Origin of the sequence: Gemmobacter aquaticus (assembly GCF_007859075.1) — a bacterium.
Classification (GTDB): Bacteria; Pseudomonadota; Alphaproteobacteria; order Rhodobacterales; family Rhodobacteraceae; genus Gemmobacter; species Gemmobacter aquaticus.
Map to the genome: position 1 here is coordinate 773996 of NZ_VOAK01000011.1, position 54942 is coordinate 828937.

Genomic DNA, 54942 nt, shown 5'->3' on the forward strand with positions numbered 1-54942 from the left:
AGGAACTGCGCAAGATGGGCGTGTCGATGCCCCGGACCCGTGAGCAGTACCGCGCCCTGATCGAGAGCCTCGACCTCTCGGACAAGAGTTCGCACAAGCTTTATGCCACGCTGATCGGCTTGTCGGGTGTGATGGACCAGATCCTGCCGACAGTGTCGAACCTGACCCGCGAGATGGAGCGGTTGCAGGGCAGGGTGGTGACGATCATGGACAAGATCGCCACCGGCCTGACTGCGGCGATTCAGGCCAATCAGGCAGCGGCCGGGGAGTGGCGCAAAGCCGGTGACGGCATCCGCGACTATCTGGACAAGCTGCGCGGGACCGCCTCGGCCCTGATTTCGCCGATGCAGGCACGCGCCTACAACCAGATGAAGTGGATGACCACGCTGGCCTCGGCCCGTGCTGGTGACCTGACGGCCGCCGGCAATCTGACCGGCACGGCGGGCAACTATCTGGACAGTGTCAGCGCGACGGCTGGCACGCGCCTCGAGGCGGCCCGGGCGCAGGCCCGTGTTGCGGCGGCTCTCGGTCTCGTCGCGAACAAGACTGAAACGCAGGCCGACAAGCTCGATCGCATCGCGACCATTCAAGGGCGGCAACTCGCCCTGATCGAACGACTGCAGGCCCTGATGGATGCAGGCAAGACGATCAGCGCCGAGCAGCTGGACCTGCTGCGCACCCAGCTGGGCGATCTCGATCGGAAGATCCTGCGCGTCAATGTCGCCGGGTTTGAAGGTGCCACCTCGCTGCTGCCCAAGGGGCAGATGCAGGGCCTGCGCTCTGCGCTGGATGACCTGCGCGATGCGATCCGCGCGGAGACCGCGCGTCAGAAGCACGAGTCTGCCGTCACAAGTCTGAATGCTCTGGTCGGCAACCTGACGAAGAACAAGGCGGGCGACGTCTTTGTCGATGACAAGGACCTGTCCCGGATGGCGCGCATTGCCGGGATCGATGCCGAAGGCCTTACGACCAATCAGCTGCGCAATCGTCTGGTCAACTTTGACAGCGGCGATCTGCTGAAAGGCACGGTCTATGACCCGACCGGGTCGAAAGAGCAGGCCTATCTCGATCGGCTTCGCGGTCCGAGCAACGTGTCAGGACCGGCGCCTCAATGGGCCGAGGGTCTGCTCGGCTTCTGGCAGCGGATCTACAACAACCCGAACCTGACCGTCAAAGACATCATGGCAGCATCCAAGGGCGGCACGCCGCTCTCGGAAATCCCCGGCGCGCTTGAGGTCGAAACGGTCAAGAAGAAGGTCAAGAAGTTCGCCGATGGCGGCTATCACGCCGGGGGCTTGCGCCTGGTGGGTGAAGAGGGGCCCGAGCTGGAAGCGACCGGCCCGTCGCGGATCTACAGCGCCAGCCAGACCCGCAACATCTTCGACATGACCGGGCTTATGCGGGAGTTCCGTGCCATGCGCGAGGAACTGGCGCAGATGCGCCGCGAGCAGCGCCAGCTCGGTCTGAGCATTGAGGGCAACACCTATACGACCGCATCCGTTCTGCGCCGCGAGGAACGCCGCGCCCTTTCGGAGTAACAGCCTATGAAGATGATTGCGCCGATCACCGTGACCGATGCGGTGATGGCATCGTCCAACGTGACTGAAAATGACTATCCCGTCTGGGCGTCAGGAACGACCTACGCCCTGGGCGCGCGGGTCATCATGACGTCGACGCACTCGATCTATGAGAGCGTACAGGCAAGCAATACCAACCACGACCCATCTGCTGACACGACGTCGACGTGGTGGGTGCGCGTCGGCGCAACCAATCGCTGGCGCGCATTTGACCAGAGAACGGGGCAATCGACGACGAGGGCCGGTACGATCGATGTTTCGCTGACATTGCCGTCGATTTGCACCGCCGTAGCGCTGGTCGGGCTGTCTGCTGGGTCTGTCCGTGTGCGCGTGTCTGATGCCGGTGCCGTGCAGATCTATGATCAGACAATCCAGCTGGTCGACAGATCGCCGATAACGTCGTTCTTCACCTACTTCACCTATGCGCCTGAGTACTCTGAGCGCGTCGTGTTCGAGGATATCCCCGGCTATACCGGTTACACGCTGCGCATCACCATAGACGCAGGTGTCGGCACGGCCGAGGTGGGTGAAATCGTCGTCGGCAAGAACAGCCTGTTTGGCAGGACGATAGCTGACACGGAAATTGGTTTTGAGGACATGAGTGTCCGGGAGCGGGATGCGTGGGGCAGCGTGTTCATCGTCGAGCGCGATGCCTACGATACCGTGACATTCAAGTTTGCGATCCCGGTCGGTGGAGAGGATCAGGTCAGGCGTGCGATCCGTGAGATACGCGCAAAGCCCGCCTTTTTCTATGCCGACGCCTCGCTGATGAATCGCGGACTGGCGGTCTACGGTCTCGCCAAGCCGCTGCGCATCCCCCTGAACTCCGGTGGCGTGTCATTTGCCACGCTCGAAACTGAGGAACTCATCTGATGCCATTGATCCTGCCAGTCGCGCCGGTGGCGCCGACGCTATCAAACCCCGCGACATTCGAGACCGATTGCTCCGCATTTCTCGCATGGATGAAGGATGTTCGGGATGATCTATCCGGCACAGTCATGGTGCCGGGGGATTTCGGCATCGGAGGCTCGGCGGTAAACCTCACCTCTGCCGAGACGTTTGCAGCAGCGGAGAACACGACGCATGTGCTCGGCAATGCCTCGGTCTCCAGCGTTCCGACAGACGCACCGACGAGTGGTAATGCGCACGTCGGGCTGTCGCTACGGTCAGCATCGGCGCGCGGCATGCAGATGCTGGCTTCTATAACCGGGGGATCCAAGGCGTTATTCTGGCGGGCCAAAGACACGACGTATTCGGCATGGGCCAAGGTCTACGACAGCCTCAATATCCTCGGCACGGTAAGCCAGTCGGGCGGCATCCCGACCGGGGCGATAATAGAGCGCGGCAGCAACGCGAACGGGGCCTATGTGCGTTTTGCTGACGGGACGCAGATTTGCCAATCCCCGGAGTACACCCACGATGCGACGACAGCGAGCGGGAACGTGTTCACGTCCGGTAGCCAGACCTGGACCTACCCTGCCGCATTCGCGTCAGGCACAGTTGTCTCCGCAGGCGGCGCCACAAATGATGTGCGCTGCTGGATTGCAGGAAACAGCGGTGGGAGTACCAGCTTTCTGTACGCCATCATGTCCTCGGTCAGCGTGTCCGCGCGCCAGGCCCGACTCTTCGCTTATGGCCGCTGGTACTAAGGAGACAACCACATGCGCATCCATTTCTCGCCCATCTTCGCCGATGGTTCGCTTTCGCTTGCCCGCGAGGGCGATACGCTTGTCATCGATGGCGAGGCCTTCGACTTCAGTCAGCTGGCCGAGGGCCATGTTTTGCCCCGTGCCGCGGTGTCCTGCGCCATGGTGGCGTCGGACGTCACGCGGCAGGATGGCCAGATCGTGCTGACGCTGCTTCTGCCTCACGGCTCCGATGCCGCCGAGGCCATCCGCTTCCCGGCGCCGGTTGATCTGGTCGAGGATGGCCCTGTCGACGCGCCGGGTCTGACCCAGCCGAACGAGGCCACGACGATCGGGGATATCGACTGGCAGCAGTCCTACAACCCCGGTGCGCCGGTCATCCCGGCCGAGGTGAGCCGATTTCAGGCGCGCGCAGCGCTGCACATCGCAGGGCTTCTGCCTTCGGTCGAGGCGGCTCTTGCTGCCGCCGACCCGCTGGCGCAGATCGCCTGGGCCGATGCGCAGGTGTTCCGCCGCGACAGTCCGACCATTGCCGCTCTTTCTGCGGCGATTGGCATGACCGAGGCGCAGATTGATGCCCTGTTCTTGGCGGCGGCGCAGATACAGGCCTGACACGCCGCCACCCTGACGACCATCCACCCGCCGCCGGCGGGTTTTTCTATGCGAAACACCGATACGAGCGGGGCAGCGGTGAGTGACTTCCAGACGATATTCAGTGAGCGCGGGCTGATCCTCGCGGTATTCGGGGCATTGGGCGGCGCGGTTCGATCCGCCGCCCTCAAGACGACCTGGCGCGAGGGGATGCGGGTCGTGTTCATCGGCAGCGTCACGGCCTTCTGTGTCGGGGCCTTCGGGCCGCAGCTGCTCAAGCCGTGGCTTGGGGAATTGCCCGAGAACGGCCCAAGCAGCGGTACCCTCGGGATGCTCTGCGCCTCTGCCTTCTTCGTCGGCCTGTTGGCCGTGACCATCATCGAGAGGCTCGCCTCGGGCAAGCCGATCCTTGCCAGGGAGGATGAACCGGATGAAGCAGCGGGAAAATGACACGCAGGGCGCGGCAAAGCCCATCCTGCGACGGCCCAAGGCCAGCCCCTGCGAAGACTTCTGGCACACGCTCGCGGTCGGGGTGCCGATCGCTGGCCTGCTGTTCCTGATCCTGCCCGGCCTCTTCGCCCACTTCTTCTGATCGGTCGATAGATCGACCCCTACGGCCCCGCCATCGTGCGGGGCTTTTTCATTGGAGACTGACATGCCCGACCTCGATCTGGGCCACACCCGGCTGATCATCGCGACAGCCGACCGGCTCGGCCTGTCCATTCAACAGACGGCCTATGTGCTGGCCACGTCCTTCTGGGAAACCAACCGGACGATGCAGCCCGTCGAAGAGGCCTTTTACCTCGGGGCCAAGGCCGAACGGTATAGGCAGGGTCTGCGCTATTACCCGTGGCATGGGCGCGGCTTCGTGCAGCTGACCTGGGAACGGAACTACATCCGCGCCGGGCAAGAGATCGGTGTCGATCTGATCACCGATCCGGATCGCGCCATGGATCCGCAGATCGCGGCCGAGGTGCTGGTGCGCGGATCGCGGGATGGTTGGTTCACCGGCAAGAAGCTCTCGCACTACATCGCCGCCGCCAAAGCCGACTATGTCAGCGCCCGGCGCATCATCAACGGCACCGATTGCGCCCGCCAGATCGCCGATATCGCGCTGGACTATGAAAACGCCCTGACGCCGGAGCCCGACTATCCCGCGATCCGCCGCGGCTCGCGTGGTGCGGCCGTGGCCTTGGCGCAGGGCCTGCTGGCCGCCCTCGGCTATGAAGTCACGCCTGATGGCATCTTTGGTGCCCGCACCGATGCAGCCATGCGCGCATTTCAGAAATCCGCTGGCCTGACGGCTGACGGCATCTGCGGTCCCAAGACCTGGGCCCCGCTTCTCCCTGAAGGCTGAAAGGAAACCCCATGAACGTCCTGCAATACCTCGACTCGGCGCTGGTCCTGCTTGCGCCGATGCTGACCGACTTGATCGCCGCAGGCCTCACGGCGCTGGTGGCGATCGTGCTCATGGCCGTGCGCCGCTATGTCGGCCTGCGCGCCGAGGCCATCCTGCGTGATGCGCTCAATCAGGCCATCACCACCGGCGCCGCACAGGCCCCTGCGTCTGCACCCATGGCTGAGGCGGCAAAGGCCGCTGTCGAATACGCCAAGCGATCGAGCCCGACCGCGATCAAGAAGCTCGGTGCGACTGAGGATGTGCTTCTCGACAAGGCCCGAGCGGCCATCAAGGCGTTGAAGTGACGCCCCGCCCAAACTGGCCTTCGGGCTGGTGGATCGCCCCTGCCTTGCTGGTGGGGGCGGTGATCTGGATCTGCATTCTGATGTGAGGGCGGCATGGCCGACGACGAGATCGAACTCAACAAAGGGTCGGACAAGAAATTCTCGATCGAATGGGAGGAAGAGGACGAGGCCGGCAACATCGGGCCGATGAACCTGACAGGCGGCATCGTCTCGATCTTCGACGCGCATACGGCACTGGATGGCCACCTGACTGCGACATTGGACCCGGACCCGACGACCGGGCTGATCCATTTCCGACTGAACTGGAACGCCGCCATGCCCAAGGGCCGGGTCATGTCGTTCCGGGCCAAGGTGACGTTCCCCGACGACGACAACTTTGACGAAACATCCCTGCCGATCTGGGTGCTGGTCAAATGAGTGATCGCGTCATCAAGGTTCTCACCCGCCCGGCACAGGTCCTGAAGGTTCAGACCCGCAAGGTCACGCTGAAGGTGTTGCAGCGTGGTGCGCGGGGTCCGGCTGGACGTGACAGCAACAGCACCGGCGGCGTCAGCGCCGAAACCGTCCAATCCATGATCGACGCGGAGGTCGGACCCACGGCGCCCGACCCGACCCTGATCTTTGACCAATACCTGATCTGAGGAAATCCCATGTCCCTTATTCAACGGATTACCGACCTCGCGCAGCGCGTGGCGGTCGAATGCAAGGCCCTGCGCACGCTGGTAAACGGCAATGCCGCCGATCTCTCTGCACTGACCACCACGGCGAAGGGCAACCTGGTGCTGGCGGTCAACGAGCTGAAGTCGGCGATCGATGCGCTGGTGGCGGGCGGCGGTGCCGCGATCAATGATGCGACCACAACAACCACGACCACCTGGTCCTCGTCCAAGATCGCGACCGAGATCGGTGATGAGATCGCGACCGCACTGGCTGCACTGACGTCTGGCGCCCCGGGCGCGCTCGATACGCTGGACGAGCTTGCGGCCGCCCTTGGCGACGATGCCAACTTCGCCTCGACCATCACCACGGCGCTTGGCAACCGCGTGCGTGTGGATGCGGCCCAATCACTGACCACCCCGCAACAGGTGCAGGCCCGGTCGAACATCGGGGCGCAGTCGGCGGCCGAGATCGGAGATCCGGAAACCAACTATGTGACCACCTTCAACGCCGGGCTGATCTGACATGGCGCTCGCAGACCGTGTGACGGCGCTCGCGGTCGCCATACGCGACAAGATCAATACGATGATGCCGCGTCTGCTGCCTTCGGGCGGCACGACCGGGCAGGTCTTGGCCAAGATCGACGGCGTGGCCTTCAACGTGTCGTGGCAGACGATCGCCGCAAGCGGGGCAACGATCACGGTCTTCACGGATCAAGCTCTGTTCGATGCCTACACGCCTGCGGCTGGTGAAATCGCGGTCCTCGATGGCGATGGCCTTCTGTATCTGACCCTGCCGACCGACAATGCCGCGCCTGCCACGCCCGTGGCGGATAACGTGACCATCTTCGGGGCGAAGGTCACGATTGCCCGCGACCTGCCGGCATGGAAGGATCCGGACGGGCGTGTCCACCAGATACAGGGCTGGCTCGGCAGTCGGCGGGTCGGGAAGATCGTGCCGATCGCGGCCAGCACCACGGTCGGCACCGTCGGGCTTGGCATCACGGCTACCGGCACCGCGACGGCGGCAGCGATCGCCGCGACGAACATCCACACGGCGACAAACCGCGTGAACTACCTGGTGACGACCGCCGCCACCTCTGCCGTCGCAGGTTGGCGGCAGGGCACGGCAAACCACTTCATCGGGGCGGCTGGCGCGCTGTTCGGCGGTTTCCACTACATTACCAAATTCGGGCGCCCCACGGGTGTTGCCGCTGTTGCCACCTTGCGCGGCTTCACCGGCTTTGCCGCGGCGACAGGTGCCCCGACTGATGCTGAACCTTCGGCCATCGTGTCCATGATCGGGGTCGGCTGCGATGCGGCCGATGCGAACTACCAGATCATGCACAATGACGGCAGCGGCGCAGCAACGAAGATCGACACCGGGTTCCCGAAGAACACGGCCGACGCCACTGAGATGTATGAGTTGCAGCTCTATGCGCCGCGCGGCCGGGGCGGTCGAGTCGACTATGTGTTCAAGCGCCTGTCGGACGGGGTCAGCGTGTCGGGTTCGATCACCACCAACCTGCCGACCGACACGACGATGCTGGCCCCGCGCGGCTGGTACTCGGTGGGCGGCACGTCCAGCGTGATCGGCTATTCGCTGGGCGACACCACCGTCGAGGGGGAGTGGTGACATGCCGAAGCTGAACCTGCGATCGGCCCTGCGCATCAAGCTGCCCGCTGGCGAGGTCAGGCAACTGAAGGGCGACGGCTTCGCGTGGCCTGAGGCCGGGGCTTCCGCGCCACCGGTTGGCCCTGCGGCGTGGTTCACCCCTGCCGATCCGATTCAGGTCACGCCATCCAGCCCGCCGCAGTTCTACAAAGGCACCTTCGCCTGGTCCTATCGCTATGCAGCTGGCCAGCTGGATGCGCCTCCGACGCTGCGCATGTTCTACACGGGGCAGGGCTGCACAGTCTTTGTGAACGGGCACAACGATGTGAGCGGGCGCAGCGTGGCGGCCAGCGGCTATTCATGGGGCTGGTCGCCCGCGACTTTCACCTTTGTCGGCCCAGATGTTCATCTGCTCTTTCCGGGCGGCACGAATAGCTTCGTCTTCGTCTTTGATACGGCCGGTGGGCTGTCAGGCGGTGCGACGGCGCAGGTCTGGCACAACGGCGTTCTGGTCATGCAATCGACTTCGGCCATGCCGGACTTCGCCATGTGGAACCTGTTCTTCATGGGCGACGAGAACGGGGTGAACCAGATCCCCGGCGAGACACAGGGCTACTGGTGGTCGAATGACACAGTGGTCGATCCCGCCACGGTCTTTGCTGAGCTGTTCGACGGGGCAAACGGTATGCTCGATCTGGTCGACACGACGATCGGGGGCGTGATGCCGGATGCTGTGCAGATCGGCCCGTGAGTACGGACGGTGTATGACGGCACGATCTCGGTGGGGGGAGCATCTGAACTGGTTCTGACCGCGCGAAGAGGATCCTATGCGTCGTTGTAGAGGCATTGATTGAGACCTTAGCAAGCAATGCGCCCACTTCATTGTTCAGCCTTTCAAGGGCGCAACCAAAAGTGGAGTTGACCTAACGTAATCCATGTGCACTCTACCGCGCGGTACGAAGGGCAGGTCGCGTCAGTAACCGGAGCGAATGAATGTTGTGTATGTTGGGTTGCGCCCTCGTTTGTTTGGGCGTTTTCATATTCTTGGCTGTGATCGCCGAGACAGTGTATGTGTGGTTCTGGTCATCCGATCACGAGTTGGGTCAGCGTGACCAAGATCGCGACAGAGTCCCTCGGCCAAATGTTCGTCGGTCAAAATCATGCAATGAAGCGAACGATAGTGGCGCGGGCGTCGGGAGTGCGCAAGTTGGAGACAGGGCTGTAGTCTCTGTATTTCGGCGCCCCCGCAAGTAACCCTGTTTGCATGCCGTCGCCCGCCCGGGATTACGAGGCATGAGCGCTGGTCGCTGTGCACAGGTGATGATGCTGTTGGGTGTGGCGGCAGCCGGATTCCGGGGTGGGTGGAAGCCGCCGCCGCCACTGGCCGAGCGGGAGCAGGGTGCCCAGCCTCTTTTCAGGATGGGTCCGTTGCTGCGCTAGGTCTAGTCTGGAATCGTCTTTCTTCTGACGCGAGGGCGACAATAGATCCGAGACAGTATCTGAGGCACGTGGGGCTAGAGTTGCAGGCCTGTTACGCGACTGACGTGGTGCCGGTGCCTTTCAGATGGGGCCGGGGTGAGATTGTAGCGGACAGCTAGATTGCTGCGGTGATGAGGGCCGTATAGGACAATTCGGAACAGCCTGCGAAGCGAAGGACACATCAGAATCATGCCCTTGGATGAGCACATTGTTTCGACCAGCGGGGGCGCCATTGCGTTCCGGAAAACCGAGGCAGTCGTTCGCGCGTTCCTGAAATTGAACATCTTCCTTGACGAGAACTTCACGCCAACAGCCACAGGAATGGTCCCAAAACCACCGACAAACGCGGTCGTCAGGATCGCAAAGACGGCGATCCTGGAGGAGTTCGCTCAGTTTGTCGGCGATAAGTACAATACACGAGGGGCGTTCAGCTACTGCCAGACATCGACATGGGATTTCACTTGCGGAAGATACTGCTCGATCGGTAGCAACCTTTCCGTCATGGGGGAGCGTCACCCCATGGAGTTCATCACAACATCCTCCATCACCTATTGTTTCCGCGAAGACTGGAACAAGCCGAGCTTCTTGCATGCTCATCGAACCTTGATGGGGGGCGAGTATAGCCCGCAGATCCCGGGACTGCCAAAGACTGGTCCTATTCCTGTACTTGGGCATGATGTCTGGATCGGTTCAGGGGTGACGCTCGCGCGCGGTATCCGGATCGGGAACGGCGCGATTGTTGCAGCCGGTGCCATCGTAACGAAAGACGTCCCGGATTATGCCATTGTCGGCGGAAATCCGGCGCGGATCATTCGAATGCGGTTTCCTGGGGAGATAATTGGCGGGCTGCTCGCAACCGCGTGGTGGGACTATCATCCATCAGTGCTTTGGACTTGTGACTTTAAGGACCCGAAAACGTTCCTTCAGCGCTTCGCCGATCTAAAGGAAAAAGGCGAGCTACTTGAGTGGTGTCCTAGACGGTTTAGCTGCGACGATCTGGTCGCGGCGATCAAGGCGGAGATTTCTGAGTAGCTCGACGGGGCAACGCCAGTGCCCGCTGCTCGAAATGAACTGGCGACGACCAGCGCTCGGGCCCACTGGTCTGCGCCATCCCACTTTGCTATGCCACGGCCCATGCAAATAACCATCGATCGCGAAGCCGGCACATTCACCCTGACCGGCAAGGTCTGGGCCAACACTTATCCGCTCGAGGAGTTGCCGAAGTGGCTGGAGTTCTACCGCCGACAGCGCGAGAGTTTCCCCAAGGCAGACGGGGCCTATGACGACATCATAGGTGTCTTGGAGCAGGGGATGAAGAGTTTGCAGCCATCGGCGTAGAGTATCTCAGCGACCCTTCGCGCCCTGACATCCTGCGCCGCGGTTCGACACAAAGAACGCATTGCTGCCCTTGGTCATTACCACGCGATGCGGCATAGCTTGGCCTATCACAACATGCCGGTGTCACCTTGGACAGCGAAACGCTTCTGCTCTCTACAGCATTTTTGATCACCGCCTTGGTCTATGCAGCGGTCGGGCAGGCCGGCGCATCCGGCTACATCGCCATCATGGGATTGGCGGGCTTTGGCCCGCTTGCCATGAAAACTACCGCGCTTTCCCTGAATCTGCTGGTTGCGGTTATCGGCACCATCCTCTTCCTGAGGTCGGGGCGGTTGTCATGGCGAAATGTCTGGCCCTTTGCCATTCTGGGCTTTCCCTTCTCGATGCTGGGGGGCGCAATTCACTTGCCTGAACGCGTCTATTTCCCGCTTGTCGGTGCGGTTCTGATCCTTTCGGCGTTACAGATGGCGCGCACAGCACTCTCGGTCAAAAGAACGGGGGCGGAGTCACCTGTTACGCCTCCTTTCACGGCCGCCCTCGCAACCGGGGCTGTGATCGGGTTCGTCTCAGGGACGACGGGGACCGGAGGCGGAGTGTTCCTCGCGCCGATCATCCTGACGATGCACTGGGGCACAGCTCGGCAGACCGCCACCACCACGGCGGTCTACAATCTCATGAATTCCTTCGCGGCGCTGGTCGGGTCCTATGCCGCTTGGGATCACATCCCGTCAATTCTTCCTGCGTGGCTGGTTGCCGTTGCGGTCGGCGGCACCATCGGTGCGTATATTGGCAGCCGCTATCTCTCTGAACGCTGGTTGCGTGGGATACTGTCGATCCTGCTGCTCCTGTCAGGTCTCAAGCTCCTCTGGTGACTGGCCGCTTCGCCCGCATCACCGTTGTTCGCCGGCGCGCTTCGCCGCGGATGGAGTGAACAGCCCGTTTCAGGACGTGCCCCAGTGGCAGTGAACGACGGTTTTGGGCTGCAGATAGCTAGACTTTTGGATGAGGCGTGCACGGGTTGGCCAGCTTGGCGCAGGCTGGCTAACGAAGCGCTCCTCAGTTCACTGAACCGGCAATGTCTTGAACAGATCGCGCGGAACGGAACGAGGCCAGAACGTGAATGTTGAGAGATATGTTGAGAGGCCCCCCTTGCGCTTTTCAACGCCTCGGTCTAAACGCCTGATACCTCGAAGGAACGGCGGGTTGGCGGAGAGGTTACGCAGCGGATTGCAAATCCGTGAAGACCGGTTCGATTCCGGTACCCGCCTCCAAGATCTCCTGAATCCGACCTACGCGGTTGCGGCTTCTGTCGATGGGCGGTCAGCCGACCAGTTGGAACTCTTGCATTGACTGTAGGCGCCCGGGCTCTGGTTCAGCTAGAGAAATGCGTTCGATTTGCACCTATTTTCTGCATGCACGCAAACTCGGGGCCGGGCAGGCGCCTGTGGCTCTCGGGGATTCAAGCTTGTGGCACCGAATTTAGTTCGATTGGCGTTATAGCACTGATTGCGCGTCCTAGCGCGATATAGCGATCAGTCTGGACACGATCAAAGGCGTCCCTGATCTTCGCCTTAGTTTCAGTATTTTCTGTTTGGGGTAAATGGCGGAGAGACAGGGATTCGAACCCTGGGTCGGCGCAAACCGACAACGGTTTTCGAGACCGCCGCATTCGACCACTCTGCCACCTCTCCGCGTCAGGGGTCGTCGTGAGGCGGGGATTTAGCGGAGGTTGTCGGGGGGCGCAAGCCCCACTTTCAAGGAATTTTCATCTTCGTGTAAATGCCTTGGAGGACGAATGCGTTTCTGCATGTAAAGTATGATGAATTCCCCGCGACCCGCAGGGGCGGAAACCTTGGCAAACCGGGTGCCTCCCATTAGGTTTCTCGCAGATGCGCTCCGGCCTGAGGATAGTGAATGCAGCGAATGAACTGGATCAACGCTATGGCGTTTGCCGTTGGGCTGGCCTCGGCGGGGCAGGGCGGTCTGGGTGTCGCGCCCGCCTCTGCCGAGACCACGGTCGAGCAGGCGGCGATTCTGCCCAAGGTGCAGGAACTGGTGGCGGCCATGCGCATCAGCGAACTTGCGCAAGTATTGCAGGCCGAAGGCGAAGCCTATGGTGGGCAGCTGAAAGAAGAGATGTTCCCTGATCGCAGCGGTTCTGACTGGTCTGCAATGGTGACGCGAATTTATCAGGCGGACGGGCTGACCGAGGAATTCACGCGCAGCCTTTCGGCGGAACTTTCCGACAAGCCAGAGGTTGCTGCGAAGGCGCAGGCCTTCTTTGCGTCACCCACCGGGCGCAAGATCATCGGGCTTGAGATCGAGGCGCGTCGTGCGATGCTTGATGATGCGACCGAGGAGGCTGCCAAGGAAGCCTTTGGCGCAATGGAGGCCAAGGGTGCCCCGCGTGTGGATGCGCTTCGCCGGTTCGTTGCTGCCAATGATCTGGTCGAGATGAACGTGATGGGCGCGCTGAATGCCAACCTTGCCTTCTACAAGGGTATGTCTCAGGGCGGTGCGTTCACCGAGGACATGACCGAGTCCGACATGCTGGCCGAGGTTTGGGCGCAGGAAGACCAGGTACGCCAAGAGACTGAGGACTGGCTCTGGCCCTATCTGGCGCTGGCCTACCAGCCGCTCTCGGACGAAGAGATGCAGGCCTATCAGGTATTCTCTGAAGCTCCCGAGGGGCGCGCCCTGAACGCGGCCCTTTTCGCGGCCTTCGATGCAAGTTTCGTGCGGATCAGCGGTGAGCTTGGCCGTGCGGTCGCGCTGATGGTGCAGGGTCAGGACATCTGATCCCTTGCCCCGTTCGGGACCCTTGTCGGCCGCTTGACAACCGGCAGGACTTCCCCGATAAGCGCGCATCCCTGAACAGGCTCCCTGAGTCTGTCCGGGGTATTTTCGTTTCAACCGTCCCCGATCGGGGGCGCGCTGTCCGAGGCGGGGCAACCCGAAAACACCGACCCGTTTGGGAAGGGGCCACAGGATGCGGTACCAAGGAAGGAAAGACCCATGTTTGCGGTCCTCAAAACCGGCGGCAAGCAATACAAGGTTCAGGCTGGCGACATCCTGCGCGTTGAAAAGCTTGCGGCTAATGCTGGCGACAAAGTCCAGTTCAACGAAATCCTGATGGTGGGTGGCGACAGCGTGACCGTCGGCGCGCCGACCGTTGCCGGCGCTGCTGTGCAGGCTGAGGTGATCGCCCAGATCAAGGGCGAGAAGGTCATCCACTACGTCAAGCGTCGCCGCAAGCACAGCTCGCAGCGCACCAAGGGCCATCGTCAACAGCTGACCCTGCTGCGCGTGACCGAGGTTCTGGCTTCGGGCGCTGACAAGTCGGGCGTGGCTCCGGCCGTCGGTACTGCCGATGCCCGTCGTGCGGCCCACAATGGCGGCGCTGCTGCCAAAGCTGCAGAATAAGGAGTAACACCCCATGGCACACAAGAAAGCAGGCGGCTCATCCCGCAACGGCCGTGACTCGGCCGGTCGTCGTCTGGGCGTGAAGCTCTATGGTGGCCAGGCCGCCATTCCGGGCAACATCATCGTCCGTCAGCGCGGCACCACCTGGTTCCCGGGTGAAGGCGTTGGCATGGGCACCGACCACACGATCTTTGCCACCGTCGAAGGCAAGGTGTCGTTCAAGAAGGGCCTGAAAGGGCGCACCTTCATTTCGGTCCTCCCGGTTGCGGAGGCGGCCGAGTAAGCCGAACCGTTACATTCAAGATGTAACAAGGGGGTCGGCCGAAAGGCCGGCCCCTTTCCTCATTTCCGCCGCCTTTCGTCGGCAGGGTGAGGAGTATTTCGCAAGGTTTGGAATCCCTGCCTTGCAGCCGCGCCTGCGGCATCCCAACTCAGAAAGAGGGTTGGGAAATATGTTGGATGTCTGGTGCGATTGTCGTGCCCGTCATGCGCTTCGAAGGAGGGAAGCGATGAAGTTGGATGTGATTGCGAAGGATCTGGATTTCGCCGGTGTTGCTGGCTTTGGACAGATGGTTGATGGTGTCATTCCCGCGGGCCGCTTTGTGCTGCGACCCGTCCGCAAATCCGATGCTGGCCTTTTTGCCATGTACGCGGGCGATCGCCGCGTGGCCGAGGCAACCCGATCCATCCCGCATCCGCTGCCGCCGGGCGCGGCAGAGAACTTTGTCACCCGTGCGATGTCCCCAAAGGGAACCGAGGACGTCTGGGTTCTGGACGGATCGACCCATGGTCTGGCCGAGGTGCTTGGCGTGATCTCGCTGAAGCGGATGGATGAGGAAAAGTTCAACCGCGACCAGTCCGAGATCGGCTACTGGGTGGCCCCGGCGTTCTGGAACACAGGCTTTGCGTCCGAGGCCGTGCGTGCGCTTGTCACCGCCAATCCGCAAAAGAACCGCACGATCTTTGCCGAGGTGTTTCAGGACAACCCCGGTTCGGCCCGTGTCCTGACCAATGCGGGCTTCCAGTACCTTGGCGATGCCGAGACGTTCAGCGTGGCGCGCAATTCCCGTGTGCCGACCTGGACCTACATCCGCAAGCTGGACTGATCCTTCGGCCTGTCGCATGAAGGGCGGCAGGCCACCTTTGCTTCCGGGACGGACATGATCATTCGCCACGCCACCGCCGCCGATGCGGCGGGCATTGCCGCGATCTATAATGACGCGGTGCGCCATACCACGGCCGTACTGGTCGATACCGAAGTCGACGCACAGAACCGCGCCGACTGGATGGCCGGGCGGCAGGCGCAGGGCTATCCGGTGCTCGTCGCGGTCGATGGCGCCGAGGTGATTGCCTATGCAAGCTACGGCGATTTCCGCCCTTCGGAGGGCTATCGCGGCACGGTCGAGAACTCCATCTACGTGGCCCCCGCCGCGCGTGGACAGGGGCTGGCGCCGCGCCTTCTGGGCGATCTGATCGCGCATGCCCGCGCGATCGGCAAGCATGTGATGGTCGCGGTCATCACCGCGGAAAACGATATCTCGATCCGGCTGCATGCGCGGGCGGGATTCGTCGGAACGGCCATTCTGCGCGAGGTCGGGCAGAAATTCGGCCGCTGGCACGACGTCGCGTTCATGGAATTGCGGCTGGACGACCGACCATCGCCCTAAATCCGGGCCGGGCCGCTGCCCGCGCTTGCACCCGGATCATTCCGGGGCTATCGCCAATTCTCAATCCTCTGCCGCTATCCGAAGGGGCCACCCCATGAAATTCCTCGATCTTGCCAAGGTCTATATCCGCTCGGGCGGCGGTGGCGGGGGGTGCGTCAGCTTCCGGCGCGAAAAGTTCATCGAGTTTGGCGGCCCGGACGGCGGTGACGGCGGCAATGGCGGCTCGGTCTGGGCCGAGGCGGTCGAGGGGCTGAACACGCTCATCGACTATCGCTACCAGCAACACTTCTTCGCCAAGTCCGGCCAGCCCGGCATGGGTAACCAGAAAACCGGCAAGTCGGGCGACGACATCGTGCTGAAGGTGCCTCTGGGCACCGAAATCATCGACGAGGATGAGGAAACCGTCATCGCCGACCTGACGGAGCCGGGCCAACGCGTATTGCTTGCCAAGGGCGGTAACGGCGGCTTTGGCAACCTGCACTTCAAATCCTCGACCAACCGCGCGCCTGCCCGCGCCAATCCGGGGCAAGAGGGTGTCGAACGCACCATCTGGCTCCGGCTGAAGCTGATTGCGGATGCGGGGCTTGTGGGGTTGCCCAACGCAGGAAAATCGACCTTCCTTGCAGCGGTCTCGAACGCGCGGCCCAAGGTGGCCGACTATCCCTTTACCACGCTGGTGCCGAACCTTGGTGTCGTAGGCATCGACGGGCACGAGTTCGTCATGGCCGATATTCCGGGTCTGATCGAGGGCGCATCCGATGGCCGTGGACTGGGCGACCAGTTCCTCGCGCATGTGGAGCGGTGCTCGGTCCTGTTGCACCTTGTGGATGGGACATCGTCGACGATCACCAAGGACTACCGCACGATTGTGGGCGAGCTTGAGGCCTATGCCGAGGAGCTGGCCGACAAGCCGCGGATCCTTGCGCTGAACAAGATCGATGCGCTTGACAAGAAAACGCTGGGCACCCGCAAACGGGCGCTGGAGAAGGCGAGCGGCGGCACGGTGCATCTGATTTCCGGCGCAACGGGCGAGGGGATCAAGGATGTCCTGCGCGCGCTTCATGCCGAGATCATGGAGGACCGCAAGGCGGCCGAGCCTGTGGAGGCCAAGTCGTGGCAACCCTGACGAACCTTTCCGCGCCCGATGTGCGCGCGGCCCGGCGGCTGGTCGTGAAGATCGGCTCGGCCCTTTTGGTTGATCGCGCCAAGGGTTTGAAGCAGGGCTGGCTTTCGGCGCTAGCGATGGATGTGGCCGAGGCCAAGGTCCGGGGATGCCAGGTGGTTCTGGTCTCCTCAGGCTCGATCGCATTGGGCCGGATCATCCTTGGCCTGCCTGAAGGGGCGCTGACGCTGGAGCAGTCACAAGCCGCCGCAGCGGTTGGCCAGATCCGTCTTGCGCGCGCCTATGAAGAGGTGCTGGCCCCCCATGGGATCATTACCGGGCAGGTTCTGGTCACGCTGGAAGATACCGAGGACCGCCGCCGTTACCTGAACAGCCGCGCCACGATGGAGACGCTGCTCGGGCTGGGCGTCGTGCCAATCGTGAACGAGAATGACACGGTCGCGACGGACGAGATCCGCTATGGCGATAACGACCGCCTTGCGGCACAGATCGCGGTGACCGCAGGGGCGGATCAGCTGATCCTGCTCTCTGACGTCGATGGCTTTTACTCGGCAAACCCCAAGGAGGACCCGACGGCCCAGCGGTTCGATCTGGTCCATACCATCACACCCGAGATCGAGGCGATGGCGGGAGATCCGATTTCGGGCCTGTCGAAGGGCGGGATGAAGACCAAGCTGATGGCCGCAAAGACGGCCGTCGCGGGGGGCTGTGCCATGGCGATCATGGAAGGCTCGGTCCTGCGGCCGCTCAAGGCACTGGCCGAGGGCGCGAACCGGACATGGTTCGTGCCGAAGGGGGACCCGCAGCAGGCCCGCAAGCTCTGGATCAACGCGATGAAGCCGCGCGGCGAGGTATGGCTCGATGCCGGTGCGGTGACGGCGCTGCAGGCAGGCAAGAGCCTGCTTCCGGCCGGTGTGGTTACGGTGTCGGGGCGCTTTGGCCGGGGCGATCCGGTTGCGATCCTCGGCCCCTCGGGCGAGGCGCTTGGCAAGGGGCTGATCCGCTACACGGCTGATGAGGCGCGGGCGATTGCAGGTCACCGGTCGGGCGATATCGCGGCGATCCTTGGCTATGCCGGGCGGGCCGCGCTGATCCATCGCGACGATATGGTGGTGTGAAGCAGATCGGGGGCTTTGCCCCCGAACCCCCAGGATATTTGGGAAAAGAAGAAAGGGCAGACGATGGAAGACGTGGGCAAGCTGATGCAGGAGATCGGGGCAAAAGCCCGCGAGGCTGCGGCGGAGCTCGCCTTCGCGCCATCTGATGTCAAGCGTGCGGCACTTCTGGCTGCGGCAGAGGCCGTGGAGGCGAATGTCGCGGCCATCCTCGCAGCGAACGAAAAGGATCTGGCCTACGGCGCCGAGAAGGGGCTGTCTCCGTCCATGATGGACCGGCTGACGCTGGATCAGGGGCGGATCGCGTCAATTGTGGATGGGCTGCGCTCGATCGCCGGGCAGCCCGATCCGGTCGGGCGGGTACTGGCCGAGTGGAACCGGCCCAACGGTCTGCATATCCAGCGCGTGGCCACACCCCTGGGCGTTGTGGGTGTCATCTATGAAAGTCGCCCGAATGTAACGGCAGACGCCGGCGCGCTGTGCCTGAAGGCCGGCAATGCGGTGATCCTGCGGGGGGGCAGCGAAAGCTTCCATTCCTCGATCGCGATCCATGCCTGCATGGTCGAGGGTCTGCGCAAGGCAGGCCTGCCCGAAGCTGCGATCCAGCTGGTGCCCACGCGCGACCGTGCGGCGGTATCTGCGATGCTGCAGGCGGTCGACTATATCGACGTCATCGTGCCGCGTGGCGGGAAGGGGCTGGTGGGCCTTGTGCAGCGCGAGGCACGGGTGCCGGTCTTTGCCCATCTTGAGGGGATCTGCCACGTCTATGCCGACCGGGACGCAGATCTGGAGAAGGCCCGCCGGGTGGTGCTGAACGCAAAGACCCGCCGGACCGGCATCTGCGGTTCGGCCGAATGTCTGCTCATTGATCGCGGGTTCTGGGACCGGCATGGGCCGGTTCTGGTCGAGGACCTGCTCAAGGCCGGGGTCGAGGTGCGCGCCGAGGGGGACATTCTGGCAGTGCCCGGCACCATTGCCGCGCAGCCGGATGACTTTGGACGCGAGTTCCTCGACATGATCATCGCGGCAAAGATCGTCGATGGTGTGGACGGTGCAATCGCCCATATCCGCCACTATGGGTCGAGCCATACCGAAAGCATTCTGACCGAGAATGATGCGACGGCTGCGCGGTTCTTCCAGCGGCTGGATAGCGCGATCCTGATGCGCAACGCCTCGACCCAGTTTGCCGATGGCGGTGAGTTCGGTATGGGCGCCGAGATCGGCATCGCGACCGGCAAGATGCATGCCCGTGGTCCCGTGGGGGCCGAGCAGCTGACCAGCTTCAAGTATCTGGTCACGGGCGACGGCACCTGCCGGGTGTGATCAGAAGGCTATGCGTATCTCGGTCGGGTTGAAGTCAAGCTTTGGCTGGCGGCCTTGATGGCGCAACGCGTCGCGCGCGAGGGCGAAGTGAACCTGCGCTGCACCAAGGAAGTTGTCGGCGCTGGATGCAGACAGCTGGCCCCACAGATCAGGGTCGACCTTTGTCTTTGCTGCGCGCGCGGTCATCGACCAGGCTAGGCCGGTGGCGGAAACCGTGATCTCTCCGCCATAGGGCAGGGCAGTCTCAAGGCACATCAGCAAAAGGAAGGCGAGTTTCACCTCAGGCCTTGGCAGATCGGCGGGGCCGTCCCAGTCGATCGCCAGCCGGGTTCCGCGCGTCAGATCGGCCAGAACCGAGGTGACCTCGGGCTGTCCGATCCGCTGGTCCGCGGCCGAAAGGCCGAACGCGATGCGGAAGAACCGGATGCGCGCATTCGCGCTGGCCACGCTTTCGGCAATCAGCGCAAGTTCCGGGCCCTGCGCCTCGGGTGACATCATCAGAAGTTCGACCCCATTGCCGATGGCGCCGATGGGGCTGATAAGGTCATGGCAGATTCGTGAGCCGATAAGGGCTGCGAGGTCGGGATGATCGGTCATGGTGCCACGGTCTGGAATGCGAAAGGATAACGGATGAGCCTGGGGTTGAACGCACTGCTGGAGCCGGGGATGCTGGTCCGGCACCCGCAAGAACCCGAATGGGGCCTGGGTCAGGTGCAGTCGAACATCGGCAACAGGATCACCGTGAACTTTGAACACTGCGGTAAGATTGTGATCGATGGGTCACAGGTCATGCTGATGCGGGTGTTCGATACCTGAGCGACGATAGGTTTGCCCAGGTTGCGATGCAACCCCAGATTGTGCAACACCACCCGCTGTGGCCCTTTTGGACGGATAGATGACGACGGAAGAACCCGCCTTCGACCTGCGCCTTGCGCGTGATGCCCGCGATCTGAAGGCCGCGCAGCGCCTGCGATATGAGGTGTTCGTGGGCGAGATGGGAAGCGATGGCCCGCTCGTGGACCATGCCGCGCGGCTTGAGCGGGACGAGTTTGACGACATTTGCGACCACCTTCTGCTGATCGATCGTGGTCGTGATCCGGCGGCGCTGGATGATGTGGTGGGCGTCTACCGGTTATTGCCCGGTGACCGACTGTCGGCCAGGCAGCGCTTCTATTCCGAGGGGGAGTTCGACCTCTCTGCCTTGCGCGGGTCGGGGCGGCGGTTGCTGGAACTGGGCCGGTCATGTGTGCATCCCGCGCACCGCGGAGGGGCCGCGATGATGCTGATGTGGAACCGGCTGGCCGATTATGTGCTGGACCGTGAGATCGAGTTGATGTTCGGAACAGCTTCGTTTCCGGGCACCGATGTTGCGGCGCTGGCGCAGCCGCTGTCCTATCTGTGGCAGAACCATCTAGCGCCCGAGGGCCTGCGTGCCCATGCCCTGCCACCGGGGCGAGCCGAGATGAATGTACTGCCCGCAGGTCAGGTGGACCGGCGCGCGGCGATGCAGGCGACGCCAGCGCTGATCAAGGCCTATCTGCGGCTCGGCGGTTTCGTGGGGGACGGGGCCTTTGTCGATCAGGCCTTCAATACGACCGATGTTCTTCTGGTCATGGATACCGAACGCATGTCGATGAAGCACCGCGATTTCTACATCCGCCGTCACGGAGAGGGCGCATGACCCGCTGGCAGGACGCACGGATGGAGGTGCCACGCATCGGACCGCTTGGCTGGGTGTTGGCTGGGTTGCGCGGTCTTGCCATCGTGCTGGTCACCTATGGCGGGCTGGTCGTGTTTCTGCTGCTTCGGCTGCTGGAATGGCCGATCCATGGGTTGCAGCGTCCGTGGTCATCCTGGATCACGCAAGGTGTCTGCCGCGCGACGATCGCGATCATGGGATTTGTCTATGTGCGGCGTGGGCGTCCGATGCAGGGGCAAGGCGCCATCGTCGCAAACCACGCGGGCTGGATCGACATCTTCTCGCTGAACGCGGCGGACCGGGTGTATTTTGTCTCGAAGGATGATGTCTCGGACTGGCCTGCGATCGGATTTCTGGCGCGCATCACTGGCACGATGTTCATCACCCGCAAGAGCACCGAGGCCAAGCGCCAGCAGGAAATGATGGAAGAGCGCCTGCGCGCAGGCCATCGGCTGTTGTTCTTCCCCGAGGGCACCTCGACCGATACGCTGCATGTGCTGCCGTTCAAGACACCGCTCTTTCAGGCGTTCTACACCCATGGAATGGATCGTGTTCTGCATATCCAGCCTGTGACCGTAGTCTATCATGCGCCGCCGGGCCGCGATGCGCGCTATTACGGATGGTGGGCGGACATGAGCTTTGCCGCCCATTTCCTTCAGGTTCTGGCAACGCCGCGGCAGGGGCGTATCGAGGTGATCTTCCACCCCGAGGTGCCGGTTGACGGCTTTCCCGGACGCAAGGAACTTGCCGCCTATTGTGAACGGGTGATACGCACCGCTCATCCTTTGGCCGAGCGGAACTGACCGCTGGGCGGGCCATTGCCGAGGGGACTTGATCAAATCCGCCGCATCCCCCTATGGTCGGCATAGCCCGAGAGGAACGCATGGACGACACCACAGCAGCGCAGGCAGAGGCACGCAAGGTGCCCACCCACGAGATCACCTATCTGCGCCTGCGCGATATGGTGCTCTATGGCGTTCTGGCGCCCGGTCAGCCTGTGACGATTCAGGGTCTGATCCGGGATCTGGATGCCGGGATGACCCCGGTGCGCGAGGCGATCCGGCGGCTGACCGCAGAAGGCGCGCTGGTCCTTCACGACAACCGCCGCGTCTCGGTTCCACGGATGACGCCTGCGCTTCTGGATCAACTTGTCCATGTGCGCGAGGCGGTCGAGCCGAAACTGGCCGAACTCGCCTGCCCGCATGTGACGCCGGAACTGCTGGAGCGGCTGATAGAGATCGACCACGGGATCGAACCCGCGATCCGCGATGCCGATGTCCAGACCTATCTGCGACTGAACCATGCCTTCCACTTTGCGCTCTACGAGGCGGCCGGGGCGACGGTTCTGGAAGACATCGCGCGGTCAATCTGGTTGCGCTTTGGTCCTTCGCTGCGGGTTATCCTTGCGCGGTACATCAATTCGGGCCTGCCCGACCGTCATGCCGAGGCGCTGGATGCCATGCGGGCGGGGGATGCGCAGGCGCTGGCCACGGCCATCCGCGAGGATATCGCACAGGGGATCGACCAGGTGCGCGCCTCGCTGGCTGAAGGCGATCTTTAATTTGATCAAATTCTTGCGTCTTGCCTGAGAACCGCCTAAGATGGTGGCAAGGGTGTCGAATCCGCGTCGGGTTCCACCAGTCGTGACATGAGGCCAAGATGAACAAGATCACCAACCACCTGCCGACGGCAGAGCTTCAGGCGCTGGATGCGGCGCACCACATGCACCCGTTCACGTCGGACGGGCAGTTGGCCAAGCGCGGTGTGCGCGTCATCACCGGCGCCGAGGGCATCTGGCTGAAAGACAGCGAGGGCAACCGCATCCTTGACGGGATGGCGGGTCTCTGGTGCGTCAATGTCGGCTACGGCCGGCACGAGCTGGCCGAAGCGGCAGCGCGCCAGATCAACGAGCTGAGCTACTATAACACCTTCTTCATGACGACCCATGTGCCGGCGATCGCGCTGGCGGCCAAGCTTGCCGAGCTTGCGCCCGGCGATTTGAACCATGTGTTCTTTGCCGGTTCGGGCTCCGAGGCGAACGACACCAACATCCGTCTGGTTCGTCGCTATTGGGACATCAAGGGCCAGCCGGAAAAGCGGGTGATCATCGCCCGCAAGAACGGCTACCATGGCTCGACCATGGGCGGTGGCTCGTTGGGGGGGATGCCCTATATCCACGCGGCTGGTGGCAAGATCGACGGGATCGAGCACATCGGTCAGCCGAACTGGTGGGCAGAGGGCGGCGACATGACGCCCGAGGACTTCGGCCTGCTCCGCGCCCGCGAGCTTGAGGAGAAGATCCTCGAATTGGGCGTCGACAAGGTTGCGGCCTTTATCGCTGAGCCTGTTCAGGGCGCAGGTGGGGTGATCGTTCCGCCCACCACCTACTGGCCGGAAATCCAGCGCATCTGCGACAAGTACGGCATCCTTCTGATCGTGGACGAGGTCATCACCGGCTTTGGCCGCACCGGCAACTGGTTCGGCAGCCAGACCTTCAACATCCGTCCCCATATCATGACGGTCGCCAAGGGCCTCTCCTCGGGCTATCAGCCGATCGGCGCTTCGATCGTCTGCGACGAGGTCGCCCATGTGATTGGCAATGCCGAGGACGATTTCAACCACGGCTATACCTATTCGGGCCACCCGGTTGCCGCTGCTGTCGCGCTGGAAAACCTGCGCATCATCGAGGAAGAGGGAATCGTCGAGCATGTGCGCGACGTGGCCCATCCTTATCTCGCAGAGCGCTGGCATGCGCTTGGTGATCACCCGATGGTGGGTGAGACCAGCCTCGTTGGTCTGATGGGCAGCCTTCAGTTGACCCCGAACAAGGAGAAGCGGTCGAAGTTCGCCGCCAAACCGGGCCGGATCGGCTACATGACGCGCGAGCGGTGCTTCAAGAACAACCTGATCATGCGCCATGTCTATGAGCGTATGATCATCTCTCCGCCGCTGGTGATCACGCCCGAAGAGATCGATATCCTTGTCGCGCGGGCGCGGCTTTCGCTCGACGAGGCTTACAAGCAGGTCCGTGAGGAAGGTCTCTGGCAGGAGGCGTGATTCGCGCCGAATCGAAAAATTACGAACGTTGAAACAGGCGCCCAAGGGGCGCCTGTTCGCATTTTCGCAGAAAATCCTTGTTCGGATTGGGCGCGCATGAAGAAATTGTAACAGAAGCATGACGCAATCGTTGCGCAGCGCAAAAATCCGCGTTTAGATCGACCCATCAGGGCAAATGCACGAAACTGTCACACGACAAGAATAAGACGCCCGGGTGACCAACGGGGCCCAAGGCCCAAGGGAGAAGACGATGAAACTGACGAAGACCACCTTCGCCGTGACGCTGTCCGCGCTCATGGCAACCACAGGCATGGTGTCGGCCCAGTCACTGGCCGAGATCGAGGCCGCAGCCAAGGCCGAAGGCATGCTGACGACCATCGCCCTGCCGCATAGCTGGTGTGGCTATGGCGACGTGATCGCCGGCTTCAAGGCCAAGTATCCCGAAATTCAGGTCAACGAACTGAACCCCGACGCGGGCTCGGCCGACGAGGTTGAGGCCATCAAGGCCAACAAGGACAACAAAGGGCCGCAAGCGCCTGACGTTGTGGACGTTGGTCTTGCCTTCGGTCCGACCATGAAGGCTGAAGGCCTGCTGCAGCCCTACAAGGTCTCGACCTGGGACGAGATCCCCGAAAGCATCAAGGATGCTGAAGGTTACTGGTACGGCGACTACTATGGCGTGATGTCCTTCATCGTGAACAAGGACCTGGTCGCGAATACGCCCGCTGACTGGGCCGACCTTCTGAAGCCGGAATATGCTGGTCAGGTTGCTCTGGCGGGCGACCCGCGCGCCTCGAACCAGGCGATTCTCGGTGTTCTGGCGGCTGGCCTGTCGAAAGGTGCCGCTGCGGGCGAGGCGGCCGGCAAGGCAGGGCTTGAGTACTTTGCCGAGCTGAACAAGGCTGGCAACTTTGTCCCCGTCATCGCCAAGGCCGGCACCATCGCGCAAGGTGCGACCCCGATCGCGATCGCATGGGACTATAACGCGCTGGCATGGAAGGACGAGCTGGCGGGTAACCCGCCGGTCGAGATCGTCGTGCCGAAGACCGGCGTTCTGGCAGGCGTCTACGTTCAGGGTATCTCGGCCTATGCGCCGCACCCGAATGCCGCGAAACTGTGGATGGAATACCTCTACAGCGATGAAGGCCAGAACCTCTGGCTGAAAGGCTACTGCCACCCGGCGCGCTTCAACGCCATGGTCGCAGCCGGCAAAGTTCCGCAAGAGCTGATCGATGCTCTGCCGCCGGCCGCCTCCTATGAGGCCGCCTACTTCCCGACGCTTGAGGAAGTGGACGCCAACAAGGCCGCCGTCACCGGTGGCTGGGACGCCGTCGTCGGCGCCAACGTCCAGTAACGTTTAAGCACCTCATCGACCCCGGCCCGGGCCAGTTGCGCCCCGGGCCGGGGTTCGCAATCAGAACAACGACAGGGACAGCCCCGCATGAGTTCCATGCCGCAATTCCGGCGCCCACCCCTGACATGGCTGGGGCTTCTGCCCTTCATGATCTTCGTCACGCTTTTCCTGATCCTGCCGACGGTCCATATCGTGATCGGCGCATTTCAGGACCGCTCAGGGGCCTTCACGCTACAGAATATCCGCGACCTGAATACAGGCACGATCCCGTCAAGCTACTGGATCTCGGTCAAGATTTCGGCCGCTTCGGCAGCACTTGGCTGTCTGATCGGCTTTGCAATGGCTGCGGCGGTGACCTTTGGCGCCGTGCCGCGCTGGATCAAGGCGCCGTTGACGACCTTTTCGGGCGTTGCCTCCAACTTTGCCGGCGTGCCGCTGGCCTTCGCGTTTCTTGCGACGTTCGGACCGGTGGGGCTGATCACCGTCTTCCTTCGCAACAACTTTGGCATCGTGCTGGCACGCGATCTGGGATTCAACATCCTGTCCTTCTGGGGCCTGACGATCACCTACCTCTTTTTCCAGATCCCGCTGATGATCCTGATCATCATACCGGCGCTGGAAGGCTTGCGCCGTGAATGGCGCGAAGCGGCTGAGGTTCTGGGCGCGACGGCCACGCAGTACTGGCGGATGATCGCGCTGCCCATTCTGTTTCCCTCGCTGCTCGGTACCTTTGCGCTGTTGTTCGCCAATGCCTTTGGCGCTGTTGCAACCGCGATTGCGTTGACGGGCTCGGCGCTGAACATCGTGCCAATCCAGCTGTTTGCGCAAATCCGCGGTGACGTGCTGGGCAACCCGAACCTTGGCTATGCCATGGCGTTTGGCATGATCGTGGTCACGGCCATCGCCAATGTAGTCTATATCTGGCTGCGCATCCGCGCAGAGCGGTGGCTGAAATGAACATCTGGGCACGCATTGCCGGCTGGGCCGCGCTGATCTTTGGCCTGCTGTACTTCATCCTGCCACTGGCTGGTCTGTTCGAGTTTTCGCTTCGGGCGCGGCGTGGGGTCTATTCCTTTGATGCCTACGCCAAAGTCCTCGCCGACCCCGAGTTTCAGGCGACATTCGGCTATTCGGTGCTGATGGCGCTGGTCACCATTGTCGTGGGTGTACTGATCGTTGTTCCCACCGCCTTCTGGGTGCGGCTGAAAATGCCCTGGGCGCGGCCCTATGTCGAATTCATCACGCTGCTGCCGCTGGTCATTCCGGCCATCGTCATCGTTTTCGGTTATATCCGGCTCTACAACACTTCAAGCTGGCTTCCGCTGACAGGCTCTGTCATGGGCACCAACTTCCTGCTTGCGATGGGCTACACGGTTCTGGCGCTGCCATATATGTATCGCGCCGTTGACACCGGCCTTCGCACCATCGACGTCGGAACGCTGACCGAGGCGGCGCAGGTTCTGGGTGCTGGATGGATTTCGATCCTTGGCCGCGTGATCCTGCCCAACGTGGTTCCGGCCGTACTGTCTGGGGCCTTCCTCACCTTTGCCATCGTCATCGGCGAGTTTACCCTTGCCGCGCTGCTCGATCGGCCGGCCTTCGGGCCTTATCTGCAACGCATCGGGGCCAACAAACCCTATGAGCCCTTCGCACTTTCGGTGATCGCCTTTGGCATCACCTGGGCCTGCATGGGGCTTATCCAACTTGTGACCCGTTTCTCCAAACATACGAAGGCCGCGCGATGAGCTTTCTCGATATCTCTCACCTTGAAAAAAGCTTCGGCGCGAACCGGGTCGTCAAGGATTTTACCCTCGGGATCGAGAAGGGCGAGTTTATCTCGCTGCTTGGTCCCTCGGGCTGTGGCAAGACCACCGTGCTGCGCATGGTTGCGGGTTTTGAAACACCCTCGTCGGGTGCGATCCGCATCGGTGGTACCGACATGGTCGGTCGCCGCCCCAACCAGCGCAACATCGGCATGGTGTTTCAGGCCTACGCGCTGTTCCCGAACCTGACGGTGGCCGAGAATGTGGGCTTCGGCCTGAAAATCAAGGGCGTGCCACGGGACCAGATCAACGCGAGGGTCACCGAGATGCTGTCGCTGATCGGGCTTCCTGATCTGGGCGGGCGTTATCCGTTTCAGCTTTCGGGCGGTCAGCAGCAGCGCGTGGCGCTGGCGCGTGCCCTGGCGCCGAAGCCGCAGGTTCTGCTTCTGGACGAGCCGCTGTCTGCGCTCGATGCCAAGGTGCGGGTCTCACTCCGCACGGAAATCCGCGCCATCCAGCGCGAGTTGGGCATCACCACGATCTTCGTCACCCATGATCAGGAAGAGGCGCTCTCGATCTCTGACCGGATTGTTGTGATGAATGGCGGCATTGCCGATCAGGTCGGCACCCCGTTTGAGATCTACAATCGCCCGACCACGCGGTTTGTTGCGAATTTCGTGGGGCAGCTCAATGTCTTCCGCGCCGACGCCGATGGCCGTATCGGTGGGGTCAGCGTGGGGCAGGGTGACTTTGCCGCACGGCCCGAGGCCATCAGCCTTGGGCGGTCGCCGGGGGCCGACATCGTGCTGCCCGCAACCGTGACCGAGGTCGAGTTTCTGGGCAGTGTCATCCGGCTGACGGCGGAAGCAGCAGGGGCGCGGGTCGCGCTTGATACCTTCAACCGTGCCGACGCCCCGCCCCCCACAATTGGCACGCAAGTCGAGCTCAGCCTCTTTGCGCGTGACCTGATCGCCTTGGCGGGCTGACGCTGCAGCCGCCCCTCTCCGATAAGGGAAGGGGCGGCGTGCTGCCGGTCTTTGGCCGGTGCTTGCCGTTGGCACCGGTTCGGTCCATCCTGTACCCAGAATGCGAGGGGGCCCATGCAGATCGGCTATGTCTATTCCGATGCCCGCGGCGAGACGGATCGCCTGCTGGCAGATGTTGCGGCGCGGCTGATGGCCGAAGGTGTGGCCGTCGCCGGGGCAGTGCAGCACAACATCGCCTGTGACGACGATCATCACTGCGACATGGACGTGAAGGTTCTGCCGGATGGGCCGGTTGTGCGGATTAGCCAGAACCTTGGCGTCGGCTCGACGGGTTGCCGACTTGACGCCGGCGCGCTTGAGATGGCGGTGGCCGAGGTCGCACAGCGCTTGCCGGGCGCGCGTATCCTGATCGTGAACAAGTTCGGCAAGCATGAGGCCGAGGGGCGTGGATTCCGCCAGATGGTTGCCGATGTCGCAGCCGAAGGCGTGCCGGTACTGATCGGTATGAACAGTATGAATCGGCAGGCATTTCTCGACTTTGCGGGCGATCTTGCGGCCCCGGTTCCCGCGACCGAGTTGATGAACTGGGCGCGCGCGGCGATGGTAGAGCGCGCATGACCGCAAGAATTGCTGTCTTGACCGTATCCGACCGCGCGTCGGCTGGCGTCTATGAAGACAAGGGCGGCCCGGCGATCGAGGCTTGGCTCCGTCGTGCCATCGTCTCGGACGTCGAAATCCTACGCCAGATCGTGCCGGACGGGCGCGAGAGCGTTGCAGACGCTTTTCGCCACTGGGCAGATACAAAGGGCGCTGACCTGATCCTCGCCACGGGGGGGACCGGCCCATCGCCCCGTGATCTGACGCCGGAGGCCATGGATGATGTGGTCGAGCGCCATTTTCCGGGCTTTGGTGAGCTGATGCGGGCGGTCAGCCTGCGTGAGGTGCCGACCGCGATCCTGTCGCGGCAAGGGGCGGGCACGCGGGGCAGGTGCCTGATCATCACCCTACCGGGCAAGCCATCGGCCATCGGAACCTGTCTGGATGCTGTCTTTCCCGCCGTGCCCTATTGCCTTGATTTGATGGGGGCTGCCCGGATCGAAACGGACCCTGAGATCTGCAAGGCCTTTCGCCCGATGAAGTGAAACGCCGCGGCGTCAGGCGGCAGCACGCTGGCGATGCCGGAGCAGCGTATTGGCGATCAGGCGGGCGCAGTCAGGATGCTCGCCAATTGCTGGCAGCAGCGGGCCGGTGAATCCCGCAGCCTTCAACGCCTGGGGCAGATCCTCAGACACATGACCGGCGCGGGTGGCGAAGAACGGCAGGCAGAAGGCTGGCCCTTTCGTCTGTCGCGCAACATCTTCCAGAAAGGGCTCTTGCTCTACATAACCGGTCGTGACCTTGAAGCCGGTGTCACGGCGCAGCATCTGGGCCATCTCTTCGGTGATCTGGCTCGAGGCGGGCGAGACCTGACTGCCATGGGCGGCAAGGATCAGCGACGCGTCATCGGGCAGCCCAAGCTCGTGCGCAGCCTCCGTCGCCACATCGCGCAAGAGCCCTTCCATGCCGGGATCGTGGCCAAATGCAGGAAGCTGCAAGGGCTGGTCGATCCCCGCCGCGCGCAGTCGCTTTGGCAACTGGCTGCGGGTGAACCAGCCTTCGGCCATGAAAAACGGGTAGATCAAAGCATCCGGCATGCCCTTGACGGCGCCCTCCAGCGCGCCGGGCAAGGCGAGCGTCGTGCCGCGCACTTCCCAGCCGGGAAGCCACATCCGCACGCGCGCGGCAAGCGCCTGCATCCAGCATTCCTGCGGGACCGGATCGGCGGGTGAGCCATGGGCGATGATCAGGGCGCGGCATTGTGTCATGCCCGACAGGATAGGGCGACGGCCCGCCTTGTCCAGTACCGGCCCGCAAGCTAGCCTCGGCCGCAACATGGAGTGCGCGATGGACTGGCTTGAATTCGTGGTGGCGTTGCTGGTCTTCATGGCCAGCCATGCGGTTCCTGCGCTGAGCGGTATCAAGGGCGCGCTGGTGTCACGCCTGGGGCGCGGTGGCTACGGCGCGGTCTTTGGCGTGATCTCGCTTCTGCTGCTGTGGTGGGTGATCGCAGCGGCAGGGCGGGCACCGTTTGTTTCCATCTGGGATCAGCAGATATGGATGCGCTGGTTGATCAATCTGGTGATGCCGCTGGTTATGCTGCTGATCTGCCTGTCGGTCGGCGCACCCAACCCGCTCAGTTTCGGCGGGCGGGCAGAGGGGTTTGATCCGGCGCGACCGGGGATTGCGGGCGTCGTTCGCCACCCGCTTCTCTGGGCGCTGCTCATCTGGTCGCTGGTTCACATGTTGGTGAACGGCGATCTGGCGCATGTGATCCTGTTCGGGCTCTTTGCGCTCTATGCGGCGGTCGGCATGGCGATGATCGATGGCAGGCTGCGGCGAAAATGGGGGGCGGATGTCTGGGTGACCCGCGCCTCGGCGACGTCAAACCTGCCCTTTGGGGGCAATTGGCGCAGTTACCGTCCCGGTTGGTCGCGCCCCGTGATTGCGATTGTGATCTGGGCCGGTCTCTTGCACCTGCACCTTCCGGTCATCGGCGTAAGCCCGCTGCCCTAACTGCGTGCCAGCAGTCCGATCAACCGATCCAGCGGGCGCGCAAGTACCGTTCCGCGCGGCGTTCGCACGAAAGGGCGCTCAACAAGCGTTGGGTGTTTCAGCATGGCTTGCAGGATTGTGTCTTCGGCCACCTCCGGGCCCAACAGACCGAGATCGCGCGCAAGATCGCCCTTGCGACGCAAGGCCGCAGACGGGGCAAGACCCGCCTCTGCCAGCAAGGCGCCCAGCCCTTCGGCTGTCCAACCGGCATCTAGATACCGGATCACCTCAGGCTCATGGCCCGCGGCGCGGATCGCTTCCAATGCCTTGCGCGAGGTCGAACAGGATGGGTTGTGCCAGATGGTGATACGGTCGGTCATCGGCAGATGAAACCGCGCGCGCGCCCTTACGTCAACCACTTGGGCCATTGCGCGAGGGAGGCAAGGCTGTGATATCAATGCCAAAGCGCAACCTGAAGGCGGGCGGAATGCGGTGATGTCGTGTTGCCGTTGGCGGCGTTCTGTGGCAAGACACTGTGGACGAAAATCGAACGGACGAGCTTGCAATGACCGATTTCGCAACGCGGCGCACGATGATGGTGGACACGCAGGTCCGCCCCTCGGATGTGACGAAGTATCCCATCATTGCGGCGATGCTCTCTGTCCCGCGTGAGGCCTTTGTTCCCGCCCAAATGCGCGAAGCCGCCTATGCGGGCGAGCATGTCACACTGGGTGGCGGTCGTGTCGTTCTTGATCCGCGCACACTCGCCAAGCTTCTTGACGCGCTGGATATTCAGGGGGGCGAGACGGTTCTGGATATCGGATGTGGCCTTGGCTACTCCTCGGCGATCATTGCCCGCATGGCAGAGGCCGTTGTTTCCGTCGAGGAAGACGAGGCACTGGCGACCGAGGCTCAGCGCGCGCTCTCTTCCCAGGGTGTGGACAATGCCGCTGTGAGCCAGGGCAAGCTGGCCGACGGAGCGCCGAAGGCCGGTCCTTATGACGTGATCGTGCTGCAAGGCGCTGCCGAGGTGATCCCCGATAGCCTGGTTGCACAACTGAAAGAGGGCGGCCGCATCGGCGCACTCTTCATGGAAGGAAATCTTGGTGTCGCCCGCGTCGGATACAAGATCGACGGACGTATAACCTGGCGGCAGGTGTTTAACGCCTCGGCACCGGTTCTGCCGGGGTTCGAGATGCGCAAGGCCTTTGCCTTGTGACCAATCTACTGGGGCCGGCGGCGCAAGCTGCCGACCCGGGCGACAATAGCGCCAGAAAAATCATCGGGCCTGATGCAGGGCGAGGCAAGAACCCTGCACAGGCATATCACCAGGAGCAGGCGATGTCTGGACTGAGGCGTATTCTGACAGCGACGGCAGCCGTCGCAACGATGGCAATGGCGATGCCGGTGCAGGCGGAAACCCTTTCCGACGCGCTTGTCGATGCCTATCGCAATTCGAACCTTCTGGAACAGAACCGAGCGCTGCTCGCGGCTGCGGATGAAGATGTGGCGCAGGCGGTCTCGCGGTTGCGGCCTGTGATCTCGTTTGCTGCGAACTATCTGAACCGGCGAACGTTGCTGGATGAGTCGCCAACCTCGGCCGTTGTCGGTCGCCGTTCGACGGTAGAGCAGACGACGCTGGATCTGGCGCTTGAGATGGTGCTCTACGATTTTGGACGGACGCGGACCAGCATCGATCTGGCCAAGGAAACCGTGCTTGCCACCCGCGCTGCGCTGCTTAGCGTGGAGCAGCAGGTGTTGCTTGAGGCGGTCCGCGCCTATGTCACCTACCGTCTGACGCAAGAGATCCTTGGATTCCGCCAGAACTATGTCTCGGTGATCGGCGAGGAACTGCGCGCAACCCGCGACCGTTTCGAGGTGGGTGAGGTCACGCGCACCGATGTATCCTTGGCCGAGTCGAAGCTGGCCGGTGCGAATGCAGATGTTGCGGCTGCCGAAGGTGACGTGCGCGTTGCGCGTGAGGCGTTCCGTGCGGCCGTTGGCCGCTACCCCGGCACGCTCGCGCCGCCGCCACGTTCGCCAAAGCTGCCCTCGACCGTGCAGGGCGCGATCGATATCGCACATCGCGAGAACCCGGCTGTCATCCGGCAGCAGCATCTGGTCAGCGCCGCCGACCTGAACATCGCGCTGGCCGAGGCGAACATGCGCCCGACCATCAGCGCGCAGGGCTCGCTTGGAACCAGTTCAGGTGCGGGCGATACGGTCGACTATAACGCCCGCTCCGTCGGCGTCAGCATGAGCCAGGTCATCTACTCTGGCGGGCTCTTGTCCTCGCAAAAGCGTCAGGCGCAGATGAACCGCGAAGCGCAGCGCGCATTGCTGCACGAAACCGTGCTGCAGTTGGAAGAAGATGTTGGTGCGGCCTGGGCTCAGCTAGAGGTCAGCTCTGTCCAGATCGCAGCGAACGAGGCACAGATCGTCGCCGCCCGCCTTGCCTTCGAGGGCTTGCGCGAAGAAGCAAAGCTGGGTGCGCGCACGACGCTTGATGTACTTGACGCCGAGCAGGACGTGCTCGACGCCCGTGCGGCCCGCGCGCAGTCTGAAGCTGAGCGTTACTTCCGCGTTTACCAGATTCTCGCGACGATGGGGCGCCTGACGGCCGAGGATCTGAACCTTGGTATTCCGACCTATGATGTGACCGGCTACTACAATGCGGTGAAAAAAGCGCCGATCGGATCGTGGCAGGGCGAGCAGTTGGACCGCGTTCTGAAGGCATTGGGCAAGAACTGAGATCGGATTGTTTCCAATTCGGACCCAACCCATTGCAACTCATGCGTTTTGCCGAAGATCAAAGCGCCTCTGACTTGCGCGGCGGGGGCGCTGGCGTTACTCTGTCGTCATGGTTGAGTGAGGTGCGGCATGAGCGAGCCAATGACATCGGTTGAAATCGAGGATGTTCTGGCATCCATACGAAGGCTGGTGTCCGAAGACCTTCGACCCCCAATCCCTGCGCAACGCCCGGCCGCAGTTGGCGCCGACACGGGCCTTGGCAAACTGGTTCTGACGCCGGCCCTGCGGGTGCATGATACGACCGCCGGGCCGATGGTCCTTGGCAAGTCGGATATTGCGGCTGTCGAGGCTCCGCCCCCTTCGTTGGGCCATGTTGTTTCGCAACTCGGTGCGCGCGTCGACGGGGACGACTGGGAGGCTGAGGCGCCATTCACCGATACCGACTGGTCCGAGGGAAGCTCCACTGAGCCTGACGACGAGCCAAGACAGGCACCGCTGGCAGAGGTTGTGCCCTTTGTTCTTGCGCATGAGCGTCGCCTGCAAGCGGCGTGGCGCGATGGAGCCTGGGCAGAGCCGCGAAAGGATGCGACTGGCCCTAGCCCGGAGCCGGTGGTGGAAGAGGCAACAGAGGCCGCCGAGACCTTTGCCGAGGCTTCGGTGCCGCCCGCACCCTTGGTAGAGGAGCCAGAGCGATCTACCGACCCTCTTGATGCTGCAGAGTTGCAGCCCGAGGCTGAGGTGTCATCGCTCGACGCGGCCGAGGAAGAGCTTGCAGCCGATGTTGAAGAGCATCTGACGGCCCGTGCGATGAACGAAGTTCCGCGCGTCTTTGCCCCCGGCGATGCCGATGACTTTGATGAAGAAGCGCTGCGCGAAGTGGTGCGCGACATCATCCGTGATGAACTGCAGGGCGCCTTGGGCGAGCGCATCACCCGCGCCGTGCGCAAACTCGTCAGGACTGAGATCCAGCGCATGCTGATTGCGCGCGACGTTCAGTAACGCACCCGACATTCAGCACTGAAACAAAAAGCGCGCCTAACGGCGCGCTTTTCCTATGCTGCTTCCGAAGGGATCAGGCGGCTTCCGCCTCAAGCTCGGCTGCGTGGCGGCGCTCGCTCTCTTCGCGCGACAGCGCGACCGAGGTACGCACGCCCTTGGCGACGAAATCCATCAGGCCCTTCACGACGCGCTCGTTCGGATCGATGCCGGCGCAGGACAGAACCTCGCGCCCGTCACGCGAACGCGCCCAGCGTGCGATCTGTTCGGGGCCGTTGCCATACTTCTTGTCGTCGGCAATGGCGTCATCGAGGGCGGCCAGAACGACGGCAGCAAAAAGCTTGCGGGCCCGTTGACCCTGCTCGTAGTTGAATGCGGTGCTGTCGATGAAGTCTGCCATGGCCTATCCTGTTATTGCTCTTGCGTCTCGTGGGGCTCGGTGAATATGACGATTTAGTGTCGATTCGGTATTCCACCTTTTGCATAATTGGCATGCATCAGGCGCATGACTTGCCTTCGGAACATACATTATATAGTCGCGGGCCAGCCGGTTTGCTGACGACATATAGGTGCAGGCCGCAAGAAATCAAGATTTCTATAAGGTTTGACCAAATGGCAAAGATCAGTGGGAACGAAATCCGTCCCGGCACCATCATCGAACATGACGGCGGGCTTTGGGCCAGCGTGAAGGTCTCGCATGTGAAACCCGGCAAGGGCGGTGCCTTTGCCCAGGTCGAACTGAAGAACCTGCGCGACGGCCGCAAGCTGAATGAACGGTTCCGGTCAGAGGACAAGGTCGAGGAGGTGCGGCTGGAAAACAAGGACCAGCAGTTTCTCTATGAAACCGATGGTCGGCTGGTGTTCATGGATGCTGAGACCTTTGAACAGGCCGAGGTGGACGCCGAGCTTCTGGGCGATCGTCGCCCCTTCCTGCAGGATGGCATGACCGCCACGGTGCAGTACTACGGTGACGAGGCACTCAGCGTGCAGATCCCGCAGAAGGTGCGTTGCCGGGTTGTGGAGGCTGAGCCCGTCATGAACGGTCAGACCGCGACGAAAAGCTACAAGCCCGCGGTTCTGGAAAATGGCGTGCGCGTCATGGTGCCGCCCTTCATCGGGGTGGATGAGGTCATCATCATCAACACCGACCTCATGGAATATTCCGAGCGCGCCTGAGCGCCGTCATTCCGACCGCAGGCGGGCCTCGCCTGCGGTGAGGGGGGCTTCCATCCGTTCAAAACGCATATGGGCCAGCGCTCGGCCCCCCGACTGCGTGTAAAGCGTGCCCGCCTCGCGCCCGTCCTCCATCAGGATGGGCGTCCCGACCGGTGCGGCCCCTTCGATCCGTAGCCGCGTCAGACCCTTGCGCAGCTCGGTCTTGTGCTTCATCCGCGCCGTGACTTCCTGGCCCACGTAGCAGCCCTTGCGGAAATCGACGCCGTTCAGCGCCTCGAACCCCGCCTCGAGGATGAAGGTCTCGTCAGGGATCAGCTCAATGCCTGTTTCGGGGATCATGTGCTCAACGCGGATGGCGTCCCAGTCGACATCAGCCTCGGGCAGGGGGGCGCCATAGTGCCTCCAGCCAAGCGCCGGGTGGCGCGGGTCGGGCAGGGCGCCTTCGGGTGGCGCGCCCGTGCCCCGCGTGACCGCAAGCGCGGCAGGCGCCATCTGCACATCCGCACGCAGCCGATACATGGACAGACGGCGCAGCGTGGTATCCGCCAGCCCCTCGGGCAGGTCAAGCAGCAGCGACTTACCCGTGTTCACCACAAAGAAATCGGCCAGATACTTGCCTTGCGGCGTCAGCAGGGCGGCATAGACGATGCCAGGCTTGTCCAACTGCCGCACGTCATTGGACACGAGGCCCTGCAGGAACGTCAGTGCATCTGCGCCGGTCAGCGTCACGAGGCGGCGGGAGGCGGTCATGGCCCTATTCCTTGAATTGCAGGCGATAGAGATCGGCATAAAGCCCGCCCTTTGCAAGCAGGCTGTCATGGGTGCCTTCCTCGACAACGCGGCCGTGATCCATCACGACGATCTTGTCGGCGTCGCGCACGGTCGCAAGGCGATGCGCGATGACCAGCGTCGTGCGCCCGGCACCAAGTCGCGACAGCGCCTCGGACACGACCGCCTCGGACGCCGCATCGAGCGCCGATGTCGCCTCATCCAGCAGCAGGATCGGCGCGCCTGCGACCAGCGCACGGGCAATCGCCACGCGCTGACGCTGCCCACCGGACAGGGCCGATCCGCGCGGGCCGGCCCGGCTGTCGACCCCTGCGGGCAGATTCTTCAGAAAATCGCTGACATGCGCGGCGTCAAGCGCACCTTGCAGCCGGTCGTCCGGCAGCTCACGCCCAAGCGTCACGTTCTCGCGGATGGTTTCGTCAAACAGCATCGCGTCCTGGGACACCACGGCGAACTGGCTGCGCAGGTCGGGCAGGGTCAGCGTGGAGATATCAGTATCACCAAGCGTGATCTGACCCGCCTCTGCCTCGGCCATGCCGGTCAGCAGGTGGAACACGGTCGACTTGCCTGCACCCGAGGCGCCGACGAGCGCGGTCATTCGGCCCGCCTCGGCGGTGAAGCTCAGTCCATTCAGCACTGGCGCATCGCCATAGCTGAAGCGCACGTCCGCCAGCCTTACTTCGGGCGGGGCTGCGGGGATGGTGCCGCTGCCCGCCGCAAGGCGGGTGGGGGCCGCCGTGTCGAACAGGCGGAAGATCCGCTCCAGCGAGGCGGATGCCACCTGCCACACGCCCGCCTGATCGCCCAGCCTGCGGATGGGCTGGAAGGTCAGCGCCATGGCGGTGAAGAAGGACATGAACTCACCCGTGGTGCGCTTGCCTTCAGCGATTTCTGCCCCGCCCAGCATCAGCACGGTGAAAAAGCCGATGCCGGTGATCACGTCGATAAGCGCGGGAATGGTGGCACGGCTGGAAGCGCTCTTGACCTCGGCCCGTACGATCTGGCCCACGATCCGGCGGAAGCGGTCGGTCTGATAGTCTTCCATCCGGTTCAGCTTGATGGCCTGAATGCCGTGGAAGATCTCGTCCAGCCGCACGCTGCGCAGGCTTGCCTGATGGCGGCTCTGCATCGTTTTCTTGCGGATGTATTTCTGGATCAGCATGGCCGGCGCAATCAGCAAGGGCGCGCCAATCAGGGCGGCAAAGGTCCAGCGCACGTCAATCGTCAGCGCGACGATGAAGAGCGAGATCAGAGCGATGAAGTCGCGCCCTGCGCCCGTGATGAGAGAGGTCCAGACCCCCTGTACCGCGCCGGTATCGCCCACCACGCGCTCCATCAGCGCGCCGGGCGGGTTCTCCTGAAAGAACCGGCTCTCCAGTGTCAGAACATGCGACAGCAGATCGACCTGCATCGCCGTCGCGCTTTTCTGCGAAATCGTGGTCAGCAGTGTCTTCGAGGCAATCGAGGTGACGGCCCGGATCAGGAACAGACCGAGGATCGCAGCCCCGACCAGTGGCAGTTCGGCCGATCCGCCCGGCGCGAAGACGCGGTCGAAGAGCGGCTCAAGCAGCCAAGAGAGCGCGCCGAGGGTCGATCCCTCGATCACCATCAACAGAAAGGCCAGCGCCATCAGTGGCGTATGCCGGCTCAGATAGCCGCGCCACAACCGGCCAAACAGGCGGCCAGAAGTGTAGCGCGGGTCTCGGTCGGATTTTGCGGACAACGCGGGCTCCGGTCTGTGTGTCCCTTGGGATAGCTTGCATGCGGGGCAGGGGCAAGCGGGCGCGGTGTCTGGCAGTCTGCCCGGTGACCATGGCAGAGCGTGGGCAGGCATTGACCACGGCAAGGGGCGGCCTTAGCCATGGGGCGAGATCAGATGGAGCCCGCGATGACCCTTGCCAACGGTCGCCCCTACCTTGCCATTCCCGGCCCTTCGGTTACACCGGACCGGGTGCTGGCGGCGATGCACCGGGCGGCGCCCAACATCTATGCTGGCGCGCTGCCGGATATGGTGGAAACGATCTGGCCCGATCTGCGCCGGCTTGCGGGATCATCAGGCCATGTCGGTATCTGGATCGCGAATGGCCACGGCGCGTGGGAGGCGGCGAACTCGAACCTCTTTTCCCGCGGGGACAGGGCGCTGGTGCTTGCGACCGGGCAGTTCGGCCATGGCTGGCATGCCTCGGCCATTGCGCAGGGGATTAGGGCCGAGTTGCTGGACTTCGGGCGCAATTCTCCGGCGGACCCCGACAGGCTTGAGTCCGCATTGCGCGCGGATAGCGACCATTCGATCAAGGCGGTGCTGGTCACCCATGTCGATACAGCGACCTCGGTCAAGAACGACATCCCCGCTTTGCGCCGGGCCATCGATGCGGCGGGCCACCCGGCGCTGCTGGCAGTGGACTGCATTGCCTCGATGGGTTGCGACGAGATGCGGATGGATGACTGGGGTGTCGATCTGATCGTCGGGGCAAGCCAGAAGGGGCTGATGGTTCCGCCGGGGCTTGGCCTTGTCTGGGCATCGGACCGCGCGGTGGAGCGCTGCCGCGAGGCTGATCTGCGGACGCCCTACTGGAACTGGACCACACGCTTCGATGCGACCGAGTTCTGGCAGCTTTGGCATGGAACCGCACCGACGCATCATCTTTTCGGTCTGCGCGAAAGCCTGAACATGATTTTCGATGAAGGGGTCGAGGCTGTCTGGGCCCGGCACGCCGGGCTGGCGCGGGCGGTTTGGGCGGCCTTTGACGCATGGGGGCAGGGCAATCCCCAGATTGCGCTGAACGTGGCCGACCCCGCCGCGCGTGGACATTCCGTCACTGCCGCCCGCGTTGGCCCCGCACCATCGGCCACCCGACTGCGCAGTTGGCTTGAGGCGAAGGCAGGGGTCACCCTGGGCATCGGCCTTGGCATGCAGACAGCCGAGGACCCCGGCGCCGATGGCAGCCTGCGCGTGGCGCATATGGGGCATGTGAACGCGCATATGACATTGGGCGCGCTTGCTGCGATGCAGGCCGGGATGGTCGCGCTTGGCATTCCGCACGGGCCGGGTGCGCTCGATGCAGCCGCGCGGGCGGTGGCCGAGGCCGCGGGGGCATGACCCCGCGTCTGGCCCGCGGCCTTGATCTGGATGCCGTGCAGGCCTGTGTCGTCGCAGCCTTTGAGCCGTTCGTCGCAGGCATCGGTCGCCGCCCGGCACCGATGGACGACGACTATGCCACGATGATTGCGCAGGGCGAGGTCTGGGTCGTGGGAGAGGGGGAGGCCGTGATGGCCTGCCACGCCGCCGACGGCATCATGCACCTCGACGTGCTGGCGGCCTTGCCGTCGGCGCAGGGGCGCGGCCTCGGCCGACTGCTGGTTGCCCATTGCGAGCGGTTGGCCCATGCAAGCGGACTGGCGGCGGTCGAGCTCTACACCAATGCCGCCATGTCAGGCGCGCAGCACCTCTATGCCGCGCTCGGCTATACCGAGGTCGCACGGGGCGCGCATGAAGGCTTCATGCGCGTGTTCTACCGCAAGGTATTTTAGATTATTGCCCGTGCTTGGAGAGCCAGTCCGTCATCCAGGCAATCTCGGCCTCTTGCGTGGCGATGACCTGCTCGGCAAGCGCCCGGACATCGGGGTCGGTCCCGTGTTGAAGGACAACCTTCGCCATGTCGACCGCGCCCTGATGGTGCGGGATCATGCCTGCGATGAAGTCTACGTCAGCATTGCCCGTGTATTTGACTGCACCCATGTCGTCATGCATCCGGTCCATCGCGACGATGTATTCCTGCGTCGATGGCGCATCGTTCGTGGCCGTGGCTCCATGGCCGCTATGGTCCGTCTCTTGGGCAATTGCCGGCGCGGCAAGAAACATGAGTATGAGGGCTGACGTCAGCTTCATCGGGTCCTCCGGGGGTCAAGTATGCGTTGCCCCATCTCAGCGCGACTGCGCCGGAAACTGCAAATCAAGCGGGCGTGACCAGCGACCTGCGCTGCTATTGCGGGCAGACCCTGCGCCGATGCACCGAAGTGCGCAGGGTTTTTGCTTCAAAACGGGTCGTTTGCACCGTAAATTCATCCGTAACGGATGGATGACGCAATGACGAATACTTCCCGGCGCCCCGTCGTGGGCATCATTGGCAACATGAGCATGCTGAACGACACCTACCCCGTGCATGCCGGGGGCACGATGAATTCCGAGGCGGTGGCTCAGGTTGCGGGATGCCTGCCGGTGATCATACCGGCCGATCCGCGCTTTGTGTGCGTGAACGAGCTCTTGTCGATGTGTGACGGCTTTCTGCTGACCGGTGGCCGCCCCAACGTGCACCCCAATGAGTACGGCGAGGAGGAAACCCCTGCCCACGGTTCGTTTGAGCGCGCCCGCGATGCTGTCACCCTTCCACTGATCCGCGCTTGTGTAGAACGCGGCCAGCCCTTCCTTGGCATCTGCCGGGGTTTTCAAGAGGTGAACGTGGCCCTTGGCGGCACCTTGCATCCGGAAATCCGCGATCTACCCGGACGGATGAACCACCGCATGCCGCCTGATGGCTCGCTGGAAGAGAAGTTTGCCCTGCGCCATCCGGTACGCTTCACTCCGGGCGGTGTCTTTGCGCGGCTGATGGGCGCGGAAGAGGTGATGACCAATACTCTGCACGGTCAGGGCATCAACCGCGCGGGGCCGCGCATCGTGATTGACGGTCAGGCACCCGATGGCACGCCAGAGGCAATTTTCGTGCGCGATGCACCGGGCTTCACCTTGTCGGTGCAATGGCATCCGGAGTGGAATGCCTGCGGCGACCCTGTCTCGCGCCCGCTGTTTGAGGCTTTCGGGCGTGCGGCGCGCGATTGGGCGACTGGGCTGCGTCACGCCGCCTGAGAGACGGTACTGAAAAGCAAAAGGGGCGATGCCATGCATCGCCCCTTTGTCATGTCCTGGATCCGCTCAGAGGCAGGGTTGGCCGGCAGAGGGTACGCAGGCCGCCGCAGGTGCCGGCGCCGCCGCAGTCGGTGCAACAGCCGGAGCCGCGGGCGTTGCCGCAGGTGCCGCCGGAGTAGCCGCTGCCGGAGCAGGTGCCGCAGGTTGCGGTGCAGCCGGGGTCAGTGCCTGCGGCGTGCCGAGTGCGGCAGGGGTGCCGATGGCCGGTGGTGTCATGATCGGTGCCGTCATCACCGGGAATCCGGGTGCGGGCGCGCCGGGCGAAACCGGCTTGGGTGTCGACTTGGCGACCGCCTTCTTCACAGGTGCGGGGGGCGGCAGAATCAGACGGGTCGGACGCGAACCATCGGCGTTCAGCACCACGACCTTCACGCCATTCGGAACGCGATCATAAAGGTCCATCACGTCCTGATTGATCATGCGGAAGCAGCCAGACGACGCGTTGCGCCCGATCGACTGCCATTCAGGCGTCCCGTGAATTCGGAACCCGTAGTCCCGCCCGTTGGTGGTCAGGTACAGCGCGCGGGCGCCAAGCGGGTTGGTCGGGCCGCCGGGCTGGCCTTTCTCCCATTTGGCAAGCTCAGGCTTGCGGGCGATCATCTCTTTCGGCGGTGTCCAGGTGGGCCAGTGCTTGCGGTCGGTGATCAGCGCCTCACCCGCCCACTGGAAGCCATCCTTGCCGACGGCGATGCCATAGCGCATGGCCTTGCCGGGCGCAGTCACCAGATGCAGCGTCTTGGCCGACGGGTTGATGATGATGGTGCCGACCGGATCGTCGGTCTCAAATTTCACCAGCTGGCGGCGCAGTTGCGGCGGCACTTGCTCCTCAGGCACCGCGGGGACCACGAAGGTTCCGTCCTGGCGGGCGACGTAGGCATTCTCGAAGTCAGACGCAGAGGGCTGCTTGACAGTTGCCTGCGGCGTCTTCGTTGCGCCGGTCAGCGACGGGTCGCTGGGCACGCAGGCCGGAAGCGCCACAAGCAGCACGCCGCCCAGAACGAGGCCCAGAACATTTTGCAGCATCTCAAATCACTCCTTCGCAATCCTGTGGATATCTTCGCATACCTACATGAAGTCAGGAATATCCCAAGAGCCGTTGCCCGGTCCAGTCACGAAAAGATTCCCGAATCATGCGCGAGGGCCACATTTCAGCGGCCCTCGCAGGCGCAAACCGCTCTTTGGCCATCAAGTCACGCGGGCGCGCGTCCTGTATTCGTCACGATCCCACAGTCGCCCATCCATCACCTCTTTCAGGATCTCGATCGCGCGTGCGACGTCCTCTTTATCGATGAACAGGGGTGTGAAGCCAAAGCGCAGGATATCGGGGGCGCGGAAGTCGCCGATCACCCCCCGAGCAATCAGCGCCTGCATGATCGCATAACCCTCGGGGTGGCGGAAGCTGACCTGGCTGCCCCTCTGCGCATGCGGGCGCGGCGTGGCCAGAACCAGATCGGGGCAGGTGGCCTCGACCCCGGCAATGAACTGGTCCGTCAGCGCCAGAGAGGCCGCACGGATGTCGGCCATCTCCACCCTGTCCCAGATGTCGAGCGAGGCCTCGAGTGCCGCAAGTTGCAGGATGGGCGGGGTGCCCACGCGCATCCGTTCGATCCCTGCGCCGGGGCGGTAGTCGAGATCGAAGGCAAAGGGCGCTTCATGGCCAAGCCAGCCCGAGAGCGCAGGTCGCGCGACACCGGCATTCCTCGGGGCCACATAGATGAAGGCCGGGCCGCCGGGGCCGGAGTTCAGGTATTTGTAGGTGCAGCCCACTGCAAAGTCGGCGCCACCTGCTGCCACCTCGACCGGCAAGGCACCCGCGCTATGCGCCAGATCCCAGACCGCAAGCGCCCCCACCTCATGGGCGCGGGCGGTCAGCGCGGCCATGTCATGCCGCCGACCGGTACGATAGTCCACTTCGGTGATCATCATGACGGCGATGCTGTCGTCCAGCGCATCCATGACCGCCTCGGGGGCGACGGTCCGCAGGCTGTAGTCGGGCCCAAGTGTCCGGCACAGCCCCTCTGCCATATAGAGGTCTGACGGGAAGTTCCCGGTATCTGACAGGATGACCTTGCGCGTGGGGCGCATCTCAAGGGCAGAGGCCAGCGCCTGATAAACCTTGATCGACAGCGTGTCGCCCAGAACAACCTGTCCGGGCTCTGCCCCTATCAATCGGCCGATCCGGTCGCCCAGGCGGCGCGGCATCTCCATCCAGCCAGCGCGGTTCCAGCCGGTGATCAGCATCTGGCCCCATTCTTCGGTCACAGTGCGCGCGACGCGATCCGCGGTCGCCCTGGGCAACGGACCAAGCGAGTTGCCGTCTAGATAGATCACGCCCTGCGGCAGATCGAACAATGCGCGCGTCGCGCTGAAATCGGTGGTCATGTGCCGGTCCTCCCAATGCGAACAGCCTGCGACGGGGCGCAGGCAGGTGCAAGGCCAGGGTACAAGCTGACGCAACGGAACCTTCGCCGCGCAAATCACGGAACATGAATTATTCTCGCGGCGCTGTTACCGGTTGCAAAGTCGCAAATCACGCGGAATATGCCGCCTGCGACCGGTAACAGGAGTGCCCCAAAGGGTGAAACGCGCGCTCGATTGGCCTCAGGCATGGTTCGTTTTGGCGCTGGCCCTGACCGGCGCCTCGACGGCTTTGCTGAATTTGCAGGGCTCGCCCATGGGCGGTATCGTGCTTCTGGTCGTCGGTCTTGGGATATTTGCGACGGCAGTGGCGCAGATGCGGCGGGCCATGACGACGCTGAACCCGAGGGGGCAACCGTCAAAGCTGGTGACCTCGGGCGTGTTCGAGATCAGCCGCAATCCGATCTATCTCGGCAATGTCATCATGATTCTGTCGCTGGCCCTTTGGATCGGCGCGCCTATTGGTATTCTGGTCGCCGCGGGTTTCGTCAAATTGGTGACCATGCGCTTCATCCTGGCAGAGGAAGACCGCCTGCGTACGACCTTTGGACAGGATTTCGATGACTGGGCACGCAGGGTGCGCAGGTGGATATGACAAAAACGCTGGGGAAATATTGCTGCGTAGCAGAAAGTATGCTTTGAAATTTTCTTGCGTGATGTTTAGCAATTCGCATGCGCCCGGAAACGGGCAAGGGACAATACGCGCCACAAGGCGCCACTGGACGGGGGAGAACTCGTGAAGATCGGGGCACCGAGAGAGATATTCGAGGGCGAGAACCGGGTTGCGTTGACGCCTGATTCTGCGCTGCAGCTTGCGAAGCTTGGTCACACTTGCGTCGTTGAAAGCGGGGCTGGGGCGAAGGCCGGGTTTTCGGACGAGGCCTATGCCAAGGCGGGGGTAGAGGTTCTGCCGTCGGCCAAGGCTGTGTTCGATGCGGCCGAGGTTGTGGTCAAGGTGCGCGGCCCCGAGATGTCCGAGGTGGACATGCTTCGGCGCGGACAGACGCTGATCTCGTTCTTCTGGCCGGCGCAGAACCCCGAACTGCTGGAGGCCGCGTCGCAAAAGGGTGCGACGGTGGTTGCCATGGACATGGTGCCGCGCATCAGCCGGGCGCAGAAGATGGACGCGCTGTCGTCGATGGCCAATATCGCGGGCTACCGCGCGGTGATCGAGGCCGGTAACAACTTTGGCCGCTTCTTCACCGGTCAGGTGACGGCGGCGGGCAAGGTGCCCCCGGCCAAGGTGCTGATCGTCGGCGCGGGTGTGGCGGGTCTGGCGGCCATCGGCACCTCGACGTCGCTCGGCGCGATTACGCTCGCCTTCGATGTGCGTCCTGAAGTGGCCGAGCAGATCGAGTCGATGGGCGCCGAGTTCGTCTATCTGGATTTCGCCGATCAGGTGCAGGATGGCGCGGCGACGGGTGGCTATGCAGCGCCGTCGTCCCCTGAGTTCCGCGAGGCACAGCTCAAGAAGTTCCGCGAGCTGGCCCCCGATATCGACATCGTGATCACCACCGCACTGATCCCCGGCCGTCCTGCGCCCAAGCTCTGGACCGAGGACATGGTGCAGATGATGAAGCCGGGCAGCGTGATCGTTGACCTTGCGGCGGAACGCGGCGGCAACTGCGACCTGACGGTGCCGGACCAGAAGATTGTCACCGACAATGGCGTGACGATCGTGGGTTATACCGACTTCCCCAGCCGGATGGCGGCGCAGGCCTCGACGCTCTACGCGACCAACATCCGCCACATGCTGACCGATCTGACGCCCAAGAAGGACGGCGTGATCTTCCACAACATGGAAGACGACGTGATCCGCGGCGCGACGGTGACGCATGAAGGCGCGGTGACCTATCCGCCGCCGCCGCCCAAGGTGGCCGCGATTGCCGCGCAGAAGCCGAAGGAAAAGCCCAAGGAGCTGACGCCCGAAGAGAAGCGTGCGCAGGAAGTGGCGGCCTTCAAGACCCAGACCCGCAATCAGGTGGGGATGCTGGTCGTGGGCGGTGCGCTGATCCTGCTGGCGGGGCTTTATGCGCCGGCAAGCTTCATGTCGCACTTCATCGTCTTCGTGCTGTCGGTCTATGTCGGCGTCCAGGTGATCTGGAACGTCAGCCACAGCCTGCATACGCCGCTGATGGCGGTCACGAATGCGATTTCGTCGATCATCATCCTTGGGGCGCTGATGCAGATCGGGTCGGGCAACTGGCTGGTCGTGATCCTTGCCGCCCTGTCGGTCTTCATGGCCGGGATCAACATCTTCGGTGGCTTCATGGTCACCCGGCGCATGCTCGCCATGTTCCAGAAGTCGTAAGGGGAGCGCCGCAGAATGGAATACGGATTTACCACGGCCGCCTATGTGGTTGCAGCGGTTCTCTTCATCCAGTCCCTTGGCGGGCTGTCGGGTCAGGAAAGCGCCAAGCGCGCGGTCTGGTACGGCATTTTCGGCATGGCACTGGCGGTTCTGGCGACGCTTTACGGCCCCGGCGCGGACAACTGGCTGATCTCGGTCGTGATGGTCGCGGTGGGCGGGGCCATCGGCTGGGTCGTGGCGCAGCGCGTCCAGATGACCGAGATGCCGCAGCTGGTGGCGGCGATGCACAGCCTGGTCGGTCTTGCGGCGGTGTTCATCGGCTTCAACACCCATATCGAGATGATCCGCATCGCCGGCATGGATGAGGCCGCACGTGCCGCACTTGAGGGCTTTGCCGGTGTCGTCGCCCACAAGACCGGGGCCGAGATCGCGATCCTTCGGGTCGAGACCTTCCTTGGCGTCTTCATCGGTGCGGTCACCTTTACCGGCTCGGTCATCGCCTTTGGCAAGCTTGCGGGCAAGGTGGATGGCAAGGCCAAGAAGCTTCCGGGCGGGCATGTGCTGAACGCAAGTGCGGCGCTGATCTCGCTGGTGCTGCTGGTCGTCTATCTTCAGACGGGCTCGACGCTGGCGCTGATCGTGATGACGCTGGCCGCGCTCTTCATCGGCTACCACCTGATCATGGGCATCGGCGGCGCCGACATGCCGGTGGTGGTGTCGATGCTGAACAGCTACTCGGGCTGGGCGGCAGCGGCCATCGGCTTTTCGCTGTCGAACGACCTGCTGATCGTGGTTGGCGCACTGGTGGGCTCGTCCGGTGCGATCCTGAGCTACATCATGTGCAAGGCGATGAACCGCAGCTTCATCAGCGTGATCCTCGGCGGCTTCGGCGGCACGACCGGTCCCGCGATGGAGGTGACGGGCGAGCAGATCGCGATCGACGCCGATGGCGTGGCCGCGGCGCTGAACGATGCCGACAGCATCATCATCATCCCCGGCTATGGGATGGCGGTGGCGCAGGCGCAGCAAAGCGTGTCGGAACTGACCCGCAAGCTGCGCGCCAAGGGCAAGAACGTCCGCTTCGCCATCCACCCGGTGGCGGGCCGTCTGCCCGGGCACATGAACGTTCTCTTGGCCGAGGCGAAAGTGCCTTACGACATCGTGCTGGAGATGGACGAGATCAACGAGGACTTCCCCGAAACGGATGTTGCGATCGTCATCGGCTCGAACGACATCGTGAACCCGGCGGCGCAGGAAGACCCCAACAGCCCCATCGCCGGCATGCCGGTTCTGGAATGCTGGAAGGCCAAGCAGGTCTTCGTGTCGAAACGTGGCCAGGGCACGGGATACAGCGGTATCGAGAACCCGCTGTTCTACAAGGAAAACACCCGTATGTTCTATGGCGACGCCAAGAAGAGCATCGATGCACTCCTGCCCATGATCGAGTGATCGGGGGAAACAGAACAATCGCAAGGCCCCGGAGAGATCCGGGGCCTTTTCGCTGGATGCGGATGATGTTGCACAATTGCAAGTATCCCTGCGCATACCAGCAAGGCGCTGATTTGCGGGCAGATTCCATCACATCAGCCGCTATCGTGCAGGCCTTCACCTGACTGGAATACCCGACGAGCCGCCATGAGCCTGATTGACGACCACCCCCTGCGCTATGCCTTGGTCAATGAACTGCACGCACGCCCGTTTCCGGCGCTGACCGCTCCCTGCATGGCCGCCTATGTCGCCATCAAAGAGCCTTCGGATGCACATAACCGGGACCGGCAGGCCGATCGGGCGCACCTTCTGGCTTTGCTCGACCGCTATGGCGCAGGCCATCCGCAGCCGGATGCCACGCATTTTTCCGCGCCCATCGGCCGGGCGGAGCTGAAATGGGAAAGCCATACCGAATTCGTGACCTATTCGGCCTTCAGCCCGGGCCTGTCCGCGCGGCCTTTTGATCCCATCGAGGCCGAGGTCTTTCCGGCTGACTGGATTGCGGACGCCCCCGGCAGGCGCCTTGTTTCAGTGCTGATCCGGGTGGAACCGATGCCCAAGACGCTGGCCGAGGTAGCCGAACGCATCGACAGCTGGTTCGTTGCCGAAAGCCTTGCGGTCTCCTCGGTTGTCGATGGTGCAGCGATTGTCGCGGGTGACTTCCGGGTCGATCCGGCGGGGCATATGCGCTTTGCCGTTTTCGTGCAGCCCGGCATTGGCCAGCGCCGCATCGGCCGGATCGTGCAGCGCTTGTGCGAGGTCGAGACCTATCGGGCCATGTCCATGCTGGGCCTCAGCCGGGCGCGTGAGCTGTCGTCGCGGCTCAACGCGCTTGACCCCCGGCTTTCCGCATTGGTCAGCAGCCTTGACGCCAAGGATCGCTCTGCCGAGGCCGTTCTGCACGACCTTCTGGCGATCTCGGCCGAGCTTGAGGCGCTTGCCGTCCGCTTTTCTTTCCGGTCTGGCGCGACAGAGGCCTATGAGGCCATCGTGAACCAGCGGATTTCAGTTCTGCGCGAAGAGCGGGTCGAGGGGCGGCAGACCTTTGGCGAGTTCATGATGCGCCGCTATGATCCGGCCATGCGAACGGTGAAATCGACGGCAGCCCGGCTCAAGACCATGTCAGAGCGCGCCGCCCGCGCGGCCGAGTTGCTGCGCACCCGCGTTGATGTGGAGCGGAGTGCCCAGAACCAGAGCCTGCTGGAAAGCATGGACCAGCGCGCCGCGCTGCAACTGCGGCTGCAGCACACCGTCGAGGGCTTGTCGGTCGTTGCGATCAGTTACTATGCAGTGAGCCTTGCCTCTTATGCAGGCTATCCGCTGGCCAAGGCCCTGCACCTGTCGAAAGAGGCGCTGACAGCCATCCTTGTGGTGCCGGTGATCGTAGCGGTCTGGCTGATGATCCGGGGAATCCGCCGCGGGATACACTGAACCGCTGGTGAAGGGGGCTGTCTGCCCCCTCGGCGCGTGCCGCGCCTCACCCCCGAGGATACTTTCGAAAAGAAGAAGTCGGCTGCGTACTTTCTCTTTTTCAGAAGTATCCTCAGGGGGTGAATTGTCCGCGAGGACAAGAGGGGGCGCGAGCGCCCCCTTTGCTCAATCCGTCGCTTGCGCCGCAGCGTGATCTGTCTATCCTGCCCGCAACACGAAAAGGTGCCGCAGTGCAGAAACCCGAGTTCCTGACCGATTTCACTGTCATCTCGCCGTCGGCGCAGATTGATCCGGCACGCCACGGTTGGCGGGCGAAATGCCTGCAACGTCTGGTCCGGCTGGAGCTTCCGGTGCCCGAGACGGTCGCACTGCCGGCCTCGACCGTGCGCGCGATTGCGGCGGGTCAGATGGTCGACTGCGCGGGCATACTTGGTCACTTTGGCGACGTGCCGCTGGTCTCGGTGCGACCGAGCCCCGAGAACCCCGACTGGGGGGGACCTGCGACCATTCTCAACGTCGGCTTCAACACCGCCCGCCATGATCATCTGGCACGCACGCATGGGCAGGCTGCAGCGGACGCGCTCTATCTGCGCTTTGTGCAGGGGTATGCGATCCACGTGGCGCGCCTCGACCCCGACACGTTTGAGGGGCTGGAGCCCAATGCAACCGGTCTGCGCGAGGCGCTGCGCAGCTTCCAGCAGGAGATGGATGAGCCTTTCCCCGAGGACCCGGCACGGCAACTGGCTGATGTGCTGCGATCAATGTCTCGTGCCTGGGAGGGGACGACCGCGCGCCTGTTGCGGCAGGCCAAGGGTGCGCCCTCCGAGGCCGCGCTCGGACTCGTGGTGCAGAAGATGGCGCAGGGCATCGGGCAGGGGATCTCTGGTTCCGGTGTCATACAGTTCGCCGATCCGATTACGGGCGATCCCAAGGTCAAGGGCCGCTATCTGGGGCAGAGCCAGGGGCGCGACGCGCTGACCAAGGGCGATGCGATCTATCTGACACGCGACCCCCGTGGGGCCTCGCTTGAAGAGCTTGCGCCCGAGGTCTTTGCCGAGCTTATTCGCCACGGTGCCGCCTGCCGCGGGCGCCTGCGGGAAGAGATGCAGATCGAATTCACCATTGAGGACGGCCGTCTGTCGGTGCTGGATGCGGTCAAGGTGCAGCGCTCGGCGCGTGCAGGGCTCAAGATCGCTGTGGCATTGGCCAAGGATGGCATCATTACGCAATCCGAGGCCGTGCTCAGGGTCGAGCCCCGCGCCCTTTCGGAACTGCTGCACCCGCAGGTTGATCCGCGCGGTCCCCGTGATGTCTTTGCCCGTGGCATCGCGGCAAGTCCGGGTGCCGCGACAGGGCGCATCGTGTTCAGCTCGCAGGCCGCGCAGGCCAGCGCCTCGCGGGGGGAGCCCTGCATTCTTGTGCGGCGCGAGACGGCGCCCGAGGATATCCGGGGCATGCATTCGGCGGTCGCGGTCCTGACCGAACGCGGCGGCATGACCAGCCACGCGGCCGTTATCGGGCGGGGCCTGGGGCTGCCCTGCATCGTCGGGGCTTCGGACATCCGGCTGGATGCCAAGGACCGCAGGCTTGTGACGCGGGATGGGCGGGTGTTCAACGAGGGCGACATTATCACCATTGACGGCACGACCGGCGAGGCGCTTGTCGGTGCAGCCGAGATGCTGCCCCCGGCACAGGACGGGGCGTTCCGGCAACTGCTGGCCTGGGCTGATGAGGTGCGCGATATCGGCATCCGTGCCAACGCCGATACACCTGCCGACGCACAAACCGCGCGCGATTTCAGCGCCGAGGGCATCGGGCTCTGCCGGACGGAACACATGTTCTTTGACGAAGACCGCCTCGTCGTCATGCGCGAGATGATCTTCGCCGATACCTCGACGGACCGGGCCGCCGCTCTTGCACGTCTCTTGCCAATGCAGCGCGCCGACTTTGGGCAGCTTTTCGAGATCATGCGTGGGCTTCCGGTCTGCATCCGCCTGTTCGACCCGCCGCTGCACGAGTTTCTGCCCCATTCGCGCGAGGGGCTGCGAGAGCTGGCCGAGGCGCTGGACCGCCCGCTGTCCGAGGTGACGCGACGCGCCGAGGCGCTGGCCGAGTTCAACCCGATGCTAGGCATGCGGGGAGTGCGGCTTGGGATCGTTCTGCCCGAAATCTACGACATGCAGGCCCGTGCGATTTTTGAGGCGACGGTCGAAACCGTGCGTGCCGGTGATCCGGTGGTGCCTGAAATCATGATCCCGCTCGTTTCGGCCCGGCGCGAGGTCGAGCTGGTCAAGACACGGATCGACGCCCTTGCGGCGGCGGTGCGGACCAAATCGGGCGTTAGCTTCGATTATCGGCTGGGAGTCATGGTCGAAACTCCGCGCGCGGCGCTGCGTGCGGGCGAGATTGCGCAACACGCCTCCTTCCTGTCCTTCGGTACGAACGATCTGACGCAGATGACCTATGGCCTGTCACGGGACGATGCCGGGCGCTTTATGAACACCTATGTGCAAGAGGGTGTCTTCCCCGAGGATCCGTTCCATATCCTTGACGTTGACGGGGTGGGAGAGCTGCTGCTGATCGGGGCTGAGCGTGGGCGCAAGACGCGCGAGAAACTGACGCTTTCGATCTGCGGTGAGCATGGTGGCAACCCCGAATCAATCGCCTTTTGCCGCAATGCCGGGTTCGACTATGTCAGCTGTTCGCCCTATCGCGTGCCGCAGGCTCGTCTTGCGGCAGCGCATCTGGCGCTGACTGAACCCAAGGGTTGAAACCTGCGATATATGCGAAAGATAGCGGCGGATCATCGTCGATTTCGCAGTTTTACCAATCTTTGGACTTGCATTTTTCATGCAGAAGATCGGCGGTAACTCGCCGAAATCGGTTGCATCGTCGAATCGGTGCCGGGTCAAGGCTTTACACCCCCGGCCTGTCAGGCGTATCCGCCCCGCCTGTCGTCGATCGGAGATGATCCGTCCGGGAAGTCCGGTGCGACGACGCTGGGACAGTGCCGGGAAACGACGCCATGTGCTTGCGACAAATCTGGACGGCGGCCACCGTGGCCGTGTTCGTCCTGACTGGCGCGGCCCTCGCAGATGTGACGGTCCGCCAAGGTTATGAGATCACCGGCGTCAGCGCCGGTTCAGAAGAGCAGTATCAGGCAGTCGGCGCCATGCGCCTTGCCGCACTTGCGACGCCGGCAGGGGTTGGTCGACCGCCAGCCCTGACCGAGGGGCCCGCGACCCCGCAGATCACTATCCGCTATGAAGAGGGGTTCCTTGACGGTTTGCCTGCCGCCAAGGGGGATGACGATTGGGAATGTCTGGCCAATGCGATTTATCATGAGGCGCGGGGCGAGACGATCCGGGGCCAGTTCGCGGTGGCCGAGGTCATCCTGAACCGGACCGAAAGTCCGAACTACCCCACGACCGTGTGCCGGGTGGTGCATCAGGGCGGCAAGAAGGGCTGCCAGTTCTCCTTTACCTGCGATGGCAAGTCCGATCGTGTCAGCGAACGCACAGCATGGGAGCGCGCGGGCAAGATCGCCCGGCTGGCGCTCGACGGCGCGCCGCGTCTGCTGACCAATGGGGCGATCTACTTCCATACGGTGCGGGTGCGTCCCCGCTGGATGCATCGTCATGACCGGACCGCAGCCATCGGATCGCATCTCTTCTACCGCTGATGTCGCGCGTGATCGCTTGCTTGCCGGCATGGGGCAGGGCATAGGCTGGTTGAGCGGCTAAGGTCGCGCGACACAGTTGCGCCCGGAGGGCAGAATGACCAGCGATATCCGTCTTGCCTTCGCCCATCCCGAAGAGCGCGCCGCAGCATCGGCTGGGGCCGATCCGCGCGACCGCATCTCGTTGCGCGACCATATCGTCGAGGCCGATATCGGCGCCTTTCAGCAAGAGCGCGGCCAGAAGCAACGGCTGCGTTTCAATGTGGTGGTCGAGGTGCGACCGCATCCGGCGCCGCTGGACGATGATGTGGACCGGATCCTGTCTTATGACCGGATCACGGAATCGATTGCGTCCGAGCTTGCGGCTGAACGTCTGAACCTGCTTGAAACCCTGGCCGAGCGTGTGGGCGAACGCATCCTGGCCGAACCGCAGGCGATGCGCGTCTTCGTGCGGATCGAAAAGCTGGACCGCGGTCCAGGCGCGCTTGGGGTCGAGATCGTGCGCTCGCGTGCGGCGACGCCGTTGCGCGCGGCTGATCCCGATGGCGGCATGCAGGCCCTGCATCCGCTGGTCGTGTTCCTTGACAATGCGACGGTTGCCGCGTCCGATCTGTCGGCCCGGATTGACGCGTGGCAGGCCCGTGGGCGGCCTGTCATCCTCACGGTTGGCCTGCCCGACGGCCCGCGCCCGCAGACCGGCCACAAGCCAACGCAGCGGCGCATCGATCTGCTGGCCATCGAGCAGAACGCCTGGGTGCTGGCTGCGCGCGATCCGCGTTGCGTGGTGGTGGCGACCCGGACCGAGATCGACTGGGCGATGAAACATGGACAGACCATTGTCTGGGCCCCTACCAAGCTGGTGCTCGACGCGGTGGACGGACCTCATTCGCGTGAGCCGGTGGCGCTGGCGCTGTGGCTTGCCGAGCTGACGGCAGCGGATGGCTTCGTGGTTCACGGGTCTGTAACAGTGCCGGCGGGAAGCCGCGTGACGGTCGAGCGCGCCTGAGGCCCGGCCCTTGCCAGCCCTCTGGCTTGGGGCTAACCCGAAGGCATGATCTACTATCGTCCTATCCCGATGCAAGACGCGGCCCGCCCTGCGGGGGCGTTGACGCTGGCCGGCGGCTGGCTTTGGTTCGACCGTGTCGAGGTGCTGGAGCGGGGGCGCGCGCCCAAGCTGGTGCCCGCCGCCGACCTGCCGGTCGATGCGCTGGCCCGCCTGACCGCGCCGCGCGCCGATTTTGCGGGTCTCGCGCTGGACCGTCCGCGCCTTATGGGCATCCTCAACGTGACGCCCGACAGCTTTTCCGATGGGGGGCAGTTCCTCGCCCCCGAGGCAGCGGTGGCGCAGGGGCAGCGCATGGCAGGCGCGGGGGCCGAGATCATCGATGTCGGTGGCGAGAGTACGCGTCCCGGTGCCGCCGAGGTGCCGGTCGATGAAGAGCGCGCGCGTACCGCGCCGGTGATCGCCGCGTTGCGCGCGGGCGGGATTGAAACCGCGATCTCCATCGATACCCGCAAGGCCGCTGTGGCCGAGGCGGCGCTGGATGCTGGGGCCACGTTCATCAACGATGTGGCCGCCTTCACCTTTGATCCGGCGCTCAGCGCACTTGCCGCGCGCCGCGGTGCCCCCGTCTGCCTGATGCATGCACAAGGCACGCCGCAAACCATGCAGGCCGATCCGCGCTACGATGACGTGCTGCTGGATGTCTATGATTTTCTTGCCGAAAAGGTCGCTGAGACCGAAGCCGCAGGTATCCCGCGTGCCCGGATCATGGTCGATCCCGGCATCGGTTTTGGAAAGACACTGGACCACAACCTGACCCTGATCCGGGGGCTTTCGCTGTTCCATGGGCTCGGGTGCCCGATCCTTCTGGGCGTCAGCCGCAAGAAGTTCATCGGTACGATCGGATCAGAGGCAGATGCCGCGCGACGCGTGCCCGGCTCGGTCGCCGTGGCGCTGGCAGGCGTTGCACAGGGCGCGCAGGTCCTGCGCGTTCATGATGTATGGGAGACGCGGCAGGCCCTTGCCCTGTGGCGATCCGTGACAACCGGAGACGAGAGATGAGCCGCAAGCTGTTCGGCACCGATGGCGTGCGTGGTCGCGCCAATACCTATCCCATGACCGCCGAGATGGCGCTGCGCCTTGGCGCGGCGGCCGGGCGCTATTTTCGCCGCGATGGTGGTTCCGCCCATCGTGTGGTGATTGGCAAGGATACCCGGCTGTCGGGCTATATGCTGGAAAACGCGCTTACGGCGGGCCTCACATCGACC

General features: G+C 63.4%; 61 protein-coding genes and 2 tRNA genes (2 of these 63 only partly in view). 53 read left to right on the forward strand and 10 right to left on the reverse strand.

Annotated features, from left to right (window positions below; all coding sequences use genetic code 11):
• From FQU74_RS05885 to FQU74_RS05960, 17 genes are all read left to right on the forward strand, one after another.
• Window positions 1-1538, forward strand: the 3' end of a protein-coding gene (locus tag FQU74_RS05885; RefSeq protein ID WP_146285482.1) for a hypothetical protein. It extends 3025 nt beyond the left edge of the window; 1538 of the gene's 4563 nt are visible here — the last part of the coding sequence; its start codon lies beyond the left edge, outside the window; it ends in the stop codon at window positions 1536-1538.
• Window positions 1539-1544: 6 nt separating this feature from the next.
• On the forward strand, window positions 1545-2450 hold the full coding sequence (locus tag FQU74_RS05890; RefSeq protein WP_146285483.1) for a hypothetical protein: 906 nt from the start codon (window positions 1545-1547) through the stop codon (window positions 2448-2450).
• The gene (locus FQU74_RS05895; protein WP_146285484.1) at window positions 2450-3226 is read left to right on the forward strand and encodes a hypothetical protein; all 777 of its coding nucleotides are present in this window, start codon (window positions 2450-2452) and stop codon (window positions 3224-3226) included. Before FQU74_RS05890 ends, FQU74_RS05895 begins: the two co-directional genes overlap by 1 nt.
• Window positions 3227-3238: 12 nt before the next feature.
• Window positions 3239-3835, forward strand: coding sequence for a hypothetical protein (locus tag FQU74_RS19440; RefSeq protein WP_188781562.1), 597 nt, complete (start codon window positions 3239-3241; stop codon window positions 3833-3835).
• Window positions 3836-3883: 48 nt separating this feature from the next.
• On the forward strand, window positions 3884-4264 hold the full coding sequence (locus FQU74_RS05905) for a hypothetical protein (protein ID WP_146285485.1): 381 nt from the start codon (window positions 3884-3886) through the stop codon (window positions 4262-4264).
• Window positions 4245-4406, forward strand: a complete 162-nt coding sequence (locus FQU74_RS19260) for a hypothetical protein (RefSeq protein WP_158635542.1) — start codon at window positions 4245-4247, stop codon at window positions 4404-4406. Before FQU74_RS05905 ends, FQU74_RS19260 begins: the two co-directional genes overlap by 20 nt.
• Window positions 4407-4469: 63 nt before the next feature.
• Window positions 4470-5171 (forward strand): peptidoglycan-binding protein, encoded by a 702-nt coding sequence (locus FQU74_RS19265; protein ID WP_158635543.1) that lies wholly within the window; start codon window positions 4470-4472, stop codon window positions 5169-5171.
• 11 nt (window positions 5172-5182) lie between these two features.
• The gene (locus FQU74_RS05915) at window positions 5183-5518 is read left to right on the forward strand and encodes a hypothetical protein (protein WP_146285486.1); all 336 of its coding nucleotides are present in this window, start codon (window positions 5183-5185) and stop codon (window positions 5516-5518) included.
• A 93-nt stretch (window positions 5519-5611) separates the two neighbouring features.
• Window positions 5612-5935: a hypothetical protein gene (locus tag FQU74_RS05920; RefSeq protein WP_146285487.1), complete on the forward strand. Its 324-nt coding sequence runs from the start codon at window positions 5612-5614 to the stop codon at window positions 5933-5935.
• Window positions 5932-6159: a hypothetical protein gene (locus FQU74_RS05925; RefSeq protein ID WP_146285488.1), complete on the forward strand. Its 228-nt coding sequence runs from the start codon at window positions 5932-5934 to the stop codon at window positions 6157-6159. Before FQU74_RS05920 ends, FQU74_RS05925 begins: the two co-directional genes overlap by 4 nt.
• 9 nt (window positions 6160-6168) lie before the next feature.
• On the forward strand, window positions 6169-6699 hold the full coding sequence (locus tag FQU74_RS05930) for a hypothetical protein (protein WP_146285489.1): 531 nt from the start codon (window positions 6169-6171) through the stop codon (window positions 6697-6699).
• Window position 6700: 1 nt separating this feature from the next.
• The gene (locus FQU74_RS05935; RefSeq protein WP_146285490.1) at window positions 6701-7810 is read left to right on the forward strand and encodes a hypothetical protein; all 1110 of its coding nucleotides are present in this window, start codon (window positions 6701-6703) and stop codon (window positions 7808-7810) included.
• Window position 7811: 1 nt separating this feature from the next.
• Window positions 7812-8540, forward strand: coding sequence for a hypothetical protein (locus tag FQU74_RS05940; RefSeq protein WP_146285491.1), 729 nt, complete (start codon window positions 7812-7814; stop codon window positions 8538-8540).
• 917 nt (window positions 8541-9457) lie between these two features.
• Window positions 9458-10300: a CatB-related O-acetyltransferase gene (locus tag FQU74_RS05945; RefSeq protein ID WP_146285492.1), complete on the forward strand. Its 843-nt coding sequence runs from the start codon at window positions 9458-9460 to the stop codon at window positions 10298-10300.
• Between the two features lie 102 nt (window positions 10301-10402).
• Window positions 10403-10606: a hypothetical protein gene (locus FQU74_RS05950; protein ID WP_146285493.1), complete on the forward strand. Its 204-nt coding sequence runs from the start codon at window positions 10403-10405 to the stop codon at window positions 10604-10606.
• Between the two features lie 128 nt (window positions 10607-10734).
• Entirely contained in the window at window positions 10735-11478 is a 744-nt protein-coding gene (locus FQU74_RS05955) for a sulfite exporter TauE/SafE family protein (protein WP_146285494.1), read from the forward strand.
• Between the two features lie 325 nt (window positions 11479-11803).
• Window positions 11804-11877, forward strand: a tRNA-Cys gene (locus tag FQU74_RS05960).
• A 330-nt stretch (window positions 11878-12207) separates the two neighbouring features.
• Here the strand turns inward: FQU74_RS05960 and FQU74_RS05965 are convergent.
• A tRNA-Ser gene (locus tag FQU74_RS05965) sits at window positions 12208-12297 on the reverse strand.
• 223 nt (window positions 12298-12520) lie between these two features.
• Here FQU74_RS05965 and FQU74_RS05970 point away from each other — a divergent pair.
• The 8 genes from FQU74_RS05970 (at window position 12521) to FQU74_RS06005 (ending at window position 19257) form a co-directional block, all read left to right on the forward strand.
• Window positions 12521-13405 carry a DUF2059 domain-containing protein gene (locus tag FQU74_RS05970; RefSeq protein ID WP_146285495.1) on the forward strand — a complete coding sequence of 295 codons (885 nt, stop codon included), beginning with the start codon at window positions 12521-12523 and terminating at the stop codon, window positions 13403-13405.
• A 216-nt stretch (window positions 13406-13621) separates the two neighbouring features.
• Complete coding sequence (gene rplU, locus FQU74_RS05975) at window positions 13622-14029, forward strand: 50S ribosomal protein L21 (protein ID WP_146285496.1); 408 nt, start codon at window positions 13622-13624, stop codon at window positions 14027-14029.
• A 13-nt stretch (window positions 14030-14042) separates the two neighbouring features.
• A complete protein-coding gene (gene rpmA, locus FQU74_RS05980) occupies window positions 14043-14312 on the forward strand; it encodes a 50S ribosomal protein L27 (protein ID WP_146285497.1) in 270 nt (89 codons plus the stop codon).
• 286 nt (window positions 14313-14598) lie between these two features.
• A complete protein-coding gene (locus tag FQU74_RS05985) occupies window positions 14599-15135 on the forward strand; it encodes a GNAT family N-acetyltransferase (protein WP_146286223.1) in 537 nt (178 codons plus the stop codon).
• 54 nt (window positions 15136-15189) lie between these two features.
• Complete coding sequence (locus FQU74_RS05990; RefSeq protein ID WP_146285498.1) at window positions 15190-15696, forward strand: GNAT family N-acetyltransferase; 507 nt, start codon at window positions 15190-15192, stop codon at window positions 15694-15696.
• A gap of 94 nt (window positions 15697-15790) precedes the next feature.
• Entirely contained in the window at window positions 15791-16822 is a 1032-nt protein-coding gene (gene obgE / locus FQU74_RS05995; RefSeq protein WP_146285499.1) for a GTPase ObgE, read from the forward strand.
• On the forward strand, window positions 16810-17937 hold the full coding sequence (proB, locus tag FQU74_RS06000; protein ID WP_146285500.1) for a glutamate 5-kinase: 1128 nt from the start codon (window positions 16810-16812) through the stop codon (window positions 17935-17937). The genes obgE and proB overlap by 13 nt, the downstream gene beginning before the upstream one ends.
• Before the next feature lie 63 nt (window positions 17938-18000).
• On the forward strand, window positions 18001-19257 hold the full coding sequence (locus FQU74_RS06005) for a glutamate-5-semialdehyde dehydrogenase (RefSeq protein ID WP_146285501.1): 1257 nt from the start codon (window positions 18001-18003) through the stop codon (window positions 19255-19257).
• Here the strand turns inward: FQU74_RS06005 and FQU74_RS06010 are convergent, their stop codons facing one another.
• Window positions 19258-19854, reverse strand: a complete 597-nt coding sequence (locus tag FQU74_RS06010; protein ID WP_146285502.1) for a histidine phosphotransferase family protein — start codon at window positions 19852-19854, stop codon at window positions 19258-19260. It lies immediately after the preceding gene.
• A gap of 33 nt (window positions 19855-19887) precedes the next feature.
• Here FQU74_RS06010 and FQU74_RS06015 point away from each other — a divergent pair, with 33 nt between their 5' ends.
• The 11 genes from FQU74_RS06015 to mog all read left to right on the forward strand — a co-directional run bounded on the left by FQU74_RS06015 (window position 19888) and on the right by mog (window position 29258).
• Complete coding sequence (locus tag FQU74_RS06015; protein WP_146285503.1) at window positions 19888-20073, forward strand: DUF3553 domain-containing protein; 186 nt, start codon at window positions 19888-19890, stop codon at window positions 20071-20073.
• Window positions 20074-20152: 79 nt separating this feature from the next.
• Window positions 20153-20938 carry an L-ornithine N(alpha)-acyltransferase gene (olsB, locus tag FQU74_RS06020; protein ID WP_146285504.1) on the forward strand — a complete coding sequence of 262 codons (786 nt, stop codon included), beginning with the start codon at window positions 20153-20155 and terminating at the stop codon, window positions 20936-20938.
• Entirely contained in the window at window positions 20935-21759 is an 825-nt protein-coding gene (gene olsA, locus FQU74_RS06025; protein ID WP_146285505.1) for a lyso-ornithine lipid O-acyltransferase, read from the forward strand. Before olsB ends, olsA begins: the two co-directional genes overlap by 4 nt.
• Before the next feature lie 80 nt (window positions 21760-21839).
• Window positions 21840-22517 carry a GntR family transcriptional regulator gene (locus FQU74_RS06030; RefSeq protein ID WP_146285506.1) on the forward strand — a complete coding sequence of 226 codons (678 nt, stop codon included), beginning with the start codon at window positions 21840-21842 and terminating at the stop codon, window positions 22515-22517.
• Between the two features lie 98 nt (window positions 22518-22615).
• The gene (locus FQU74_RS06035; protein ID WP_146285507.1) at window positions 22616-24013 is read left to right on the forward strand and encodes an aspartate aminotransferase family protein; all 1398 of its coding nucleotides are present in this window, start codon (window positions 22616-22618) and stop codon (window positions 24011-24013) included.
• A 250-nt stretch (window positions 24014-24263) separates the two neighbouring features.
• A complete protein-coding gene (locus tag FQU74_RS06040) occupies window positions 24264-25367 on the forward strand; it encodes an ABC transporter substrate-binding protein (RefSeq protein ID WP_146285508.1) in 1104 nt (367 codons plus the stop codon).
• Window positions 25368-25454: 87 nt separating this feature from the next.
• Window positions 25455-26324: an ABC transporter permease gene (locus FQU74_RS06045; RefSeq protein ID WP_146285509.1), complete on the forward strand. Its 870-nt coding sequence runs from the start codon at window positions 25455-25457 to the stop codon at window positions 26322-26324.
• On the forward strand, window positions 26321-27112 hold the full coding sequence (locus FQU74_RS06050; RefSeq protein WP_146285510.1) for an ABC transporter permease: 792 nt from the start codon (window positions 26321-26323) through the stop codon (window positions 27110-27112). Before FQU74_RS06045 ends, FQU74_RS06050 begins: the two co-directional genes overlap by 4 nt.
• Window positions 27109-28116: an ABC transporter ATP-binding protein gene (locus tag FQU74_RS06055; protein WP_146285511.1), complete on the forward strand. Its 1008-nt coding sequence runs from the start codon at window positions 27109-27111 to the stop codon at window positions 28114-28116. Before FQU74_RS06050 ends, FQU74_RS06055 begins: the two co-directional genes overlap by 4 nt.
• A gap of 114 nt (window positions 28117-28230) precedes the next feature.
• A complete protein-coding gene (locus tag FQU74_RS06060) occupies window positions 28231-28734 on the forward strand; it encodes a DUF2478 domain-containing protein (protein WP_146285512.1) in 504 nt (167 codons plus the stop codon).
• Window positions 28731-29258, forward strand: coding sequence for a molybdopterin adenylyltransferase (mog, locus tag FQU74_RS06065; protein WP_146285513.1), 528 nt, complete (start codon window positions 28731-28733; stop codon window positions 29256-29258). Before FQU74_RS06060 ends, mog begins: the two co-directional genes overlap by 4 nt.
• 12 nt (window positions 29259-29270) lie before the next feature.
• Here mog and FQU74_RS06070 read toward each other — a convergent pair whose 3' ends face one another.
• Window positions 29271-29981 (reverse strand): sirohydrochlorin chelatase, encoded by a 711-nt coding sequence (locus FQU74_RS06070; protein ID WP_146286224.1) that lies wholly within the window; start codon window positions 29979-29981, stop codon window positions 29271-29273.
• A 79-nt stretch (window positions 29982-30060) separates the two neighbouring features.
• Here FQU74_RS06070 and FQU74_RS06075 point away from each other — a divergent pair, with 79 nt between their 5' ends.
• Window positions 30061-30729, forward strand: a complete 669-nt coding sequence (locus FQU74_RS06075) for an NnrU family protein (RefSeq protein ID WP_146285514.1) — start codon at window positions 30061-30063, stop codon at window positions 30727-30729.
• On the opposite strand, the gene arsC is transcribed toward FQU74_RS06075, so the two are convergent.
• A complete protein-coding gene (gene arsC / locus FQU74_RS06080) occupies window positions 30726-31136 on the reverse strand; it encodes an arsenate reductase (glutaredoxin) (protein WP_241659870.1) in 411 nt (136 codons plus the stop codon). The two genes, FQU74_RS06075 and arsC, sit on opposite strands and share 4 nt — an antisense overlap.
• 137 nt (window positions 31137-31273) lie before the next feature.
• Between arsC and FQU74_RS06085 the strand changes: the two genes are divergently transcribed.
• The 3 genes from FQU74_RS06085 (at window position 31274) to FQU74_RS06095 (ending at window position 34458) form a co-directional block, all read left to right on the forward strand.
• The gene (locus FQU74_RS06085) at window positions 31274-31927 is read left to right on the forward strand and encodes a protein-L-isoaspartate O-methyltransferase family protein (protein ID WP_146285516.1); all 654 of its coding nucleotides are present in this window, start codon (window positions 31274-31276) and stop codon (window positions 31925-31927) included.
• Window positions 31928-32049: 122 nt separating this feature from the next.
• The gene (locus FQU74_RS06090) at window positions 32050-33459 is read left to right on the forward strand and encodes a TolC family outer membrane protein (RefSeq protein ID WP_229704310.1); all 1410 of its coding nucleotides are present in this window, start codon (window positions 32050-32052) and stop codon (window positions 33457-33459) included.
• Window positions 33460-33588: 129 nt separating this feature from the next.
• Complete coding sequence (locus FQU74_RS06095) at window positions 33589-34458, forward strand: flagellar biosynthesis protein FlhF (protein ID WP_146285517.1); 870 nt, start codon at window positions 33589-33591, stop codon at window positions 34456-34458.
• 73 nt (window positions 34459-34531) lie between these two features.
• Here the strand turns inward: FQU74_RS06095 and FQU74_RS06100 are convergent, their stop codons facing one another.
• Complete coding sequence (locus FQU74_RS06100) at window positions 34532-34855, reverse strand: DUF6280 family protein (RefSeq protein ID WP_146285518.1); 324 nt, start codon at window positions 34853-34855, stop codon at window positions 34532-34534.
• 212 nt (window positions 34856-35067) lie between these two features.
• On the opposite strand from FQU74_RS06100, the gene efp reads away from it, so the two are divergent.
• Window positions 35068-35631 carry an elongation factor P gene (gene efp / locus FQU74_RS06105; protein ID WP_146285519.1) on the forward strand — a complete coding sequence of 188 codons (564 nt, stop codon included), beginning with the start codon at window positions 35068-35070 and terminating at the stop codon, window positions 35629-35631.
• Between the two features lie 6 nt (window positions 35632-35637).
• Here the strand turns inward: efp and ygfZ are convergent, their stop codons facing one another.
• Together ygfZ and FQU74_RS06115 are read right to left on the reverse strand one after the other, a co-directional pair.
• Window positions 35638-36381: a CAF17-like 4Fe-4S cluster assembly/insertion protein YgfZ gene (ygfZ, locus tag FQU74_RS06110; RefSeq protein WP_146285520.1), complete on the reverse strand. Its 744-nt coding sequence runs from the start codon at window positions 36379-36381 to the stop codon at window positions 35638-35640.
• Between the two features lie 4 nt (window positions 36382-36385).
• Entirely contained in the window at window positions 36386-38050 is a 1665-nt protein-coding gene (locus FQU74_RS06115) for an ABC transporter ATP-binding protein (protein ID WP_229704350.1), read from the reverse strand.
• A gap of 258 nt (window positions 38051-38308) precedes the next feature.
• Here FQU74_RS06115 and FQU74_RS06120 point away from each other — a divergent pair, with 258 nt between their 5' ends.
• Both FQU74_RS06120 and FQU74_RS06125 read left to right on the forward strand, forming a co-directional pair.
• Window positions 38309-39520 carry a pyridoxal-phosphate-dependent aminotransferase family protein gene (locus FQU74_RS06120; protein ID WP_146285522.1) on the forward strand — a complete coding sequence of 404 codons (1212 nt, stop codon included), beginning with the start codon at window positions 38309-38311 and terminating at the stop codon, window positions 39518-39520.
• On the forward strand, window positions 39517-39951 hold the full coding sequence (locus tag FQU74_RS06125; protein ID WP_146285523.1) for a GNAT family N-acetyltransferase: 435 nt from the start codon (window positions 39517-39519) through the stop codon (window positions 39949-39951). Before FQU74_RS06120 ends, FQU74_RS06125 begins: the two co-directional genes overlap by 4 nt.
• A 1-nt stretch (window position 39952) precedes the next feature.
• On the opposite strand, the gene copM is transcribed toward FQU74_RS06125, so the two are convergent.
• On the reverse strand, window positions 39953-40309 hold the full coding sequence (gene copM / locus FQU74_RS06130; RefSeq protein ID WP_146285524.1) for a CopM family metallochaperone: 357 nt from the start codon (window positions 40307-40309) through the stop codon (window positions 39953-39955).
• A gap of 198 nt (window positions 40310-40507) precedes the next feature.
• On the opposite strand from copM, the gene FQU74_RS06135 reads away from it, so the two are divergent.
• Window positions 40508-41284 (forward strand): gamma-glutamyl-gamma-aminobutyrate hydrolase family protein, encoded by a 777-nt coding sequence (locus tag FQU74_RS06135; RefSeq protein WP_170246197.1) that lies wholly within the window; start codon window positions 40508-40510, stop codon window positions 41282-41284.
• Window positions 41285-41350: 66 nt separating this feature from the next.
• Here FQU74_RS06135 and FQU74_RS19685 read toward each other — a convergent pair whose 3' ends face one another.
• Together FQU74_RS19685 and kynU are read right to left on the reverse strand one after the other, a co-directional pair.
• Complete coding sequence (locus FQU74_RS19685) at window positions 41351-42367, reverse strand: L,D-transpeptidase (protein WP_146285526.1); 1017 nt, start codon at window positions 42365-42367, stop codon at window positions 41351-41353.
• Window positions 42368-42529: 162 nt separating this feature from the next.
• The gene (gene kynU / locus FQU74_RS06145) at window positions 42530-43726 is read right to left on the reverse strand and encodes a kynureninase (protein WP_146285527.1); all 1197 of its coding nucleotides are present in this window, start codon (window positions 43724-43726) and stop codon (window positions 42530-42532) included.
• 196 nt (window positions 43727-43922) lie between these two features.
• Here kynU and FQU74_RS06150 point away from each other — a divergent pair, with 196 nt between their 5' ends.
• The 9 genes from FQU74_RS06150 to glmM form a co-directional block, all read left to right on the forward strand.
• On the forward strand, window positions 43923-44357 hold the full coding sequence (locus FQU74_RS06150; protein ID WP_158635544.1) for a methyltransferase family protein: 435 nt from the start codon (window positions 43923-43925) through the stop codon (window positions 44355-44357).
• Window positions 44358-44498: 141 nt separating this feature from the next.
• Window positions 44499-46073: a Re/Si-specific NAD(P)(+) transhydrogenase subunit alpha gene (locus tag FQU74_RS06155; RefSeq protein ID WP_146285529.1), complete on the forward strand. Its 1575-nt coding sequence runs from the start codon at window positions 44499-44501 to the stop codon at window positions 46071-46073.
• A 15-nt stretch (window positions 46074-46088) separates the two neighbouring features.
• The gene (locus tag FQU74_RS06160) at window positions 46089-47522 is read left to right on the forward strand and encodes an NAD(P)(+) transhydrogenase (Re/Si-specific) subunit beta (RefSeq protein ID WP_146285530.1); all 1434 of its coding nucleotides are present in this window, start codon (window positions 46089-46091) and stop codon (window positions 47520-47522) included.
• Window positions 47523-47708: 186 nt separating this feature from the next.
• A complete protein-coding gene (locus FQU74_RS06165; RefSeq protein WP_146285531.1) occupies window positions 47709-48992 on the forward strand; it encodes a DUF3422 family protein in 1284 nt (427 codons plus the stop codon).
• 230 nt (window positions 48993-49222) lie between these two features.
• On the forward strand, window positions 49223-51763 hold the full coding sequence (locus FQU74_RS06170; RefSeq protein WP_146285532.1) for a putative PEP-binding protein: 2541 nt from the start codon (window positions 49223-49225) through the stop codon (window positions 51761-51763).
• Window positions 51764-52017: 254 nt separating this feature from the next.
• Window positions 52018-52674: a cell wall hydrolase gene (locus tag FQU74_RS06175; RefSeq protein ID WP_146285533.1), complete on the forward strand. Its 657-nt coding sequence runs from the start codon at window positions 52018-52020 to the stop codon at window positions 52672-52674.
• Window positions 52675-52768: 94 nt separating this feature from the next.
• A complete protein-coding gene (locus FQU74_RS06180; protein WP_146285534.1) occupies window positions 52769-53677 on the forward strand; it encodes a dihydroneopterin aldolase in 909 nt (302 codons plus the stop codon).
• Window positions 53678-53722: 45 nt separating this feature from the next.
• Window positions 53723-54736: a dihydropteroate synthase gene (folP, locus tag FQU74_RS06185; RefSeq protein ID WP_146285535.1), complete on the forward strand. Its 1014-nt coding sequence runs from the start codon at window positions 53723-53725 to the stop codon at window positions 54734-54736.
• Window positions 54733-54942 carry the 5' end (the start) of a phosphoglucosamine mutase gene (glmM, locus tag FQU74_RS06190; protein WP_146285536.1) on the forward strand. It continues 1134 nt past the right edge of the window, so only the first 210 of its 1344 coding nucleotides appear in the window; it begins with the start codon at window positions 54733-54735; the stop codon falls past the right edge of the window. Before folP ends, glmM begins: the two co-directional genes overlap by 4 nt.

Coding starts and splice junctions, on each gene's coding strand:
- FQU74_RS05890 (WP_146285483.1), top strand. CDS start 1,545: ATGAAGATGATTGCGCCGATCACCGTGACCGATGCGGTGATGGCATCG.
- FQU74_RS05895 (WP_146285484.1), top strand. CDS start 2,450: ATGCCATTGATCCTGCCAGTCGCGCCGGTGGCGCCGACGCTATCAAAC.
- FQU74_RS19440 (WP_188781562.1), top strand. CDS start 3,239: ATGCGCATCCATTTCTCGCCCATCTTCGCCGATGGTTCGCTTTCGCTT.
- FQU74_RS05905 (WP_146285485.1), top strand. CDS start 3,884: ATGCGAAACACCGATACGAGCGGGGCAGCGGTGAGTGACTTCCAGACG.
- FQU74_RS19260 (WP_158635542.1), top strand. CDS start 4,245: ATGAAGCAGCGGGAAAATGACACGCAGGGCGCGGCAAAGCCCATCCTG.
- FQU74_RS19265 (WP_158635543.1), top strand. CDS start 4,470: ATGCCCGACCTCGATCTGGGCCACACCCGGCTGATCATCGCGACAGCC.
- FQU74_RS05915 (WP_146285486.1), top strand. CDS start 5,183: ATGAACGTCCTGCAATACCTCGACTCGGCGCTGGTCCTGCTTGCGCCG.
- FQU74_RS05920 (WP_146285487.1), top strand. CDS start 5,612: ATGGCCGACGACGAGATCGAACTCAACAAAGGGTCGGACAAGAAATTC.
- FQU74_RS05925 (WP_146285488.1), top strand. CDS start 5,932: ATGAGTGATCGCGTCATCAAGGTTCTCACCCGCCCGGCACAGGTCCTG.
- FQU74_RS05930 (WP_146285489.1), top strand. CDS start 6,169: ATGTCCCTTATTCAACGGATTACCGACCTCGCGCAGCGCGTGGCGGTC.
- FQU74_RS05935 (WP_146285490.1), top strand. CDS start 6,701: ATGGCGCTCGCAGACCGTGTGACGGCGCTCGCGGTCGCCATACGCGAC.
- FQU74_RS05940 (WP_146285491.1), top strand. CDS start 7,812: ATGCCGAAGCTGAACCTGCGATCGGCCCTGCGCATCAAGCTGCCCGCT.
- FQU74_RS05945 (WP_146285492.1), top strand. CDS start 9,458: ATGCCCTTGGATGAGCACATTGTTTCGACCAGCGGGGGCGCCATTGCG.
- FQU74_RS05950 (WP_146285493.1), top strand. CDS start 10,403: ATGCAAATAACCATCGATCGCGAAGCCGGCACATTCACCCTGACCGGC.
- FQU74_RS05970 (WP_146285495.1), top strand. CDS start 12,521: ATGCAGCGAATGAACTGGATCAACGCTATGGCGTTTGCCGTTGGGCTG.
- rplU (WP_146285496.1), top strand. CDS start 13,622: ATGTTTGCGGTCCTCAAAACCGGCGGCAAGCAATACAAGGTTCAGGCT.
- rpmA (WP_146285497.1), top strand. CDS start 14,043: ATGGCACACAAGAAAGCAGGCGGCTCATCCCGCAACGGCCGTGACTCG.
- FQU74_RS05985 (WP_146286223.1), top strand. CDS start 14,599: ATGGTTGATGGTGTCATTCCCGCGGGCCGCTTTGTGCTGCGACCCGTC.
- FQU74_RS05990 (WP_146285498.1), top strand. CDS start 15,190: ATGATCATTCGCCACGCCACCGCCGCCGATGCGGCGGGCATTGCCGCG.
- obgE (WP_146285499.1), top strand. CDS start 15,791: ATGAAATTCCTCGATCTTGCCAAGGTCTATATCCGCTCGGGCGGCGGT.
- FQU74_RS06005 (WP_146285501.1), top strand. CDS start 18,001: ATGGAAGACGTGGGCAAGCTGATGCAGGAGATCGGGGCAAAAGCCCGC.
- FQU74_RS06010 (WP_146285502.1), bottom strand. CDS start 19,854: ATGACCGATCATCCCGACCTCGCAGCCCTTATCGGCTCACGAATCTGC.
- FQU74_RS06015 (WP_146285503.1), top strand. CDS start 19,888: ATGAGCCTGGGGTTGAACGCACTGCTGGAGCCGGGGATGCTGGTCCGG.
- olsB (WP_146285504.1), top strand. CDS start 20,153: ATGACGACGGAAGAACCCGCCTTCGACCTGCGCCTTGCGCGTGATGCC.
- olsA (WP_146285505.1), top strand. CDS start 20,935: ATGACCCGCTGGCAGGACGCACGGATGGAGGTGCCACGCATCGGACCG.
- FQU74_RS06030 (WP_146285506.1), top strand. CDS start 21,840: ATGGACGACACCACAGCAGCGCAGGCAGAGGCACGCAAGGTGCCCACC.
- FQU74_RS06035 (WP_146285507.1), top strand. CDS start 22,616: ATGAACAAGATCACCAACCACCTGCCGACGGCAGAGCTTCAGGCGCTG.
- FQU74_RS06040 (WP_146285508.1), top strand. CDS start 24,264: ATGAAACTGACGAAGACCACCTTCGCCGTGACGCTGTCCGCGCTCATG.
- FQU74_RS06045 (WP_146285509.1), top strand. CDS start 25,455: ATGAGTTCCATGCCGCAATTCCGGCGCCCACCCCTGACATGGCTGGGG.
- FQU74_RS06050 (WP_146285510.1), top strand. CDS start 26,321: ATGAACATCTGGGCACGCATTGCCGGCTGGGCCGCGCTGATCTTTGGC.
- FQU74_RS06055 (WP_146285511.1), top strand. CDS start 27,109: ATGAGCTTTCTCGATATCTCTCACCTTGAAAAAAGCTTCGGCGCGAAC.
- FQU74_RS06060 (WP_146285512.1), top strand. CDS start 28,231: ATGCAGATCGGCTATGTCTATTCCGATGCCCGCGGCGAGACGGATCGC.
- mog (WP_146285513.1), top strand. CDS start 28,731: ATGACCGCAAGAATTGCTGTCTTGACCGTATCCGACCGCGCGTCGGCT.
- FQU74_RS06070 (WP_146286224.1), bottom strand. CDS start 29,981: ATGACACAATGCCGCGCCCTGATCATCGCCCATGGCTCACCCGCCGAT.
- FQU74_RS06075 (WP_146285514.1), top strand. CDS start 30,061: ATGGACTGGCTTGAATTCGTGGTGGCGTTGCTGGTCTTCATGGCCAGC.
- arsC (WP_241659870.1), bottom strand. CDS start 31,136: ATGGCCCAAGTGGTTGACGTAAGGGCGCGCGCGCGGTTTCATCTGCCG.
- FQU74_RS06085 (WP_146285516.1), top strand. CDS start 31,274: ATGACCGATTTCGCAACGCGGCGCACGATGATGGTGGACACGCAGGTC.
- FQU74_RS06090 (WP_229704310.1), top strand. CDS start 32,050: ATGTCTGGACTGAGGCGTATTCTGACAGCGACGGCAGCCGTCGCAACG.
- FQU74_RS06095 (WP_146285517.1), top strand. CDS start 33,589: ATGAGCGAGCCAATGACATCGGTTGAAATCGAGGATGTTCTGGCATCC.
- FQU74_RS06100 (WP_146285518.1), bottom strand. CDS start 34,855: ATGGCAGACTTCATCGACAGCACCGCATTCAACTACGAGCAGGGTCAA.
- efp (WP_146285519.1), top strand. CDS start 35,068: ATGGCAAAGATCAGTGGGAACGAAATCCGTCCCGGCACCATCATCGAA.
- ygfZ (WP_146285520.1), bottom strand. CDS start 36,381: ATGACCGCCTCCCGCCGCCTCGTGACGCTGACCGGCGCAGATGCACTG.
- FQU74_RS06115 (WP_229704350.1), bottom strand. CDS start 38,050: ATGGCGCTGGCCTTTCTGTTGATGGTGATCGAGGGATCGACCCTCGGC.
- FQU74_RS06120 (WP_146285522.1), top strand. CDS start 38,309: ATGACCCTTGCCAACGGTCGCCCCTACCTTGCCATTCCCGGCCCTTCG.
- FQU74_RS06125 (WP_146285523.1), top strand. CDS start 39,517: ATGACCCCGCGTCTGGCCCGCGGCCTTGATCTGGATGCCGTGCAGGCC.
- copM (WP_146285524.1), bottom strand. CDS start 40,309: ATGAAGCTGACGTCAGCCCTCATACTCATGTTTCTTGCCGCGCCGGCA.
- FQU74_RS06135 (WP_170246197.1), top strand. CDS start 40,508: ATGACGAATACTTCCCGGCGCCCCGTCGTGGGCATCATTGGCAACATG.
- FQU74_RS19685 (WP_146285526.1), bottom strand. CDS start 42,367: ATGCTGCAAAATGTTCTGGGCCTCGTTCTGGGCGGCGTGCTGCTTGTG.
- kynU (WP_146285527.1), bottom strand. CDS start 43,726: ATGACCACCGATTTCAGCGCGACGCGCGCATTGTTCGATCTGCCGCAG.
- FQU74_RS06160 (WP_146285530.1), top strand. CDS start 46,089: ATGGAATACGGATTTACCACGGCCGCCTATGTGGTTGCAGCGGTTCTC.
- FQU74_RS06165 (WP_146285531.1), top strand. CDS start 47,709: ATGAGCCTGATTGACGACCACCCCCTGCGCTATGCCTTGGTCAATGAA.
- FQU74_RS06175 (WP_146285533.1), top strand. CDS start 52,018: ATGTGCTTGCGACAAATCTGGACGGCGGCCACCGTGGCCGTGTTCGTC.
- FQU74_RS06180 (WP_146285534.1), top strand. CDS start 52,769: ATGACCAGCGATATCCGTCTTGCCTTCGCCCATCCCGAAGAGCGCGCC.
- folP (WP_146285535.1), top strand. CDS start 53,723: ATGATCTACTATCGTCCTATCCCGATGCAAGACGCGGCCCGCCCTGCG.